Consider the following 57,671-nt stretch of genomic DNA (forward strand, 5'->3'; position numbering starts at 1 on the left):
AGGCGTGTGGGTCAATATCGTTTATCACGCTGTACAACAAACCAGCCTCACGCTTACGTGTCACCACAAGCACCACCTTGGTGGTATTGCCTGTATAATAGCCATGTGCATCAATGATGGTGCAACCACGATGAGGCGGAAGCTCTGTTATTTTCTGGCAAATCTCCTCATAACGTTCCGAAATAATAAGGAATTGCACCGAACGAATACCAGAGTTTACGATTTGGTCGAGCACCACAGCACTGATTACCAATGTGAGATAACCATAGATAACTTGATTCCAGTCGTGCAAAACCACATAACTCAACGAAACAATAAACATATCTACCAACACGATAACACGCCCCAACGATATGTCACGATACTTGTTTACCACGGCTGCAACAATGTCCGAACCTCCCGAACTACCATTGTGCGAAAGGCAGAACCCCAAACCTAAACCGCAGAAGATAGCTCCCATCATCGCACCCATCACAGGATCATCATTAAGAATAGTAGGGTGAGGGTACAACCCACGTAGCACACCCGTAGCAAGGGTCATCATCATTACGCCATAGATGGTCTTGATGCAGAAACGAAGTCCCAATGTCTTCAAAGCCAATGCCAAAAGAATGGCATTCATAACAAAATAAGTAACAGAGATAGGCACACCCATTCCCCAATAAATGATAGACGACAGACCAGCCACACCACCATTGCCGATATTGTTAGGCAAGAGGAAAATAGTCCACCCGATGGCATACAATACGCACCCGACAGCAATCATAAAGTAGTCGAACGCCTCTCTGTAAAGCGCACGCTTAGAAATCTTAATACTCATATTGAAGTTTAATATAAAAAATTCGTTGGTGCAAAGTTAGCCATTAAATTATACATAGCCCAACAAATAACATCTTTTTTCTGTTCCAACTCCCAATTCTGCCTTTTCTCTGCACAACGTTTTACCAATGTAACCATAGCCAATAACAAAAAAATAGCTATCTTTGCAAAGATAAAGTAAAGAAGAAAAGCAAATGAACGATGATTTCGATATAAGAGAAGAACGCGTGGGCTCGGCTGAAAAAGAGTTTGAAAACGCACTCCGCCCCCCGAAGTTTGACGACTTTAGCGGACAAGACAAGGTGGTGGAAAACCTCCGTGTGTTTGTTGAGGCTGCCAAATATCGTGGCGAACCCCTCGACCACACCCTCCTACACGGTCCTCCTGGCTTGGGGAAAACCACACTGAGCAACATCATAGCCAATGAGTTGGGCGTAGGTTTTAAGATTACTTCAGGTCCTGTATTGGATAAGCCTGGCGACTTGGCAGGTATTCTCACCTCGCTTGAGCCTAACGATGTACTCTTTATAGACGAAATTCACCGCCTTTCGCCCGTAGTAGAAGAGTATCTATACTCGGCTATGGAAGACTACCGCATCGATATAATGATAGACAAAGGTCCGTCGGCTCGTTCCATACAGATAGACCTCAACCCCTTTACCCTTGTAGGTGCAACCACCCGAAGCGGTTTGCTCACCGCCCCATTGCGTGCTCGCTTTGGCATCAATCTGCACTTGGAGTATTACGACCCCGAAACCTTGAAGCGCATCATAAAACGTTCAGCACAGTTGCTTCGTGTTCCTATAGAGGACGATGCAGCTGTCGAGATTGCACGCCGCTCGCGTGGCACGCCTCGTATCTGCAATGCGCTCCTTCGTCGTGTACGCGACTTTGCTCAAGTAAAGGGCAATGGCACTATCGACCCCGAAATAGCACGTACCTCGCTCCAATCGCTTAACATCGACCAATACGGCTTAGACGAGATAGACAATAAGATATTGCTCACCATCATCGATAAGTTTCGTGGCGGCCCCGTGGGTGTATCTACTATCGCAACCGCCATTGGCGAAGATGGCGGCACGGTGGAAGAGGTGTACGAACCCTATCTTATTATGGAAGGTTTTATAAAGCGCACCCCTCGTGGGCGTATGGCTACGCCTTTGGCTTACGAACATCTTGGACGCAATATGTCAGGGTCGGAAGTGGCACAACCCAACTTGTTCGACTAATTTATACACGTTTTTTCGCTTGCAATCCCATTATGAACCGTCATAATGGGATTGTTCTGTTTTTCCTCTATCCATCTTTCTAAAACAAAACATCAATCTTTCAGAAGCAAAACATATATGTTTGGCAGTGCCAAAGTTCAACTTTGACAGGGTAAAACATATATGTTTTGGGTGGTGAAACATATATGTTTTGGAATGGGTTTGTAAACGTTTGGTTATCAATATGTTATAAATGGGTGTTTGAAAGCTTGTCGCAGTTTTCTCATTGTTCTGTTTTTCCTTTCCCACACGTTGCTGTTTTAAGCCAAATCGGTCGTTAGACTTCTTCGAGATTTGCGAGCTTATTTTGAGCTATTTTTGGTTGTCTTTGAAGACGTTTAGCGAGCTAAACAACTGGAAAACCAAACGAAAAGCGCCAGAATAAGGTGCAAAGACGAAGAAAAGCATAACATCTAAACGCTTTAAAAAGACATCTCATAAGTTTCCAAAATAATAAAGTAAGCACCTAAACTGGTCTAACGACCGATTTGGGTTGAATAGAGATGCGTGTAATAAGTAGTTTATCAGCAAGCCTTTAATGTGCAGTTTCTTTGTCTTAGGGTTAAAAAACCAAAAAATATTGCATTATATAAGGTGTATGACAAAAGATTGCTTACTTTTGCGCCCTTGAAAACTGTATATAAACGCTGATATGCAAGAAAATTTAGTAATTGTAGAGAGCCCCGCAAAGGCCAAAACGATAGAAAAGTTTTTAGGCGACGACTTTAAAGTGATGTCGTCTTATGGTCATATTCGTGACTTGAAGAAGAAAGAAATTAGTATTAATCTCGACTCATTAGAGCCCGATTATGAAATTCCAGAGGAAAAGAAAAAGATTGTAAGCGAACTCAAGAAGTGCGCTAAGGCTGCTAAACAGGTTTGGTTGGCATCCGATGAGGACCGCGAGGGAGAAGCTATCAGCTGGCACTTGTGCGAGGTTTTGGGCTTGGACGAAAGCAAAACCAATCGCATTGTGTTTCACGAAATCACGAAGCCTGCTATTCTCGCAGCCATCGAAAATCCACGCCGATTGGATATGAACCTTGTTAACGCACAGCAAGCACGCCGTGTGTTAGACCGTTTGGTGGGTTTTAGCCTCTCGCCTGTATTGTGGCGCAAGGTGAAACCTGCATTGAGCGCAGGTCGTGTACAAAGTGTGGCAGTGCGCCTCATTGTGGAACGCGAACGCGAGATACAGAACTTCAAGTCAGAACCTTACTATCGTCTCAATGGTATCTTTGCTGTGAAAGGCGAAGATGGAGCTATGAACGAAGTAAAGGCTGAACTCAATAAGCGATTTAAGACCCACGAGGAAGCGTTGGCGTTCTTGGAACACTGCAAGACATCAACCTTTAGGGTGTCTACCATTGCTAAAAAGCCATTAAAGCGCACACCAGCACCTCCGTTCACTACATCTACATTGCAACAAGAGGCAGCCCGCAAATTGGGATTTACCGTAAGCCAAACGATGATGGTGGCACAACGATTGTACGAAGCTGGACGCATCACCTATATGCGTACCGATAGCGTAAACCTCTCTACTTTGGCTGTTAACAATGCAAAAGAAGAAATAGAAAAGCTTTACGGCACAGCATACAGCAAGACACGTAAGTATCACACCAATGCAAAGGGAGCGCAGGAGGCTCACGAAGCTATCCGCCCAACCTATATGGACGCTACTTCGATAGACGGAACAAGTCAGGAGAAACGTTTGTACGACTTAATTTGGAAGCGTACGGTGGCCTCACAGATGGCTGATGCACAGATTGACAAAACCACAATTGGCATTGGACTTGTAGATAGCAATGGCAAAGAAGATACCAACTTCTCGTTTGTAGCTACAGGAGAGGTCATTACTTTCGATGGTTTCTTGAAAGTTTATCGTGAGTCGACCGATGATGAAAACGATTCGGAAGACTTTTCACACGCATTGCCTGTAATGAATGAGGGCGACGATTTGGAACGCCGCGACATTGTTTCTACCGAGCGTTACTCTATGAGTCCAAGTCGTTACACCGAAGCAAGTCTTGTTCACAAGTTGGAAGAATTGGGTATAGGTCGCCCATCTACATACGCACCAACCATTTCGACCATTCAACAGCGTGAATATGTACAGAAAGGCGACAAGAAAGGTGAAGAGAGAAGCTACAAAGTGGACACCTTGCAGAGTTTGAAAATAACATCAAAGACCAAGAAAGAGATGGTGGGCGCAGACAAAGGCAAGCTCATTCCAACCGATATTGGTATTGTGGTGAACGATTTCTTGATGGAAAACTTTGACGAAATTATGGATTACAACTTCACAGCTAAGGTAGAGCAGGAGTTTGATAAAATTTCGGAAGGTAAAGCTGCGTGGAACGCAGAGATGAAAGGTTTTTATAAGGAGTTTGAACCTAAGGTTGAGGCGGTTATGAACGCTCGTTCGGAACACAAAGCTGGTGAAAGAGAACTCGGTATCGACCCTAAGAGCAACAAGCCTGTGTTTGTAAAGATTGGACGCTTTGGCCCTGTGGTGCAGATAGGTAGTGCTGACGATGAGGAAAAACCACGTTTCGCACAGCTCCCATCAGATAAGAGTATGGAAACCTTGACCCTTGATGAGGCTTTGGAGCTCTTTAAGTTGCCAAGAACCGTGGGACAGTTTGAAGAAACCGATGTTGTTATCGGTGCAGGACGCTTTGGTCCATACATTATGCACGATAAGAAGTATGTGTCATTACCAAAGGAAGAAAACCCATTGACGGTATCGCTCGACACAGCTATCCAACTTATACAAAAGAAACGTTTGCAGGATGCACAACGCCACTTGAAGAGTTTCGAAGAAGATGCTAATCTTGAGGTGATGAATGGACCTTATGGACCTTATATAACTTTTGAAGGAAAGAACTATCGCATACCTAAAGCAATGCACGATAAGGCTGCTGAGCTAAGCTATGAAGAGTGTCAAGAGATTATAAAGAACGCTCCTGAACCTAAAACAAAGCGAGTTCGCAAATAAAAAAGATAGAGCTTAACAAACAATAGGCTAAGCCCTCTTCTTCTTAAATGAGGAGGATAGACACAACAGACGATGGCAGAAAGCAAGGCTAACTACCTACACCGCATTATCATTATCGGCTATATGGGAGCTGGTAAAACCACCTTGGGCAAGGCATTGTCGAAGGATTTGGGCTTGCCATTCTACGACTTGGATTGGTACATTGAAAGTAGAATGAGGAAAACCATCGAACAAATATTTGTCGAACGTGGCGAAGAAGGCTTCAGAACCATTGAGCGCAATATGCTGCACGAGGTGGCTGAGTTTGAAAATGTCGTAATATCGTGCGGAGGAGGTACACCTTGTTTTTTCGATAATATGGACTATCTCAACCAACAGGCCGAAACCATCTATCTCAAAGCTACACCCGATGTGCTTTATAGTCACATTAAAATGAGCAAAAAGGTGCGCCCACTCTTGCAAAACAAGACTGCTGACGAGGTAAAGACCTATATGAGCGAACAGTTGGCTAAACGTGAAGCATATTACAGCAAAGCCAAACACACGATAGACATTGCACTCTTGGATAGCAACGACAAAATACAGAGTGCTGTAAAACAATTGAAAGCAAGCATAAAATTATAAATTACACTCCGCAAAGACGGAATAACAAAAAACACCTGATTGAACTTGGGCTTATGAAAAAGTGGACAATAGAAGATGCAAAAGAACTCTATAACATTAAGGGGTGGGGTAATCCTTACTTCAGCGTTAATGACAAAGGCAACGTTTATGTAGCTCCTTGCAAGGGAGAGACCCAGATTGACTTGCGAGAGATAATGGACGAGCTGAGTTTGCGCGATGTTACACCGCCTGTATTGCTGCGTTTTCCTGATATATTGGACGACCGAATAGAGAAGACATCTTCGTGTTTCGACCATGCAACCAAAGCGTACGATTACAAGGGCGAGAACTTTATCATCTATCCCATTAAGGTAAATCAGATGCAACCTGTGGTGGAGGAGATAATCTCTCACGGTAAGAAATTTAATCTTGGACTTGAAGCGGGTTCAAAGCCCGAACTTCACGCCGTAATCGCTGTACAGTGTCAGAGCGATTCGCCTATCATTTGCAACGGATACAAGGACCAAAGCTACATAGAATTGGCACTCTTGGCACAGAAAATGGGCAAGCGTATCTTCATTGTAGTTGAGAAACTGAACGAAATAGATATTATTGCAAAGGCTGCAAAGAAGCTTAATGTAGTGCCAAACATTGGTATTCGTATCAAGTTGGCTTCAACGGGCTCGGGTAAATGGTCGGAAAGTGGAGGCGATGCATCGAAGTTTGGACTCACCGCATCAGAACTTTTGCAGGCTTTAGAGAAGTTGGACGAGAAGGGATTGCACGATAGTTTGCGTCTTATCCATTTCCATATAGGCTCTCAAATCACTAAAATCCGCCGCATACAAACTGCGCTTACGGAAGCTGCACAATACTATGTGAACCTCAGAAAGATGGGTTACAACGTCGATTTTGTAGACTGTGGAGGCGGCTTAGGTGTAGACTATGACGGCACACGTTCGTCAAGCAGCGAAAGCTCAATCAATTATAGCATTCAAGAATATGTAAACGACTGCGTTTATACTTTTGTTGATGCAGCTGACAAGAGCAACATTCCCCACCCGAATATCATTACCGAAAGTGGACGAAACGTAGCTGCTCACCACTCAATATTGGTAATTGATGTACTTGAAACTGCAAAATTACCCGAAATGCCTGAAGAGTTTGAGGCGAAAGAAACCGACCACCAATTGGTGCGCGAGCTATATAAGATATGGGACAACCTCAACTCACGTAATATGTTAGAGGATTGGCACGATGCCGAACAGATACGTGAAGAATCGTTGGAACTCTTCTCACACGGTATGGTAGACCTAAAGACACGTGCCGAAATAGAAGCGATGTACTGGAGCGTATGCCACGAAATAAATACGTTGGCTAAGAATATGAAGCACGCACCCGAAGAGTTGCGCCGCTTGGACAAGCTCTTGGCAGACAAATACTTCTGCAACTTCTCGCTCTTCCAGTCGTTGCCTGACAGTTGGGCGATAGACCAATTGTTCCCCGTAATGCCAATTCAGCGACTTGACGAACGTCCCTCACGCAAATGTACCTTGCAAGACATCACCTGCGATAGTGATGGTAAGATAGCCAATTTTGTAGCAGAAGGACGCACAAGCCACGTACTTCCTGTACACGCCTTAAAGCGCAATGAACCCTATTACCTTGGTGTTTTCCTTGTTGGAGCTTATCAAGAGATACTTGGCGATATGCACAATCTCTTCGGCGATACCAACGCTGTACATATCTCTGCTCAAAACGGAACGTATCATATCGACCAAATATTCGATGGAGAGACCGTGGAAGAAGTATTGGAATACGTACAATACAACCCTAAGAAGTTGGTTAGACAGTTGGAAATATGGGTAACAAAGAGCGTTAAGCAAGGCAAGATTTCGTTAGAAGAAGGCAAGGAATTTCTAAGCAACTATCGAAGCGGATTGTACGGCTACACATATTTAGAATAAGCAAAAGATAAGTAATAAGTCGGACGGGTCGGACAAGTCAGCCCCCTCCGACTTATTTTATAATCCCCTCTTATAACTTTAATAAACGTTAAAGCACGTCTTTTTTCTCTAATGCTTGTAACTTTCTCCCACAGTTGTTCGTCAACCATATAGAGACGATGAAGAAAATCAGTTTCAGAAACGATGTACTGCCTTTAAAGAACCCACTCTTTAGGCTTGCCCTCCGCATCACCCTAAGCAGGGAAGAGGCAGAGGACATAGTGCAAGACACACTGATAAAAGTTTGGAACAAGAGGTTTGAGTGGGACAACATCGACTCCATTGAGGCTTACAGCCTACGTATATGCAGAAACATATCGTTGGACAAGCTTAAAATGAAAGAGAACAACAATCGTTCGCTCGATGCCGAACCTACCGAAATGTTGCTTACAACGCCCAATCCACAAGAAAAGACAATAGAAAACGACAAAGTTCGTGTGGTAAGGCAAATCATCAACTCGCTCCCAGAGAAACAAAAAAGCTGCTTGCAGCTAAGAGATTTTGAGGGAAAGCAATACAAAGAGATTGCTGAAATATTGGATATAACCGAAGAGCAAGTAAAGGTGAACATCTTTAGAGCACGCCAAACGGTTAAAATCAAGTATCAGAAGATAGACGAATATGGATTATAAATACATTGAACAGTTGTTGGAGCGTTATTGGGAATGCCAAACCACGCTAAAAGAGGAGAACATTCTCCGCACATTCTTTTCACAAGAGGATGTGCCAGCTGAACTTTTGCCCTATAAAGAAGTGTTTGCTTACCAACAGGAAGCAATCAACGATGAAGTATTGGGCGAGGATTTCGACCATAAAGTATTAGCATTGATAGATGAGGACAAGCCTGTAAAGGCACGTACCATCACGATGCGCCAACGAATGATGCCTTTCTTCAAGGCAGCAGCTATCGTGGCAATCATTCTAACCTTGCAGAATGCCGTACAAAGCGCATTGACTGACAAGGCAGCAGAGCCACAGCCTACCACCAATATGGCAGGAATAAACAAGCCAACTGAAGGCCCTTCGATGGCAAAAGCCGACTCGGCAAAGGTCGATTCCATTGGTAAAACAGCCAAGGTGATAGATACCGAATAGTATTAAACAAGAAATTTCTATGCTTTTTCAATAAATATAAATCATTTTTTAGTAAAACAAAAACAGTCCGAAAGGACGACATACACTCATTTTTTTTAAAACATACAACAATCAGAAAAGGTCAATTCTCACACCGAGAGTTGACCTTTTCCTTTTTCATACAATATCTTTTGAATTGGAAATATAGACCAATCGCGGGAAATGCTAAAACTATGATTTTTGCTTTTATAAACCATTGGTAATCAATGTTTTATATTTGTGTTCTAAAACATATATGTTTTACCCTGTCAAAGTTGAACTTTGGCATTGCTAAACATATATGTTTGACATTGCCAAACATATATGTTTGGGAAGTTCAAAGATATAGGTCTTGTTATAGAAAGGTTATGAGGTTATAAACAGAACAATATGCGGAGGGCTTTTGTCGTTTGTTTTGCGCTCTTGCTCCGTTCTGTTCTTTTCGTTCTTGTGCTGATTTGTTGCTCTCCGATTACTATTTTTTACTTTTTTATTTGTCTCTTTGCGCAATACGATTATTTAAACCCAAATTGGTCATTAGGATTTCTCTTTGCCGTACGACACAGAGAAATCTTAATGACCAATTTTGGGTTAATGCACAAGAGGGCGTTTCTCAGCTCGATGTATTTGCACTTAGCGGTGTGAAAGTAGGTAGAGTAGAGGTTGTAAATGGTACACCTGATTTGAAAAAGTTGCCACGTGGTGTTTATATTATTGGTGGGAAAAGGGTTGTGAAATAAGTTGCAAATCCTTGAAATGATACGAATGGTATCTAAAAAATTTGTTTGTAGCGCGATAAAGCTGTAACTTTGGGACGCATTTCGCTCAACAAACAAATTTGAAAAGATATATGAAGAAAACAGTTATTGCACTGATGGTATGGCTCGGAATATGTAGTTTCGTTGCCATACCATCGGTGCAAAATGGTAAGATAAAGGGTGTTAAATCTGCCACAGCTCAACGAATGGAGCGGCAAGGACTGGTAGATATTAAAACCATAGACCCATCTATAAAGATTGCCTTGATGTATGCTCGCACGGACAACTTCTGCCATAAAGTGTTGTACACTGACCTTCGAGAGGCGTATGTATTGCCTCGTTGTGGGGCAGCACTCAAACGTGCGCAAGCCGAACTTAAACGTCTTCGCCCTGACCTTAGTCTTTGCATATTCGATGCCACCCGTCCGATGAGTGTTCAACAAACAATGTGGGACGCTGTGAAGAACACTAATCATAGTTTTTATGTATCTAATCCAGCTCGTGGAGGTGGAATGCACAACTATGGAATGGCTGTGGACATAAGTCTTTGCAAGGCTTCGTGGAACGAAAACCAATGGAAAGAAGGGTCGCAACGTTGCCAAATAGATACCATTCCGATGGGTGTAAAGGTGGACCACTTGGGGGTTGAAAGCCATATAGATAAAGAGCAGCAACTCTTAAGTAAAGGTGTGCTGAACAAAGAGAGCCTTGCCAATCGCCAATTGTTGCGTCGTGTGATGGTGGCAGCTGGTTTTACACCCTTGAGAACAGAATGGTGGCACTTCAATCTTTGTACCCGTGCGTGGGCAAAAGCTAACTTAAAGGTGGTGAAATAGCAAATCTGAAATGAATATTAAGGAACTTTTTACCCCCGAACTTGTAGCTTTTGTAGCACAGCATCGCAATGATGATGTGCGTAAATTGGCTTTCTTGGCTGATAAATATCCAACGATTGACTTTCCTTTTGCACTCAATCAGGTGGCAGGAATGCAAACTGCAAGCACTAAACTTCCAACTTGGGCAGATAAAGAGGGCATCGTTTATCCGCCGCACATCAGTATGGAACAATGCTCTTCTGAACCAACAGCACGCTATAAGGCAGAGTTGGTGCAGCGATTGTCGAACGACTACTTGCAAAACAAGAAGCGAACGAGTGTAAAAGACAATCAATCGTGTGCGAAAGATGAACTATTACTTGCAAAAGATAATGGAACGTGTGTAGAAAATAATGGAAAGACAACCGAAACATCGTTCTCCACGCTTATAGACATTACAGGCGGATTTGGTGTAGACTTCTCTTTTATGGCGCAAGGATTTAATGCTACATACGTAGAACAGCAACCTCATCTTTGTGAAATAGCACTCTACAACTTTCCACGATTGGGATTGAACAATGCAAAGGTGGTGAATGGCGATGGAGTAGACTATCTCCATACGCTCCAATTCTCAACTATCATCTATCTTGACCCTGCCCGCCGCAATGCAGAGGGTGGTAAAACGGTGGCAATAGCTGATTGTACGCCCAATCTTTTAGCAATAAAAGAAGAGCTAATACAGAAGAGTGGGTACACGATAGTGAAACTTTCGCCGATGTTAGATTGGCATAAGGCGGTGCGAGAACTGAACGCTGAAGCCAACATTGTGCGTGAAGTGCACGCCATAGCTGTAAAGAACGAATGTAAGGAATTGCTCTTTGTCTTGTCAAAAGGCGATGCTCCGCTCCGCTTTTATTGTGCGAACGATGGTAAGATATTCAGCTTTAACGAACAAGATGAGGCTCAATTGCAGCTCAGCGACCCGCTTTTAAAAGGCAGCAATAAACTTTCACCGCTTAGCAACAAACTTTCAGAGGATAGTAACGAGCTTTCACCGCTTAGCGACCTACTTTTGCAAACGAAAGCTGAACCCTTGCAAATAAGCGATGCATCTTTGATACCGCAATATCTCTACGAGCCCAATTCGGCGATAATGAAATTAGGTGGCTTCGCTCCACTTTCGGCTCGTTATGGTGTAAAAGCTGTGAGCCAAAATTCTCATCTATTTGTCTCCGTAGACCCAATTGATGATTTTGCAGGACGTAGCTTCCGTATCCGAACCATCACATCAATGAATAAGAAGGAGCTACGGAAAGCATTGTCAGGGATAACTGCTGCCAACATAACCGTCCGCAATTTCCCCCTAAGCGTTGCAGATTTGCGCAAGAAACTAAAGCTTAAAGACGGTGGAAACATCTATCTTTTTGCCACAACAGATGTAGCCAACAACCATCTACTCATCGTCTGTGAAAAATGTTAGCAATAACAAAAACTACTAATCGATAAACTAAAAAGTAGTCAACCTACAAACTAAAATTAGTTAATCGACAAACATAACATCGTCAATCCATAAATAAAAGCAATCAATCCATACATCTCTTGGATTGGCTGCTTTGTTGTTTTATCTCCTTTCGATAGACAAATTAAGTTTTGTACATTAATTTCTTACAAATTCAAGACATATTATTTATTTTTCTTGTTTTTATAGAAAGAATACCTTACATTTGCATTACATAGTTATGAATTGATAGTTATAAGAAACTAAACAGACTTATTGTTATCAACAATTCAAACAATCGCATAACGTTTTACATTATAATAATTTATCAACAATGAAGAAACTAATTGCTACGATGATGACTGCAATTGCCTTAATGGGCGGTTTGACAGTTACGGCACAAACTCAAGACACGGAATACCAGCTCTTTGGACATAGAGTAGGTACAAGCTATGCCAATGGAATTTATAAGTTTACGAGTACAAAGACTACTGCAACCAAGGTAGCCGACATCTCTGCCACGCCCGACTTAGGTTCTGTGAAAGTAGACGACCGATATTACGTATTTAGCCAAGACAAGACAAGCGGTTACGGCACCGATTACTATATGACCATTTACGATGTGTCTGACTTCAAATACGTAACACGTGCAAAGGTAACGCCTCTACTTATTGAGGGAGCTCCAATGGCATATAACCCTGTAAACAAGAAGGTTTACACCATTTATTCAGAGAACAATTACCTTTATACCTTGGTCACAATCGACCTTTCTAATCGTAAAAAGACAGAAATAGGCAGCCTTTCTACAAAGCGTTTCTGGACCTTAACCTTCAATGAGACAGGCAAACTCTACGGCATAGCTGACGATGGCAAGCTCTACGCCATAGACCCTACAAACGCAAACACCACCGCAATAGGTTCGGTAGGCCATATTCCTAACTATCAACAAGCAGCAACTTTCCTCCCAGGGGATAACAACACAATGTATTGGGCTGGAACTTTCGCGAAGGAAGATGCTGCCTTGTATAAGGTGGACGTCACCAATGGAACGACCACACCTATCGAAAAGTTTGCCGAAGATGCAGAGTTTAACACCCTTTGGGTAGGCGATAAGGTGGTAAAGGCAGGTGCACCAGCTGCAGCCACAATGCTTAGTACCACCTTTACCAATGGTTCGCTCAAGGGTACAATGAACTTTACAGCACCAACAACAGCACACGATGGAAGCAGCATTTCGGGCGAATTGACTTACAAAGTATTTGTTGACGGCACAGAAAAGGCAACGGGTAAGACCGAAGCAGGCAAGGAAGTGAAAGCAGAGATAGAAACCACACAAGGCGTACACGACTTTACGGTGGTAATGGCAAATACGATTGGCGAAGGTGACAAGGCAGAACTGAAGAGTCAATATGTAGGTCTTGACACGCCAAAGCCTGTAAAAAACATTGCTTTTAAACGGGGTACACAGCCCAACGAGTATGTGCTTACGTGGGAAAATGTTACCGAAGGCGAGCACAATGGCTATATTGACCCAGCAAGCGTGAAATACAAGGTACGCAAAATGCCAGAAGATAAGGTGATAAACGAGCGTGCTACTTCGCCCTACACCTTTACCATAGAGCAAGCTAATGCCGAACGTTGCTTCTTTGATGTTATCCCTTATGTAGACAATGCTACAACGGGATTGCCGATGAGTTCGAACAAACTTTTGGTAGGCAAGGCGTTTGAAGTGCCTTACAGCGAAGATTTCTCTTCCAACGACAACTTCCTGCTGTATACCATTATCAATGTAGACGACGACAACGCCACTTGGGACTACGATTACGACTACAAATTTCTGAAGATTTATAACACTTCTGTGGCTAAAAACGATTGGGCTATCACTCCGTTTATTGCTGTAGAGAAGGGAATGGAGTACAAACTATCGTTCGATGTTAGGAGCTTTGGTACAGAAACCTTCGAGGTAAAATATGGTAAAGATGCTACTGTTGAGGCTATGACCGAACAGGTATTGCCTACAACCGAAGTGGCTTCAGATGGAGAATTTGTAAGTAAGGAATGTACTTTCACAGCCAAAGAGACAGGAAACTTCTTTATAGGATTTCACGTAAATACAACTGATGTAGAAAAGGGTATGACCCTTTATTTGGACAACATCAAGCTCGATAAAACAGGGGCTACAGCTATAAATGCTGTTGAGGCAACACAAGCACCACAATTCATCGTTGTTAATAGCGGTTTGCGTATGTTGGGCGCAGCTGCCGACGTAGTTGTAACTCGCTTAGATGGAGCAATTATTTTCCACGGCACAATGCAGCCTAACGCAACGATAGTTTTGCAAAAGGGTGTGTATATAGTTAGATGTAACGGAAAAGCACAAAAGATAGTTGTAAGATAACTATCACGCAATAAGCAATAATAACAAAAGCAGTCAATCCACACAATGCTTGGATTGACTGCTTTTATTTTTTTTATCCCTTCCTGTACTTTATTTAGCGAGCAAAGCGAGCGCCTTGTCTTCGTTCTCCTCCATTATTTCACGTTCGCCAGGACCTTTGTCGTTGATGCCACAAAGGTGTAGTATGCCGTGAATGATGACACGATGAAGCTCCTCCTCATAGCTTTTGCCAAACTTCTCCGCATTGGTACGCACCGTGTCTAACGATATAACCAAATCGCCGTTCAGTGTGTTGCCCTCACAATAGTCGAATGTGATGATGTCGGTGTAATAGTCGTGGTTGAGATACTCATTGTTTACTTCAAGTATTTTCTCATCGTCCACAAACAAATAACCTATTTCACCCACCTTTTTGTTGTGCGAAGCCGCTACCGCCTTTATCCATTGGGTAGTGTCACGTTTCTTTATCTTGGGCAGTTTTACACCCTCTGCGTTGTATGTTATCATATCTTTTCTTCCTTTTTCTTAATGTTTTGGGGCTTTCGTTTCTGTTGTTTCCCCTTTATGCTTTAGACTGGTTCTATCAATTAGCTTTGTTAGATTTTGAGCTTATTTTTGAGGTCAAAATGCAAGAGAGTGAAGGAGTGTAGCGAGCTACACGACTGAACGAACTTACATTTTGAACCAAAAATGGAGCCAAAAGATAACAAAACGTATTTCATAAAAAATTAATGACTATATGCGGTGGTAATTTATAGAACCAGCCTTTAGTATCCCTTGGGCAGAAACTCATCTACGTTATGCCCGAAATGCGACAATTCGCGCACCATACTTGAGCTGATGCACGCCACATCTGGGTCGGCAACGAGCAAGACGGTTTCTACACCCCCTATCCGCTTGTTTATTTCCGCCTGTTCGCGCTCGTATTCGAAGTCCTTTATCGAACGCACACCCTTTATTATATAGGTAGCTTGCACTCTGTGGGCAAAGGCTACGGCAAGGTCCGAGTAGGCTTTCACCTCTATGCGCTCATCGTTGGCATACAGGCGTGCAATGCGTGCTACCCTTTCCTCAGTAGGAAGCATATACTTTTTATGCTCGTTGATGCCCACACCTATAATGATGCGGTCGAAAAGGGGCAATGCTCGCTTAACGATAGCATCGTGTCCGATGGTGAAAGGGTCGAAACTGCCAAGAAATAAACCTATTTTCATTGCTTGCTATTGATTAATTGGCGAGTTCATACGTTCGAACTCTCTGCAAATTTACTTTATTTCTGTAATACTACCAAACTAATACATCGCTTTATTGTTTTCACATTATAATAGATGATCGTTGAGGCTGTGGGGGAGAGGAAATATAGAACAATGTGAGAAGAGTATGGTTTTTTGAAAGTGCGCAAGTGTAACTTATTGATTACCAAATGTTTGGGAAGGACTTGTAAAACATATATGTTTCACCACCCAAAACATATATGTTTTACCCTGTCAAAGTTGAACTTTGGCACTGCCAAACATATATGTTTTGCTTTCAAAAGATATATGTTTTGTTTTTAATCGATGCAATGAGGAAAAATAGAACAATAAGTATAGGATAGCAATATTTGATTTCACAGCACATATTTTTTGAATGTTTTATTTATTAAGAATAGCAGTTGGGTGTTAAAATTATTGAAAATTGCTTGTTTCTTTGTATTTTATAGCCGAAATACTTTGTTGATTAAATTTTTAAAATTGTTCTAAATGTAACTAATTGCCCGTTTTTTTATTTCTTTTGAATTAATATTCAATTTATTTTAAGTCCTATTTACCCTGTTTTACCTGCCTTGTGAAACCTAACTTTTCGTGTCTACTTCGTTATATTTTTCACTTTTAATAACTGTATCGTAACAAATAGTTTGTTTTATGATGGATATCAACGTTTTTTATCGTGTTTGCTTAAAAAGTGTTTCATTGTGTGGTAGTTTTTAAATATTTGTGTGAAATGTTCTTAATTATCATTCTTTTTTTTCTTTAAATATTTTGTAGTTACATTTTTTATACTGAATTTTACATCGGAAAACTATTCTCTGTACTTATTGCAAAAAGAATAGCGACAGAATATAGACTCATCACAACCGACTGAATACTTAAAACAAGTATATAGAAAGTAATAGACTAATTATATTTATTAAAAACCTTCAATTATGAAAAAAAGTATTATTTACCTGTTGTCAGCAACAGCGTTATTGGGGCTGAGCAGTTGTTCTAATGTTGATGAACCATTAGATGCACAACAAGAGTTGGCTCAACAAGCTATTATCACAAATCAGCAGGCTATGCAGGATTATTTGAATAGCTTAAAAACTCCAGGTGTACCAGAAGGCACACGTGCACTCCCACCAAGCATTACAGACGAACACACAGAGCAAATCCCTGGTGAAGACAATGGCGTACCAGGCTATTGGGTAGTGACAAAGAAACACTATAAGGCTTCACAATTGTTCGATGAAACAATCGTTCTCGATCCACACGCTGATATTCTTTATCCTGGCTGTGTGTTGAGCGGTAAATCTATTGATGAAGGCTCTTATACTCCTGTAACAGAAGCAGAAGTAGGCGACATCACATTCTCTATCAATAAGCCTGTAGCAGACGGCGTTGACCCATCTGCAATAAGAAGAACTATCTTCAATCCACGCTTGAGCGAGTACCGTACAGTATTCAATGAATGGGCAGGTCTTCACTACAAGCAAGGCGCAGTAACATCTATACACAGCCTTGAATCTGTAACATCTAAGAACGAAGTTATGGCTAAGATTGGTGCTGCATTCGGCAACCAAGATATTGATATTGCAGCTAACTTAGGCTTCGACTTCGATAAGCAGAAGACACACATCTTGGCGAAGTTTATCCAAAAGCAGTTTACTGTAACTACCGACTTCCCTAAGACTCCGACAATCTTCACTTCTATCAATCCAATGATTATCCGTGAGTATGCGCCTGTTTACGTTAGCAACCTCACATACGGACGTATGATTTTTATGAGTGTTGATACAAACCACTCACTCTCTGAAGTCCGTACAGCTCTTAACTTCGCTGTTAAGGCTATCGATCTCAAGATTGACTTGGAATCACAATATCAAAGAGTATTGGACGAAAGTGATATTAAGGTAACTATCATCGGTGGTGGTCAAGGCACACAGAAGATGGCACTCAATGACGGTTGGGCTGGATTCAAAGAATATATGAACCGCGATGTTGAAATGCAAGAACTTACACCAATCAGCTTCTCATTGCGTTACGCTAAAGACAACTCTGTTTGCCGCGTTATCAACAATGGCGAATATGACGTAGTTAACCGTTCTTTCGTTCCTGAGTTCAAGACAATGAATATCGAAATTGCACTCTCAGGTATCAAGGGTAAGGAAGGAAGCCGCAAGGTAGAGTCTGGTAATGAGTTCGAAATCTATGGTAAGGGTTGGGCTACATTCGACGGAAAGCCTATTGGAGACCTCTTTAACATCGGTCGTAAGAACTATTACGTAGTAAAGAAGGGCGACGCGTTTACAAAAATCGATGGTACACGTGGTGTTCTCTCTTTGACAAAGGGTGACAACGAAAGCTTTGCTGACTTCTGTCAAAAGCGTATCCGCTTCTATACACATATGCGCGATTACGATGCACGTATTATCGAAAAAAACGATAAGGATTATAGCGAAACTTATCAAGAGTTCTCTATTGGTGACCTCTTGGCTAAGGTAAGAGCTGGCGATAGCAACTTCTCTGTTATCGGTACTGGTCATGGCGTTTGTGTAGAAACACAACTCCACGTATCAAACGTTACTTATAGATAATAAATAAACCTAAAGCACCATGCAGAATATTGTGTTCTTGTGTGGTGCTTCTTGTTTTATATATTCTAATTTCATTACATTTTATAATCTTAACTACCATTATTGCTATGAACAAGAAGTTTCAAAAACTATTCAGTGCAGCATTTGCAGCATTGGGGTTGACGATGCTTAGTGCTTGCTCGGATAAAGTAGATGGGTTAGACACTACAGTCAATAACGACGTGTATGTAAGTCAAGACGAAGCTATTGAGATTGCAAAGCGATTTATCAATAGTACAGGACCTGAAGGAGCTATAACTCGTGCAGCTTCAGGAGGCGAACTTAAAGTCGTAATGACCGATATCAAGCCCGGTACACGTGCAGAGGGTGAAGCACATCCTTCATACTATGTTATCAATTTAGACTCAACTGCATTCGTTGTAGTATCGGGTTCTAAGGTTACATATCCAGTACTTGGATACTCTTATACAACTCCTTTTATCACAACAGACATTCCTGATGGTGCACAAACGATGCTTAACGACCTCGCATCTGAGGTGAAGTATGCTAACAAGCATGTACAGCCATCAGCTGCAACAGAGAATATGCGCGAAGTATCATTGGCTCCTGTACCAACTCGCGCTGAAGCTCTTGTAGGTCCATTGTTGGGCAATATTAAGTGGAATCAGCAACCTTATTACAATAAGTATTGCCCTTATGGCTGTCCTGTAGGCTGCGTTGCAACAGCAACAGCTCAGATTATGCGTCTTTACAAGTACCCAAAACGCGGTCAAGGTTATCATAGCTACCGCTCTTCATATGGTACTTTGTCTTTCAATTACGACTATGACATCAATTGGAACAATATGCCTGCTGCTCGTTTGAGAGGTCCAAACGATGACGTAGCTAAGTTCTGCTATGGTGTGGCTGTAGCTTTGGATATGGGATTCAGCACAAGTGGTAGTGGTACTTGGCAACAGTACGTACCTCGTGCATTGAAGACTTATTACAAATATCCTAATAATGTAACAAACGCAGAACGTAGTAATTACTCAGCAGACCAATGGGCTGCCCTTGTAAGACGTGAACTTGATGCAGGTCGTCCTGTACAGTATTGCGGTGGTGGTACAGGTGGTGCACACTCATTCGTATGTGATGGTTACACTTATAATGATTACTTCCACTTTAACTGGGGGTGGGGTGGTATGTCAGACAACTACTTCCGTCTTTATGCGCTCAATCCTGGTTCATTAGGAACTGGTGGTGGAACTGGTGGTGGTTTCAACTGGAACCAATCTATCGTTGTAAACTTTGCTCCTCCGGGTGGAAGTGGTGTAGATCCAGACCCTAATCCAAATCCTCAACCAAACCCAAATACAGGCGATTATGAGAAAGCTTGGGGGCAATATTGTGGTAGCACTTACATTCGCAATGTACAAGTTGGCAATGTAAGCCAGCAGTCTGCAAGCAGCCGTAGTGGCTATGCTTACAACCCTTCAATTCCATTTAGATTGACTGCAGGTGCATCTTATCCTCTCCGATTAGTACCAGGTTTCTCTGGCAGTGCTTATCAGGAATATTGGACTGTATGGATTGATTACAACAACGATAAGTCGTTTGCTAATAATGAATTGGTAGCTTACGGTATATCTGAAAGTGCAGCTGGATTGACTACAAGATTTACTGTACCTGCTACAGCTTCTACTGAGAAGTTGCGTATGCGTGTATGTATGAGTTGGGGAGGCTATGCTAAGGCAGTAGGTCAGTTCACATACGGTGAGTGTGAGGACTATGATGTTTACGTGTCAGGTAAGATTAATCCAAATCCACAACCTAAGCCAGACCCTAAACCCAAACCAGATCCTAAGCCAAATCCAAAACCTAACCCAACACCAAACCCTACTCCTACGCCAACTCCAAAGACAAGTTATTGTAAGAGTGGTTCAACAAGTCCAAGCACAGCTTGGATACGTTACACACAAGTAGGTGGTATTAGCAATTACTCATCTACAACTTCAGCGGGTTACTCAGACTATTATAACAGCAAGGCTACTTATGCTTACAATGGTTATAGCTTGCGTTATACATTGAGTCCTGATGGTCGGTCGGCTAAGAACTATTGGCGTATTTGGATTGACTTCAATAACGACAAGGAGTTTGACAGCTCTGAAATGGTACTTGAAAAGGCTGATTACGGCAGTATCTATGGTTACTTTACTATGCCTAAGGGCTTAGCAAGGGGTTACTATCGTCTGCGTGTTTCAATGAAGCAGGGCGGTTTTGCTGACTCTTGCGATCGTTTTGAAGTAGGTGAAGTTGAGGATTACTCAATTTATGTTCGCTACTAATATAATACTTTTATCATAAATACTTCATACCCCAGTGCAGAGTGCGAAACCTTTGTGCTGGGGTTTTTCTCTTCTTCCAACCCAATATTATCTATTGTGTTGCTATGCTCTTTCTTGCAAAATGATTATCTTTGTACTTTAATACTTGACTAAAAGCAATAAAACAGTTGCTAAATAGTTAATTAAAACAAGGATCAATCCTTATTTATGAATAGAGAAATAGCTGTCCAAAGTAGGCTATATCGTTGATGTTGCGTTTGCCCTTTACAGCCATAACCCCCTAAAAACAAAGTTATGAGATATACTTTAACTCTTCCCAACTTCCTCAAAAAGCGAAGCTCTTCCTTATCGCTTGCCCTTCTTTGTGTATTGATTGTAGTCTTTGCATTTAGTCTTACATCGTGTCACAAAGACCACGACGATCCTCCTGCTCCAACTTATAAAAAGGAGAAAACCATCTTTGTATATATGCCTTGGACAGGTTCGCAGAGCAATCTGTACTCTTATTTTAAGAAAAATATAGAAGATATGAAGAAAGGAGTGGTGAAACAAGGTGGTTTGAAACAAGTAAATCTTGTGATTTATATTGCTTCCTTGCGCAACAAAGCCCATCTTATAAAGGTGAGCTATGAGAAAGGAAAATGCACCAACGACACCATTGCCACCTATAACGATGGTGCAATGGAAACAGCCGATAAGCTTTCAAGGCTGTTGAATAAGGTGAAAAGTGTTGCGCCTGCACCTATTTACGATATGATAATAGGTAGTCACGGTGTAGGGTGGATTTATGCTGACGAAGCACCTCGATATATGCGCAATAAGATTGTTGCTGCAAGGCGCAATAATTTGTTGAAAGGACTTCCTATTACACGTCAAACTCGATACTTTGGCGGAAGTGATATAGAAATGGACATCACCGAATTAGCAGAAGGCATTGCACGTTCGGATATGCAACATCTACAATTTCTCCTTTTCGATGATTGTAATATGGCAAATATTGAGACGGTTTACGATTTGAAAGATGTTACCGATTACCTCATAGCGTGCCCGACCGAGATTATGGGGCACGGAATGCCTTACTATGAGATGTGGCAAGACCTCTCTACTACATCGCCTAACTACAAAGGAATGGTAGACAATTTCTATCAATTCTATTCTAATTATAAGATTGGAACTGAAGAATATCACTACGGAACTATATCGGTAGCCGACTGCCGACAAGCCAATGCAATGGTAGAATTGCTGTGTACCATTCATACCGATTATCCTTTAACTACCGAGATGGAAACCGAACAAGTGCAAGTGCTCGATGGTTATGCACCTCCGATGTTCTACGATTTCAGCGACTACATTCATCAATTGTGTAAAAATCCTACACTCATAGCACGCTATGATGAGATGATGAAACTGCTTGTGCCTTATGAAGCGCATACAGAAAAATATTATTCGGCGTTAGTTAACAATGGAGTTCATTATATGCGAACCTGCTGTGGACTTACCATTTCAGCACCTTCGCACAACGAGATGGTAAAACGTAGTAAGGCAACGAGCTGTTTTTATCGCAATTTTCAATAACGAGGTGCGGCTTTTTCCCAACCTTCGAATATGCCAAATGTGAGGTGGTGCGTAGCATCGCCTCACATTTGTTTATGGAAAAATAGGACAATGTTGTTATGTGCTATTATCTCTTTTATTGACACCTTTAATATATTGATATTCAGCGGTTTACAATTGTTTTGCGAAACATATATGTTTTGCCCTCCCAAACATATATGTTTTACCCTCCCAAAGTTGAACTTTGACCACCTCAAACATATATGTTTGAGGTGGCTAAAGCTTATGGTACATATTCTTATCCCTCCGTTGGTAACATATCGAACAATATGTTATTCACCTATTAGTGCCCCACTTTTTATTTGCCTTCTTTGCCCTTTTGAGTGCTTTCACATTTTCCTTTATCATTTCATAATAGTACTTATTTTCCTTTCTGTATTCCTCTTTTTCTTGTGCTATGCAGAATGTTCTTACCTCACTTTTTATGTATCTTTCCTTGATGAGATACAAGTATAACTATCAGTAAAACAAGTGGCTTGTTGAAAAAATATCAAAAAAACATACTACTTCGTTGCACAATCTAAAAAAATAAAGTATCTTTGAACGGAATTAAAGAAGATATACGGCATAATAATATGAAAACCAAAAGTATAATTTTATTATCATTATTACTTTTTTGTATTGAGACATTAGCTCAAATCCCTATTGTGCGCAACTTTACTATGGTAGACTATTTTGGGGGCACACGAAATTGGAAGATAGGGCAGAGTGGAGATGGAAAGATGTTTTTTGCTAATAGTCTTGGGCTTTTGGAATACGATGGAGACATTTGGAAGAATTATCCCATTCAGAACAAGTCCATTGTGTACTCGCTCTATTTTGATGAAGCTAAAGATGCCATATATATAGGCGGAACAAACGAGTTTGGATTTTATAGGCCTCACCCACAAACTCACAAACTTACTTACTCCTCTGTTTCAAGTTTGTTGCCTACTACTCAACGCAGTTTTGGCGATGTTCGCAATGTTCACGAATACGAAGGCGAGAAGATATTTGTTACTCCTACCTATATATTTCATCAACGCAAAGATGGCTATGTGGGAACTATTCGCTTGCCTTATCAGGTAGATATGAGTTCGGTGGTGTACAATCAGCTTGTTATCTGTTGTAAAGAAAATATCTTTCGTTACAAAAACGGGCGTTTAATTCCTCTTCCCGGGTTGGAAGAATTGAAAGGAAAGGTGGTTCAAGCCGTATTGCCACTGTTCAATAAGATGCTCTTCGTTACCGAATATGACGGTCTTTACCTTTACGATGGTAAAACGCTCTCGCCCTATATCCTTGATATTACTCCTCAATTGATGGCTTCCGACATCAATTGTGCTACTGTTTCAGACAACTATCTTGCCTTTGGTACTTATCGTGATGGACTTATTGTAAAGGATTACCTTACGGGAAAGACCTACTTCTCTAACACAATGACGGGCTTGCAAAACAACATTGTGCTCGCTGTAGAGTTTGACAAAGACCGCAATCTGTGGTTGGGCTTAGACAATGGCATATCCTACGTAATGTTAGAAACGCCCTTCTTCGACCTATTGGGCAAGAATAACACCGTAGGAACAGGCTACACATCGCTCATTAGCGGCGATAATCTTTATCTTGGTACCAATCAGGGACTTTATCGCACCAATTCATTGCGCGCAAATATCAATGGACACGATGCGCCAGTGGCTATCAATAACATTTCGGGACAAATATGGAGCCTCACCAATATTGATGGACACACGTTATGCGGTGCTGCTAAGGGTGGTTATATCATAAAAGGCGATAACGCACAGCGCATAGATACGGTAGAAACGTACAAGTTTAAACCGCTCAAAAACCATCCTGGATATATCCTTTCTACAGATGCAGAGGGATTTAAGGTGTTGAAATCTACTCCGCAAGGTGTAACCATTGTTAACCGAATCAAAGGCTTTACAGAGGTAGGGGGTAGGTTTGAAGAAGACACCGATGGTACTATATGGGTGACCAATTGGCAGAAAGGCATCTATCACCTTTGGATGTCGCACGATATGACACAATTCTCTAAGATAGAATACTTCCATCGCAAAAACGGATTGCCTCAAGATGATAACAATCTTATCACAAAGATAAAAGGGCACATTTACATAACCTCGGTTGATGGTTTCAGACATTACAACAAGGTAACAGGAAAGTTGGAGAAGGACGAAACAATGAATCGCATCTTTAACATTAAGGGGCAAGCCCTCAATATTACCGAAATGCCGAGCGGAAAGCTATGGATTTATAAGGAAAACTACCTTGCCATAGCCACCCCTATTAAGAATAGTTACGCTATACAACAATTCCTTTATGGCAATCTTGTCAAGCGTTTGCAGATGACATCAGGCACAATTGGTGTGCTCAATGACGACTATACGATGCTCAACTATGATGGTGGATTCTTTGTAGTTTACAACGGATACAAGAGCAAGCCCATCGATTGTCCTTTCTACATTCGTTCGGTGTTCAGTACAGCTGGAGATAAGGACTCTTTAATCTATGCCCATTCTATTGGAAATAAGGATAAAGAGATTAGTATTCCACACTCATTGGGGTCGTTACGCATCGAGTTTGTAATGCCTGAATATAGAGACAGCAAGGCTGTAACATATAGCTGTTTCCTTGAAGGGTACGACGACAAATGGACAGTGCCTCAAGCCATAACAAACAAAGAGTACACCCAATTAAACAAAGGCCACTACACCTTCCGTGTAAGAGCTCACAATCTTATCTCTGGAAAGGAAAAGGAAATAAGCATAGAACTCCACATTGAGCCTGCTTGGTACGAAACTTGGTTTGCCATATTCATCTATGTTGTGCTTGCCATAGGTGCATCGTTCTGGATTTTGCGTTATGCTCACGAGTGGTCAAATCGCCGTCTTATTCGCCTTAACGAGGAAAAGGAAAGACAGTTAAAACAACAACAAGCCGAGTTCTTGATAGAGGAACAAAAGCGCGAAAAGGAACTTGTAAAGCTTCGCAATGAACAGCTTACCTTGGAATTGAAGCATAAATCGGGCGAGTTGGCTGACTCTACAATGAATCTTGTACGCAAGAATGATATGCTGCAAGCCATAGACAAGCAGATGGAAATGCTGTCCGAAGGCGTTAGAAGAGAAGAGCCTAAGACGGTATTGACCAAGAAGATAAACGACATACGTTGTGAAATTAAAAGCAATATGACAGAGGACGACAACTGGGAAAAGTTCCAAGAGAACTTCAACTTGGTTTATGACAACTTTATGCAGAAACTCAGAACCCAGTTCCCTGACTTGAAGAAGAACGACCTCAAGCTCTGTGCTTATCTAAGGATGGGGCTTTCGTCTAAGGAAATGGCATCTCTGCTCAATTCATCGGTGCGTAGTATCGAGACAGCACGCTATCGCTTGAGAAAGAAACTTGAGTTGGATAGCGGTGAAAACCTCACCAACTTTATTCAAAACTTGGACGATAAACAGCCTGAAGAATAAGCTTTAGAAATGATAAGCTATACAAAAGGGACGATAAACTGCTGAGGTTTGTCGCCCCTTTTTTCTGTTGACAGAAGTGAAAAGACATTTCTTTTTGATGCGTAAAGCTCTACGTATTGGGGTAAACAAAGTTGTTGATAAACTGTGTTACTACCATCTCTTGCTGGTGATAGAAACTCTTTTGGTCTATATCGGTTACGGGCGACACATCTTGCAGACGCTCCACAAGGTTCTGCATATCCCACGTTATGGTGAAGCCTGCTTGTTTTCGGGCAGCTATACAATGGTCCAACTCGTACCTTGCACGAGCTTTGTCTACGCTGTAAAGCATTTCGGCTAAGGAGAAGCGTGTGCGTTGGCGAAACTTCTCTTCCCTTTGTGTGGTGATAGCTCTTGTCAGTAAGGCTATCTTTACATTATCCTCGTTGACCAATCGTGACAACTCTAAGTAGAGATACGATTGACGATGCTTCTTTAGGAGTTGACAATAGATGGCTGTGGCACGCTGCTTTTTGCCCATAATGGTGTAAATAATGGCTTTATAGCGTTGCACATTCATATTGTATGGGCAGTGTTTTATGGCTTCAGCCAATATAGGTGCAACCTGTAAAGCCATATCTACGGTAGGCTTATCGTTGAGCTCCTTGAATACCTTTCCTACAATGCGCAGCCCCAAAGAAGGGGTGGGGTGACCATTGCTTTGTCCCGATTTCCAATCCTCTTCATCGAGCTTTTCTATGCCCCATTTGGTGATAAAGGTAAGCATAGAGAAGGTTGTATTGTGGTCGAATACAAAGAGAGCGGCTCTCAGCATCGTGGCTTGCCCTCTGTGGTCTTTATCGTCCATAGTGGGATATAGACGCAACAGACTTTGAAATATCTTGTAAGCCTCTGCTAAACGGCGTTGTTGGTAGCGCAATCGCATCATATCTACGCCCACCCAAAACATTGCAATGGTGGTGTAATGTCCTTTATGGTTGGCATAAATTGGCACTATGGCTTGGTAGGCCTCCTCTATTTTGCCTTGCTTTCTTAGTTCGAATACGTCTCTTACTTCCATATTGTCTTGGTTTTTAGTAATATACACTTACGCAAATATAGGAATATTATTTCGTAAAAGAAAATAATGGAAAGCAAAAATGTAGATTTATCACAGAAAGATAGTAACTTTGCCGAAAAAGAAACATCGAAATGAAATATTTATTGGTATCGGATATACACGGCTGTTTGCCAACGCTCCAGACCGTGTTGCGCTTTTATGATGAGCATCAGTGCGATATGTTGTGCATCTTGGGCGATATTTTGAATTATGGACCACGCAACTCCATTCCCGAAGGAATTGACCCTAAAGGCATTGTAACATTGCTCAATGAGCGTGCTGAAGACATTGTTGCGGTGCGTGGAAACTGTGATGGAGAGGTAGACCAAATGCTCTTAAACTTTCCTTTGCTTGGCGATTATCTTGTGTTAGTGGACGAGGGGAAGAAGCTATTTTTAACTCACGGACATATATACAATAAGGAACAGCTGCCTAAAGGCAAGTTTGATGCTATTGTTTATGGACACTCTCACCTCTGGGAGCTTACTCCACAGGAGGGCACAATGGTATGTAATACGGGTTCAATCACCTTTCCCAAAGGGGGCAACGAACCTACGTTTATGACTTACGAGAAGGGTGTTTTCACTTGCTACAATCTAAAAGGCGAGGCTCTCAAATCGGTATCGTTGGGCTAAAGTGCCTTGTTCTGCCTATCCGAAGAGTAGAACAACGCACTATTGGTTCGAATGTTAGAAAATCATACTTGTAACTATTTGACAATAAACCGATTGCAATAGCGTTCTAAAACATATATGTTTCACCACCCAAAACATATATGTTTTACCCTCCCAAAGTTCAACTTTGACCTTGTCAAACATATATGTTTGGCTTTTCAAAGATTGATGTTTTGTTTTTGGAATGTCAATAGAGGGAAAATAGAACAACCCATTGAAGGAATTAAATACGTGTGAAATTAATTCTTTCAATGGGTTGATGGGTTAGAGAATTGTCTACTCTAACAGATTTATAAATAAAGTATTGCCTCGTTTCCCATATTAAACAGCAAGTCTAAGATGCTGAGATTGGGTTCGAAAGCATATTTTTGCTGAAACACTTGATAGTATTTCTTGGGTTCAAACTCGTTGTCTACGGCAGGATGTTTGGGATTAATGGCATCTCTAAAGTCGATGAAATCGGCATTTTTCTCCATTTTCGCCGTGTTAACGTATTCGTTTGTGAGTTGAATATTAGGTCGCACATCAAGCAAAGCACACATTTGGTGCGTTATTTCAAGGTTGAAATCGAACAGATACTTCCATCGCTTTTCAAAGAAAGGTCGGAGGTCGTCTTCGTAATACTCGAAGAACGGACTCTCGTTGTACGATGACAGCAATGCGTTCCAATGCTGATGACGCCAATTGTCGTGGTCGCTGATGCGCACATCCTTCATCTCACACTTGCTTCCGTCAAACTTCTCTATCGGAATAGACAAGGTCTGTCGTCCGTTTGCTGTGGCTATAACACAGCGGTTGCGATAGGTTTGCTTCACAAAATGGTCGTGTTGCTCTATCCAACATTCGCTGTGTCGGTTCAGTTTCTGATACCACTGAATGGGCGCAAAATAGGCTGATGAAAGGAGTGCAGTCATTCGTTACGCCTTACTTGATATTATCTACCCAAGTGAAAATTCTGCTCCAACGTATTCCGCCTAAGCCCTTTCGGTCGGGGTCGCTCGACCACCAGACAAACAAAGGTTTGCCCACGATGTGGTCTTCAGGTACAAATCCCCAATAACGACTATCGGCTGAGTTGTGACGATTATCGCCCTGCATCCAATAATAGTCCAACTTGAAGGTATAGCTCTTTGCCTCCTTGCCGTTGATAAATATCTTTCCGCCCTTTACTTGTAGGTCGTTGCCTTCATAAACCTTGATACAACGCTCGTAAACAGGTAGGTTTTCCATTGTCAAGGCTATGCTCTTTCCCTTTGCAGGTATCCATACTGGGCCATAGTTGTCACGTGTCCAATGCTTCCAACCTAAGTCTGAATTGCGTGGATAGTTAGACCCTGTATAGATGTCCTTATCGGTTACAGGGCGAATACTCTTCACTATTCCACGGCTCTTGATGGCTGCAAGGGCTTTCTTGGTTAATGGCATATAACCGTCGTATTGTAGGCACGCTTGGTTGAGTATCATTCCGCGGTCTACATCGTAGCCGTGTAAGCGTGTCAAACTTTGAACATCTTCGGTGCTAATTTTGTTCTCCTTGCGGAAATCGTCAAACTGTTCACCTAACAAATCGGCAGCCGAAACGCCGTTAAACTTGATGAAATAAGTGTATTGCACTTCTTCTGGTTCTTTGTTGGCTTTACCATCAAGATACACAACCTTATTCTTTATTTGCAACGTTTGCCCAGGTAGACCTACACAACGTTTCACGTAGTTTTCTCTTCGGTCGGTAGGGCGCGAGTCTATCGTACCAAATGTACCGATATTACTTGCTATGTAGTTGCGTCCAAGTTGATATGCACGATTGTAGAAGTCGCGCTGTTGCAAGGCATTACGCTGTTGTTTAGCCAATTTAGGGTTCTTTTGCATCAACAAACTTGTACCCATTTCGTACACCATCTGATAATAATCGTTCGCCTGATATTCAGGTTCGCTCATTATAGTGTCGCCCGCAGGATAGTTGAACACCACAATATCGTTTAGCTCCACTTTGCCTAAGCCTTTCACACGACGATAGTCCCAATGTGGAAACTCGATGTAGCTCTTCACGTTGATCAATGGCATAGTGTGCTGAGTGAGTGGCATTGTGAGTGGAGTTTGGGGAATACGGGGGCCATAGCTCACCTTTGACACGAAAAGATAGTCGCCTGTAAGCAACGATTTCTCCAACGATGATGAGGGAATGACGTAGTTTTGGAAGAAGAAAAGATTGATAAAGTAGACTGCTACCAAGGCAAATACGATGGCATCAACCCAACTCATTACAAACTTAACAGGACCTTCAGCGTCTTTCCACCACTGCCAACGTATCTTTTTAGTGATGTAAACATCGTAAATAAATGGAACTACAATAAGTCCTAACCAGCTCTTCACCCATACAAGGAACAAGAGATAGAGAACTGTGACTGCAATAAATTTTGCCCATTGTTTCTTTGGATTAAGTTTTTCTTTTTCTTTATCAATCATTGTTGTTTATTGTTTTGCAGGTTTTCGACCTACCTTTTTATATTCGTATCTTAATGTTTAACATGTTCGGCTTCTATGTGTTCTTTCTGTTATTTCAGCCTTTAGCGCAGAAAAGCCGATGTTGCGTTGTGTTTAAAACTTGAACAAGTCGCTTGTTGTCAGTAGTCCTGTGTGGTCTTTGGTGTATTCTGCAGCCAAAACAGCTCCAAGTGCAAAGCCTTTACGATTATGTGCATCGTGCGTAATGGTGATGCTGTCGGCTTCAGAGTCGTAGCAAATGCTGTGAATACCTGGCACTTCGCCACGTCTAACCGAAGCTATGGCAAGCTGTCGCTTGTCCTCGCAGTTGGCTTCTATGTTGCTTCCGTCTGCCAAGGTTTGCTTTCCTTTCACCCAACCTTCTTTTCTGTCCATCTCTTCGATGATGTTTTCGGCCAAAGTGATGGCTGTTCCCGATGGCGCATCAAGCTTATGAACGTGGTGAGTTTCCTCCATTGCCACATCATATTGTGGATATTGGTTCATTATCTTTGCCAAATAGCGGTTTACGGCTGAAAATATGGCAACCCCAATAGAGAAGTTGCTCGCCCAAAACAAGGTCTTTCCTTCTTCGTCGCATAGACGTTCTATCTCTGCTTTGTGGTCGTTCATCCACCCTGTCGACCCACTTACAACCTTCACATTATGAGCAAAGGCCTTGAGATAGTTGCCGTAAGCAGCCGTTGGAGTTGTAAATTCTATGGCGACATCAGCCGATGCAAAAGCTGGCGAATTGAAGTCTTCTTGATTGTCAGCATCAATCTTACACACGATTTCGTGTCCACGATTGAGCGCAATCTGTTCAATCATTCGCCCCATTTTGCCATATCCTATTAGTGCAATTTTCATATTTTAGTGCATTTAAATAATGTAGAATGCAAAGTTAAAGCAAATCATAGATAACACAAAATATATTTATGAATTTTAAAAGGTTTAGGAAAAACTTTCTATAATTTTGCAATTAAGAACTTTTGCAGTAATTTTGCACTCTAAAAAACAATAATTTATGAAGAAACTTTTTACATTTTTACTCGTATGCGCTGTTTCATTGACAGCGTTTGCAACAGATTTCAAAGACCAGCTCACTGTAACTGTTTTTGGAAGTACCAAAACTCAAGAAGCTGTAATTCAGCTTGACAAGCAGGATAATGGTAAATACACCCTCCGTCTGAACAACTTTAAATATAGTACAATGGCAATTGGTAATATCGTTATTGCTGATATTGACGGCACGACAGCAGCTGACGGCATCTTAAACCTTACCGCTGACAAGAAAATAAAGATAACAGAAGGCGACGATAGTTCGGTTACGTGGTTAGGTCCAAAGCTTGGCGAAGTGGGAATTAAGCTCTCTGGAAAGCAGTCGGGCGATAAATTGTATGCCAATCTCCAAATAGCAGGACCTATGGGAATGAAAATTGGTGTTGTCTTTGGTGATGAGAAGAACATCACAAATGGTATTAACGAGGTGAAAGCTACCCATTCCCTTGAGCCAAAAGCTATCTTTACCCTTGACGGAAAGCGTGTTGAGGAAATGAAAGAAGGCGAAGTTTATATCGTAAAATATAATGATAACACAACCAAAAAAGTGATAAAATAATTTGCGCAAATCAATATGCACACGCTTCTATGTGTACGTATAAGTGTATATAAAAATAACTTGCAAAAGCTAAAATTCCTGATAACCGACTGCGTTATCAGGGATTTTTAGTATATTTGCGTTCGCAAAAAGAAAGAACAAGGTTATGGAACAACTCCTCCATTACGTATGGAAGCACAAGCTATTTCCACTCCAACAGCTCACCACCACCGATGGCAGAGCCGTTGAGGTGATAGATACAGGCTTGCACAACCGCAATTCTGGTCCCGACTTCTTCAATGCAAAAGTGAAGATAGACGGAACGTTGTGGGTGGGGAATGTGGAGATACATAGCCGAGCGTCCGACTGGTACCTGCATAAGCACGAAACCGATGCCCACTACGACAACGTTATACTGCACGTAGTGGAAACTTCCGACACAATGGCAACCACCCTTAAAGGCGAAACCTTGCCTCAAATGGTTCTGCCCGTGCCTGCCTTTGTGCGTGAAAACTACCAACTCTTGCTTTCCACAGCCGATTATCCGCCTTGTTACAAGGTAGTTCCCACGCTCTCCCGACTGATGATACACTCGTGGATGAGTGCCTTGCAGACCGAACGCTTAGAACAACGCACCCTTAAAATACAAGCTCGTGCAGACCAAAGCACAGGCAATTGGGAGGCAGCCTACTTTGTTTCTTTAGCACGCAATTATGGTTTTGGTGTCAACGGCGATGCTTTTGAAGAGTGGGCAAACCACATTCCGCTCACCGCCATAGCCCATCACCGCAACAACCTTTTCCAAATAGAAGCCCTCTTCTTAGGTCAGGCAGGTTTATTATCGGACGATGCCATTCCGCAACGCCACCTTGAAGTCGCCAAAGAAGAAGGATATTGGGACAAACTACGACAAGAATACCGCTTCTTAGCCCACAAATTCTCGCTCAAACCTATGGATGCAAACCTATGGAAGTTTCTTCGCTTGCGTCCACAGAACTTTCCGCACATACGTATCGCCCAGTTGGCAACGCTCTACTATGAACGTAGGTCAGAGTTGGCTTCACTTATCGATTGCACAACCACAGCCCAAGTGGTAGAATTGCTCCAAACGCACGTTACGCCCTATTGGGAAACGCACTACACTTTTGGAGCTCAGAGCAAGCAAAGCAAGAAGCAACTCTCCACAGCGTCCTTGCAATTGCTTATCATCAATACCGTTGTACCGATGCTTTTTGCCTATGGACGCCACAAAGGTAACGAACAATTGATAGACCGAGCCTTCAGTTTCTTAGACCAACTGAAACCCGAAACCAACCACATTGTGCGAATGTGGGAAGCCGTAGGTCTGTCTGTCGACAATGCAGGCGACTCTCAAGCCCTTATACAATTGAAGAAAGAATACTGCGACCGCAAAGAATGTTTGCGCTGCAGAATAGGATATGAATTTTTAAAACTAAAGTAAAACCAAAGTAAAACAAAATTAAACAGATGAAAACAAACACGGATTATATTTTTGAAACACGTATGGAGGTACGTGATTATGAATGTGACATTCAGGGTATTGTGAACAACGCAAACTATTTGCACTATACAGAGCATACTCGACATAGATTTATAAAATGGTTGGGCGTAAGCTTTGCCGAATTGCACGAAAAGGGTATCGACCCCGTAGTGGCACGAATGAAGTTGGATTATAAAACTCCACTCCGTTGTGACGATGAGTTTATTTCTCGTCTCAATATGCGCAAGGAAGGTGTACGCTATGTTTTTACGCAAGACCTTTATCGTGCTGCCGACGAAAAACTTTGTTTTCACGCTGAAGTAACATTGGTTATTCTTACCAATGGTCGTATAGGTGAGAGCAAAGAGTATGATGAGGCTTTTGCCAAGGTTATACCTATGCCCTAAATAAAGTAAACCAAACAAGCCTTATATGAACCAAGAAGCACTCCGCACCATAGCCCTAACACGGTGTAGCCCCTTCGCTTTGTCAGGTCTGTTACAGCTTTATCAGCGTGCAGGCTCTGCCACAGCGGTGGTAGAAAACTATGCCGACATACGTAGCATATTGCCCGATGCTTCGCAACACCTCATTGACGGACTGCAAGCGATGCCCTCTGCCTTAGCAAGAGCCGAGGAAGAGGCTGCCTACTGCGAAGAAAAAGGCATTGAGGTACTCACCTTTAACGCTGACAACTATCCACAACGTATGCGCGAATGTGTGGATGCTCCTTTATTGCTTTACTATAAGGGAACTGCCAACCTTAACGCTCGCCGCACTATCAATATCATTGGAACGCGCCATTGCACCACCTACGGCCAAGAACTGATACGTGTTTTCACCCGCGAACTTAAAGCTTTGTGCCCCGATGTATTGATTTTTAGCGGTTTGGCGTATGGGGTTGACATCTATGCTCATCGTGAAGCATTGACCAACCAATTAGATACCGTAGGCGTATTGGCACACGGCTTGGATACGCTTTACCCACGTAGCCATTACGATACAGCACGTCAGATGACCCGCCAAGGCGGATTGCTCACCGAATACACCACACGCACACAGCCCAAAGCACAAAACTTCGTGCAGCGCAATCGCATTGTGGCAGGCTGTTCTGATGCTACGGTGCTTGTTGAATCGGCTTCTAAGGGCGGAGGACTCATCACTTGCAGCATAGCCCGTAGTTATGCACGTGATGTGTTTGCATTCCCTGGAACTATTGGCGCACCTTATAGTGAAGGGTGCAACAATCTTATTCGTGACAACAATGCAGGTCTTATAACATCGGCTAACGACTTTGTGAAGGCAATGGGGTGGGACGAGGACGTAAAATTGGCGAAAGCTCAACGGAAAGGTATAGAGCGGAGTTTGTTCCCCGAACTTTCTGCTGACGAGCAAACCATTGTGGGCGTGCTGAAGCGTAACAACGACTTGCAACTCAATCTACTCTCGGCACAAACAGGCTTGCCTATTTCGCAGCTCACAGCCCTCCTTTTCGAATTGGAAATGAAGGGTATTGTGCGCACAATGGCAGGGGGAAGCTACCACTTATTAGGATAAAGGAAGAGTTAATATGTGTAAACAATTGTTTAAACATAAATCTCACGAATAATCAACAAAATAGGATTGTGAAACATAAGATAGACCGATAGAATGGGAAAAATGGAACGAAAAAGTCTCAAAGTTCAACTTTCACAATCCCAAACATATATGTTTTACCCTCCCATAGTTGAACTTTGACCTCCTCAAAGTTCAACTATGGGAGGGTAAAACTTACTCTTTGTTTCGGGTTAATTGGTTTGTTTTTCTTGATTTTATCGACTTTCTATTGCACATCTTCTGTATCTTTTATGCAATTATCTGTGTGTCAATAGCTTACAATTGCACATAAATTAACCCCCGTTTTCTGCATTTCTTTTCCCTTGTTTCAAAAGTGGTTGCTCTCATCGAGTTTCACGTTCAGTATTTTAACTTTTACCCGTCGGTTTTAAGAGTTGTTTGCAGTTGATCTTTCCCTCTAATTTACCTACTCTTGATACACAACTCTGTTTAACCCAAATCGGTCGTTAGACCAGTCGGACTTGTCTGACTCGTCCGACTGGTCCGACTGGTCTAACGACCGATTTGGGATTTAAAAAAAAAGAGAGCGTATGCAAGCTGTGCTTAGATATAACGCTCTCCGTGCATTTTTTCAGGTTATTTAATGGTAAATCCGTCAATACCTACCATATTTTCAATGCCTTTAGCGTCTTTTACCTTGAATTGGAAATGATATTCGCCAGACTTCATATCAGCAGGAATAGTAATTGTTTCAAGGAAATGCCCCTTTGTCTTGCCCTTATACTTTGTCATAACAGCTTTATCGAGTGCAATTTCTACTTTGCCATTAGTACCTTGGAACTTCATTTCAATTTCGCTAATTTCGTTTACAACTTCGAGCATTGCCGATACAATAACCTTATCTTTAGGAGCTGCATATTTCAAATCCTTGCCTGTAGAGTCTTTAATGGTGAGCTTTCCAATCTTTGGAGCATCTTTACTAATCTTATAAAGGTTGAGCATCTTAGCTACTTTCTCGATGTTTCCAGCCTCGTCTATAACGTTGAAAAATACCTTGTATCTACCTTCAGGAATGAATGCAGGAATGTCTATATGTTCGTGGAAATCAACGCTTGCTACACCTACATACTTGCCAGAAGTAAAAGGCATACCATAAACTCTATTGCCTTCAATATTGAGAAACTCAATATCAATAGCTTTAATCTTTGCAGGTGCATCGATGTGACACTCTATGCGGAGGTCTTTACCAAGAATTGCTTGGCCTTCGTGACCAATTTCTAACTTTGTAATGTTGATTGCTTTTGGTTTTTCATCTTCGTTACAAGATGTGAGCGACAAAGCTAAGACGCTGAAGAGTGCCATTGCACAAACTAAAAATTTATTTTTCATTGTTTTAAATGTTATGAGGCTGTGCCTCGGTTTGATAATTTTGATATTTAACTCGTTGTTGTTTTAAAAGTCGAGACCTACCATTAAGGCTATGTTGCGACCAGGTTCGGGCACATCTATTAGCCTGTAAAAGCTGGTGTGGCCGTAGTATTTGCGGTTCAAGAGGTTCTCTGCATTGAGACTACTGTCGGTTGGCACTCATTGCCACAGCCATACGATTGAAGCCCAAACCACGAATGGCAGGCTTCGACTGACCCGACCCAATGCTCATAGCCTTGACCCCTGGGACGCCTTTGAGCGACTGCATAAGGCTGCCAGCAAAGTTTGTGCGCAAGAAGTTGCGGTCTATGTTGACGCTATTTACCGATGTACGCATCTGCAAGTCTTGCTTTCTGTTGCCTGTTACTGTGACGTCTCTCATTACAACAGTAGTATCTTTGGCTTGGCTAATATTCTGTTTATGCGTATTATAGGTGAAAGTTTTCGCTGTAATAAGCGAAGGTTGTATGTACCCAATACCCATTGACAAAATAAGAACCTTTGAAGCTTTATTTATTGTCATTCTAAAAATCTTTTGTAAGCATCATAGTCATTGCAACGCTCGGATAGAGGGCTTTCTTGCAATAGATTAGACTAAAAACCTGAAAAGGCTCAACAAAAACCTAAAAAGGTTTAACCTTGATTAGTATTATAGGTTAAGCAAGGGCAAATAGGGGTGGAGCTCGCAAGCTGCGATGATGTATCTCTATGTTAAAAACCGTTATAAATATAAAGGGTAAGGCTATAGCGATGAGGGGTAAAGCTGGCATCTCTACGTGGAGAATGTTTGCTTTCGAGAATTGTAATAGTGCATAACTACATAGCGCACACGTAGCCGAATGGTGGTCGGAAACAGAATGTTTGCACGATACTCTTAGACCTTTGTCATAGTGGTGTGCGATGTGAGACTGGCAAACGTGAAGCGTGCGCAAGCCCATAGGTAGTGTGAAAACCACCAAAAGTAGCCAAGCCGCGAAGGTTCGGTGTGTGCTATTTGCCTTATAACCTCTCATAACTGTTTTTGTTTGCACAGACTTTAACACCTGAAAAATAGGCGATTGCGACTATTTCTTGCAAATTTAGAAAGTTTTTCGCAATACAACAAATAACTTTGAGATTATTACTCACAGATTAACATTAGTTATAAAAGCAAATAAAAGAGTTTTTTTTCGTCCTCAATTACGACGTTTTTTGCTTTATAGTTCTACAGATTACACACATTAAGGTAATGTGTGCAGAGTGACGAAAGGAAAGAAAAACCCTATTTATTCTATTTTTTTTATATTATTTGTATAAAAAAGCAACTTTTTTTTTGCACAATAAATAGCTTTTTGTATCTTTGCTGACAAACAAAACAGAACAAGATAAAAACAAGTAATCTATTTTTTAATCTTACACCATCTATGATGCAACCAACAGATACCATAGTAGATTTCCGTCAATTGGTAGACCATTTGGCTGAAACAAAGACTCAAAAACAAGTAGCAGTAGCGTGGCCAGAAGACGAACACACACGTGATGCAGTAGAAATGGCGGCTAAAGCAGGCTTTCTTGTTCCAATTCTTGTAGGTTCGGAACAAACTAAGGCTAAGTATGAAGGAAAGTTTGAAACCATCGTAGTTGATAGTCCAGAAGCTGCATCTGCAAAAGCGGTTGCGCTTGTACGAGAGGGAAGAGCGCAAGTATTGATGAAGGGATTTGTGAACACTGATGTATTGCTCCGTGCCGTATTAAACAAAGAGACTGGAATATTACCCAAAGGTAGCGTATTGACCCACGTTTCAGCAGCTAAGATACAAGGTTATCCTAAGTTGTTGTTCTTTACCGACCCTGCTGTAATTCCATATCCTACCCAAGAACAGCGCATAGCACAGGTGCGTTATGTGGCCGATTTCTGCCACGCATTCCACATCGAATGTCCTAAGATTTCGCTCATTCACTGTTCTGAAAAGGTAGACGAACGCCATTTCCCATACACCCAAGGCTATCTTGAGCTCAAGAAAATGGCGGAAGAAGGTGCATTGGGTAAGTGTATTGTAGATGGTCCGTTAGACTTAAAGACCTCGTGTTCGGCTGAAGCATTGGCAACAAAGAAACTCGAGTCTCCTATTGGTGGCGAGGCTGATGCTGTAATTTTTCCTGACATAGAGGCAGGAAACGTGTTCTACAAAACCATTACCCTCTTTGCAGGATCCGAAACTGCAGCCGTGCTTCAAGGTACTGACGTGCCCGTAGTGTTGCCAAGTCGTGGCGATACCATCGAATCGAAGTTTTACAGCTTGGCACTTGCAACGATGATAACCAAATCTAAGTAAAATATATGTATAAGATACTTGCAATCAACCCTGGATCTACCTCTACCAAGATTTCGGTGGCTAACGATACCGAACTTGTATTTGTAGAGGATATAAAGCACAAAAGAGAGGATATACAAAAGTTTGAAACCATCTTCGACCAATACGAATATCGCAAGCAACACATACTTGCTGAACTTGAAAAGCGTGGTATCGCATTAGATTTTGATACGTGTGTGGGACGTGGCGGACTCTATAAAGCCGTACCCAGCGGTGTGTTCCGTGTTACCCAAGAGATGATAGACGACCAGAAGAAAACCGAGCACCAACACGCTTGCGACCTTGGTTGTATGTTGGCTTACGAGATAGCTAACCTCATTCCAAACTGTCAGAGCTTCATAGCCGACCCTGGTGTGGTGGACGAAATGGCACCCGAAGCCCACATCTCAGGTCATCCTTCAGCTCCTCGCATCTGCATTTGGCACGCACTCAACCAAAAGGCTATTGCTCGCAGATATGCACGCGACATCAACGATAAGTATGAAAACCTCAATCTTATTATTTGCCATTTGGGTGGTGGTATCTCTATCGCAGCTCACGAAAAGGGCAGGGCTATTGATGCCAACAACGCATTGAACGGTGAAGGACCTTTCTCACCAGAGCGCACAGGTTCGTTGCCAATGAACGAAATCATACGCCTTTGCTTCCATAGCGGAAAGACCGAGGAAGAATTGGTGCGTGTGGTAAGTTCGCAAGGAGGTTTGTTGGCACACTTAGGCACAAACGATATGCGCGAAATACAGCAACGTATAAAGGACGGCGACAAGCAGGCAGAACTTGTAGTGTTGGCTATGGTATGGAATGTGGCTAAGGCTATTGCTGCCGAAGGTGCTGTATTGTGTGGTAAAGTAGATGCTGTACTGCTCACAGGTGGATTGGCTTACAGCGAAATGCTTGTAGGTATGTTGAAGAAGCGCATAGAATACCTTGCACCAGTGGTGGTTTACCCTGGTCAAGACGAAATGCTTGCCCTTACAGAGAATGCAGTTGCGGCATTGAACGGTGAGCGTGAAATACAAGAATACTAATCTACTGACGATTAGAAATACTTATACGGGCTCACCATTTCAAGTCTTAAACCACTTGAAATGGTGAGCTTTTTTGTTTTATAGTTTATGAGGGGTAACAGAAAAATAGATCAATCAGTTTTGAAATAATAATATAGAAATAGCTTGTCTTAATCTATTGTAAATCAGAGTTTTATAAAAGTAGTTGTCAAAGTTCAATTTTCACCACCCAAAACGTATATGTTTTGCGTCTTAAAGATTGATGTCTTGTTTTTGAAAGCTGCAGAGAGGAAAAATAGAACATAAAAAATGCGCAACCCTTATATGAAAGTTACGCATTCGTGTCATTGTTGTTTTGTTCACACTCGCACCTTATTTATAGATAAGTGTGGTAAGTCGGTGGTCGGTAAACAATTCTTTTGCCACTGCCTGAATATCGTTTGCTGTTACCTTATCTATATTGGCGTAAAGATTAGTAATGTCTTTTTCCCACCCATAATGCAGATAGCTCTTGGCAAAATCGAGGGCAAAACTCTCGCGATTGTCGCACGCTATACCTATCTGACCCTTGATTTGCTGCTTGGCTATCTGAAGCTCTTCGGCAGTCAAGGGTGTTTCTATCACTTGGCGCAACTCCTTTTTGACTAATGCTATACACTGATTGATGTCCTTAATATCGCAGCCGAAATACACACTCCACATACCCGTGGTACTGAACGATGCAAAGGTACTCTCTACGGTGTAAACCAATCCGTGCTCTTCGCGCAACGAAAGGTTGAGCCGAGCACTCATTCCAGGACCTCCAAGAATGTTGTTGAGCAGATAAAGGGCTATGCGCTTCTCGTTGTGTACATCGTATCCACGTGTGCCAATCATAACGTGCGCTTGATGTGTGTGCTTGTCAACGACAATTTGCTTTGCTTCGTAGCTGTCGGTAAGCGGTGAGGCAAGGACTGTGGCATCTTCGTACGGAGTATGGGGGTGAAGCGGTGACGACTGTACAGCGGCAGTAAATTGTTTTAAAGTATCTACCACAAATGCAAAATCGATGTCTCCATAAACAAAGAAAACACTATTTTCGGGGCGATAAAATTTGTCCGTGAAACATTTTGCGTCTGCTGTTTTAAAGCCTCGAATGGTTTCGGATTTTCCAAGAATACTATGCCCTAAAGGGTGGTTTTGGAAGAGAAAATTCTCGAATTCATCGTAAATAAGTTCGGCAGGGCTATCATTGTACGACTCTATCTCATCGCATATCACCTCCACCTCCTTGTCTATCTCGCTTTGAGGATAAGTGCTGTGAAACACTATGTCGCTCAGTAGGTCGGCAGCCAAGGCGAAATGCTCTTTTAAGATGGCAGCGTAATACACCGTTGTGGTCTTTGTGGTGTACGCATTGAGGTCGCCACCCACCGATTCTAAGCACTTTATGATGTCTATGCTGCTTCTTCGTGCTGTGCCCTTGAAGGTTGCGTGTTCGCAAAAATGGGCGATACCCTCCTCGTGTGCAGCCTCTGAAGCCGCACCTGCATTGATTTCGTACCCACAATATACCACTGGCGATGCCGATGGTAAGTGTATGATACGCAATCCATTTGCTAATGTTATGGTGTTATATTTCATTCTACTTGCAAAATTACGTAATTTCTTTTTGAAATGTGGGCGATTTGTGGTATATTTGCACAATAAATCAATCTTTCTTACAAGTCATATAACGGCAAAAAGAGAAAGAATATAAGGAAAAAGACAAAACGTTAATGCGCAAGATTATTGGAATTGGCGAGACCATTCTCGACATTATATTTAGAGACGACCAACCTATTGGGGCTTACCCTGGTGGGTCTACATTCAATGCTATGGTATCTTTAGGCCGTGCAGGGGTAGACGCAACCTTTATAAGCGAGGTGGGAAGCGACCGTGTAGGCGACCATATTAAGAGTTTCTTGATAGAAAATGGCATTAATGTAGATGGTGTTAGCGCATTCCCTGGTTCGAAATCGCCCATTTCATTGGCGTTTCTCAATGAGCAGAACGATGCAGAATACATCTTCTACAAAGACCACCCACACGACCAGTTAGACTTCTCTTATCCCGACATTCAGCCCGATGACATCGTGCTTTTTGGTTCATATTACGCTGTAAATCCTGTTATTAGGCAGCAGGTAGTGGGGTTGTTAGAGTTGGCTCGTTCGCGTGGAGCTATTATCTATTATGATGTAAACTTCCGCTCATCACACAAAGACGAGGTGATAAAGATTACTCCTAATCTGATAGAAAACCTTGATTATGCCGACATAGTGAGGGGGAGCCGTGAAGACTTCCTAAACTTGTACAAGAAAGAAGAGGCTGAAAAGGTGTACAAGGCTGAAATATCGTTCTATTGTAAGCGATTTATCTATACCGATGGGGCAAACCCTGTGGTGGTACATAGTCAAGACGGATTCAGAAAAGAGTATGCTGTGCCTAACACTACTACCGTAAGCACTGTGGGAGCAGGCGACAACTTTAATGCAGGCTTTATCTTCGGGCTGTTAAAGTATGGTGTGCTGCGTAGCGACTTGGAACGTGGACTCTCTGAAGCACAATGGGATAGACTTGTAGACTGCGCACAAGCCTTCTCGGAAGACTGCTGCAAAGACATATACAACTATGTGAGCTGCGACTTCGGTGCACAGATGAAACAATCATAAGGGAACCAATATTCAAAACAAACAATATGATAGAAATAACAAATAAACTCTACTACGTTGGTGTAAACGACCGAAACAAGGAAAAGTTTGAAGGCTTATGGCCATTGCCTAATGGTGTGAGCTACAACTCGTACCTCATTGATGATGAAAAGGTAGTGCTTATTGATACAGTGCAGGTGGACTTCTTTGTGCAGTTCATCGAAAACATTCGCGACGTAATTGGCGATAGAAAGATTGATTATCTTGTTATTCACCATATGGAGCCCGACCACTCTGGGGGCTTGGCACTGCTAAAGCAGTACTATCCTGATATAAAGGTTATTGGAAACAAAAAGACTTTCGACCTTTTGTCAGGATTTTATGGCATAAAAGAAAATACCATAGAAGTAAAAAATGGCGAAGTAATGGAGATGGGCAATCATTCGCTTCAATTCTTTATGACACCTATGGTGCATTGGCCTGAAACAATGATGACGCTCTATAAGGGCAAAGAGTCGGCTCTGTTCTCTGGCGATGGATTCGGCTGTTTTGGAGCTTTGAACGGTGGAATTATAGATAAGGACATCAATACAGAGCGCAGTTGGAACGAAATGATACGCTACTACTCTAACATCGTGGGTAAGTATGGCACACCTGTGCAGAATGCTTTGAAGAAGCTCGCTGGTGTTCACTTCGACTATATCTGCTCTACACACGGCCCTGTATGGAACAAGTATGTAGACAAGGTGGTGGATATGTACGACAAAATGTCGAAATACGAAACCGAACCTGGACTTGTTATTTGCTACGGCACAATGTATGGCAACACAGAGCGTGCTGCTGAACATATAGCACGTGCAGCATCGTTGGCTGGAGTGAAAAATATACTGATGTACAACGTATCGAAGACGCACCATAGTTACCTTCTTCGCGACATATTCCGCTTTAAAGGACTTATCGTGGGTGCACCTACTTACAACAATGGCTTGTATCACGAAATGGAAGTATTGCTCTCCGAAATTGCTAACCGTGACATCAAAAACCATTACATTGGGTGGTTTGGCTCGTATGGTTGGGCAAGCAGAGCTGTAACGGCCATAGGCGAATGGAACGAGAACCATGGACACTTTGAGAAAGTGGGCGAACCTGTAGAGATGCGTCAGGCATTGAGCCAAGAAACCAAGGAGGAGTGTTGGCGATTGGGTCGTGAAATGGCGGCTAAACTTTTGGCAGAAGACTAATAATAGGGTAGCGCAGCAATAGCAAGCATAGATAGATGTAGTGCTACTGCCACATTATTATATATAGAGATGATAGGGAGACGGACTTGTTGGCTTAGGCTATCGAGTCTGTTTCTCTTTTTGTTTTGTGTGTAGGGAGCTTAGTTCTGCTTCTCTTTTTTCTAAGTTTCATCTTTTGTATGGCTTACTATTTGTTTGTTTTTGTAAGCTCTATTTTTTGTCTTAGGTTTATGTTCTTGTTGCAAAGGCGGTGTTGGAATAGCTTTGTTTTTTGATGCTTGCTTTCTTATTTTCTCTTTATCCCAANGCGTGATGACCTGCGTTGTCCGGCCTGCTGTTTTATCTCCTTGATGATGGGAAGGGCTTCCACCTGAGCCAGGGAACCCTCTTTGGCCCACTGCTCGTCAAAAAGCGTACCCGCCCAGCCGCTTGCACTCTCAGGCAGGCGTTTCTCGCTGCGCCTGCCAAATACCATGCGCTCAAGTTCAAGAATACGACGGGACTTTCGTTCCAGCTCAGCATCCTTAATCTTAAGCTCAGCCTCCTTATCCTTGAGCTCAGCATCCTTATCCTTGAGCTCAGCATCCTTATCCTTGAGCTCAGCATCCTTATCCTTGAGCTCAGCATCCTTATCCTTGAGTTGAGTATCCTTGTTCTTAAGCTCAGCATCCTTGTTCTTAAGCTCAGCATCCCTTTGCTCAAGAAGTTTAACAACAGCTTCCCGAGTGAGAGAATGGTAGTCAGATGTCATTGTGCAATAAGGCATATCCATCACATTATCAGTTCTTTATACGATGTAAAATTACAAAAAATATCTGACACTGGCAAGAAAATACTAAGATTTATTGTATCTTTTTCTTCGGTAGCAATTAGGATTTATACCTTCAATATAGAGTACCAATTCGTCCCAGAGAAGTTCATAAAATCCAGCTCTCGCCCGTATGATTTTAGGACTTAGGCAACCCTGTGCCATCTGTTTATGATACACGACAAAACCACAGCGTTCCCAGTGCAGCAATTTAATTCGGTTACGGGCTCGATTGTAGAAAACGTAGACAACACCATCAGAAGGATTGAAGTCATTGCGGCGTACCAATTGGGACAGGCGAAGAATACCCTGACGCATATCCACAGGAGTGCAACAAACCCGAAAAACATTTGTTTCGTTGAGTACAAACATAAGTTTTTCGGGCAAAGGTAGTAAAGTAAGAATGTTACACAAAGGCGGCTAATATTGGATGCTTACATCCCAAATCGGTCGTTAGACTTCTTCGAGATTTGCGCGCTTATTTTGAGCTATTTTGGGTTGTTTTTGAAGACGTTTAGCGAGCTAAACAACTGAAAAAACAAACGAAAAGAGCCACAATAAGGTGCAAAGATGAAGAAAAGCATAACATCTAAACGCTTTAAAAAGCCTTTGCGGGCTAATGAGCGATTTGGGTTTATTTGGCGCCTAAGATTTGCTGCTTTTTCCTTTTCCTATGGAGGAAAAATAGTTTTTGGGTCTATTTCTATCTTGCATTTCTTGACAATTTAGTGTCAAGTTATGCTACTTTCTCAATTTTATTTCTTATTTTTGTTGAGCAACATCGTTCTTTGTCATTTTATAGGCTTGTGCTTCTGTTTCTTAAAAATGGGTCTGAAATGATGTTAACTCTTCAATTTTCCCCCATTTCATCGAGAAAAAAGAGCCATTTCATCGTGTTTTGTGGGGTATTTTGTTCAAAAAATATTTGTAAATGAATAAAATGCAGATTTCTATAGCAAAATGCTAAAGAAATCTATAATAAATGTATATTATTGTTGTTTTGTGTGTGATAATATGTGGAAATAAGTTTTTCTTGAGGTATTAAGGTGCACAAATTTATAAAAGTGAGTTTTTTGTGAGTACAAAAACTTGACTTAGAACTTAATTACTCGTATCTTTGCACTACAATAAGTTTCTCTTATGAATGAAACAAGAGAATAATTGAAGGTTTTTAATAGTTATGTTATTTGAGTTATATTATTAGTCGTATAAGGTCGGTCACATGTGAATGTCACCGACTTATTTTTTTTTCTTAATTGTAATACCTTATTTTAAGCACACGGCTCATTGTCGTTTTTCCATTCGTAGTGTATCCTATCTGCCTTGATAGATATTCTTTTACGTTTTGCAGCCTTATCTTGTTGCTGCTTATTGATTGTGCTAAGAATATGTTATCGCGAGCTACTCTTTATGCACATCTTAATTAACTTAGAGTTCGTTTCGTTTGTTAAGAAGTTGTGGCAAATTGGTCGGACAAGTCGGATGGGTAGGACAAGTCGGACGGGTCGGACGAGTCCGACTTGTCAGACCTCACCAAAATATTTAGGAGTTAGAGCCGAACTGCTTGTGGGGGTAACGTAGGGGCTCGATTTATTCGCAAGCTCGAGCTTGCGAATAAATCGAGCCCCTACACGCCCAACGCACATTTAAAGCTGTTTCGAAAAGTAATATTTTTGTTGAACAGAGATGTGCATAAAGAGTGGCAAGTAAGAGGGATAAAGAAAGGATGTGCCAAGCGACACATCCTTCGAAGATAGATTTAGAAGTTATAATAGTGCGATTTTATTTCTTTATAAACTTCATTGTAGTGTTGTTCATCTTAACGAGATATACACCAGCTGAAAGGTTGTTTACAGCAATGTTGTTGTTGCCTTCTTGCAAGTCTATGGTGTTAACCAATGTGCCGTTAGCGTTGTAGATGTTAGCACTTGTAGCTGCATCGGCAACGATAGTGATTTGAGCAGTTGCAACAGTTGGGAAGAGACGAGCACTCTGCTGAATAGCTGTACCCATCTCTTCGATGGCTGTAATGTCGTTGTAAACTTCGTCGAAGCCTACGTTGATGAAGTGAGCACCCAATTGTGGTTCGCCTTCTACTTCTACTACATCGCAACCATTAACGGTTTGTTTAGCACTGTAAGAGTAGTAACGGCTTGTTCTGTTGACATAGAATGGCACGCTGCGCGATGGAGAATAAATGTCCTTAGTGCCATCATTGTAGCTTACATTTACATAGTAACGCACGTTGGTGAGTGCAGCGGTTGGGAACGCTACCTCAACAGCACCAGTTCCGTATGCTGAAACGCTGATAGGCTTCAACACTTCGTATTGGCTTGAAATACCATTTGTGCCACGGTAAGAGTCGGTGATGTAGATTTTAATATTGCCCTTGAAACCCTTGTTAGAGTAAAGATTGACACGTACACCAAAGTTGGTTGCGCTCTTGCTAATGGTAGCGTAGCTTGTGCCCAACGAACGACCATTCTGAGAGAAGTTAGCATTCAAGATGCTTACATCGCCTATGGCTACTGATGGGGTAGGTGTTGGCTGAGGCTGTGGTTCGGGCTTTGGCTCTGGTTTGGGTTCTGGTTTTGGCTCAACACGCTTAGCATTGATGGTGAGCTTGCCCAAGATTTGCGAACCATTCATCTTGACAAATGTTTCTTTCCCTTCGTTGGTGTACGATAAAGTAAGGTTGTAGTTGCCTACAGCGAGGGTTGTTATGGCTCTTACGGTATTGAAGTTTAAGATTTTGCTTGCATCTTTTGCGATGAGAGCATTACCTTCAGCAATGAGTGTGCCATTAGCATACAGCTTCAAAGTGCCATTGAAATCGGCTGCACCTGAGTTTGTAATAGGCACTTGGATTGTTCCTGTTTCGCCTTGGGTGAAAGCAACGTTGGCAGATGTAGTAGCGATGAGTTCAGAAGATTCTACTTCAGGAGTCTCGCCTACAATCTTGATAGTTCCTGCGCTATGCTTGATGGTGGTGTATTCTACTTCGTCTTCTGCCATATAAGCGATGCGGAGGTCGTATGTGCCATAGTCGAAGTGGTTGAAGTTTACACGGAAGGTGAGGTTCTTTGTGCCACGCTCGTTTACAAACATACGATAGTCGCGCTTAGCAATTTCCTTGTATTCGGTTTCACCCTCTTTCTTTGCCAAGAGCTTGAAGAGCCCATAGAAGTTTTCAGGGAGCTTGTTGCCCACGGTAACAAGAATTTCTTCGTATCCACGTTGAATTTTCTTGAATGGCATTTCGGTGTGAATGTAGATAGGACCTAAGTCTTCGGTTACTTCGGTTGTACGAGTGCGGTCTGGTTCGAAGTAGCGAAGCATATGTTGGTTTGACGAATATCCACCACCTGCACCACCAATGCCTTCCATACCAGGTTTGAGTACGTTGAGAAGATACCATCCGTCTTCGCTGTTGCTCCAGCCCCAATTTACGTGTACATAGTTGTCCTTAGCAAGACCATCGAGCACAAAGCAGTGACCGCCACCACCATGAACGAAACCTACATAAACTACAGGGCCGTACTTTTGCATTTCGTCCTTGATTTCTGCAATCCAAGCGTTTTGGTCTTTGATGTCGTTGTGGAAAATGGTGGTCAATGTCTTCTTATAACCAAAGTTGCGAATGAGCTTCTCAGGGGCATAATATACCATAGAACCACTACCGCCTGCAGCTGCTGCACCAAACTCCATCTTTACAGCATAGCCTATATCGCGGAGCAAACGGCCAATGTTGTCGGCTTGAACATTGTTGAGACGAACGCCTGTGGTAGCATCTTCGCCTTTGCTTGTTACAGCTTCGGGCATTTGAGACCAGTCGTAAGCAGCGTTTTCTTTGCGACCATAGCCATCAAAGTCGAGACTCATTGTCTTGTTGTTGAACTTGTATGATACCTTACCTGTAGCCTTTTTAGGCCATTCGTGCCAACGCATTACGGTTGCAATACCTGTGGCAACGCAGCCTGAAACGGTTTTCAATGATCGACGACCTTGGCGTGTGTTGTAGGTTACGTATGGACTATAAAGATTGAAAGGCCAATCTTGGTTCCAACCAATGGTGTGTTGACGTTTTGTGCGACGGTCGTTCTTGTAGTCTAACAAGGGTTCTACAATGATGTCGGCACGTGCTGGTTGGTAACCTTCGTTGGCCAATGCTTTGTAAGCATCTGAAGCTACATCGGGCACATTTGCCTTTGCCCACTCTAATTGATTAGCGTATTCATCAAGCATATACTGCAATGATGGGTTTTCGGCAATAGCTTCAGGAGTTATAATACCTTGGTCAGCGTATGCCAAGATAGGTAATGTGCGGGTGTCGCCTGAAACAATGACGTAGCCATTGCCGTTGCCACGATTGATAACATAATACAAGTCGTCTGCACTAAGTTGCTTGGGTGCGTCCAATTTTGCCTTACCACGATAGGCAATGCTTAAGGCTTTGTTTCTTTGTGATGAACCAAAGAATTTTTCTGCCAAACTCTTAGCCTTATCAGCGTGGATAGGGCTACCAAAGGCCACGCTACTTGTTGCTAAGCAGAGTGCCATAAGTGAATAAATTCTTTTCATAGATGATTTTTAATAATGTTAGTTATGTTATGTTTTCACTTCAGTTATATCACAACTAAAGTTCTTGTATTTTCATTTAACCCAAATCGGTCGTTAGCCCGCACAGGCTTTTTAAAGCGTTTAGCTGTTATGCTTTTCTTCGTCTTTGCACCTTATTTTGGCTCTTTTCGTTTGTTTTTTCAGTTGTTTAGCTCGCTAAACGTCTTCAAAAACAACCAAAAATAGCTCAAAATAAGCTCGCAAATCTCGAAGAAGTCTAACAACCGATTTGGGTTTAAAGGTGATACGTTCAGTTCTTAAAAATCGATGTATAATTGATATACAAAGTGTGTCTTGTGTTTAAAATATCATAAATAGAAATCTTTCCACAATATTTATTGCACCTTATCACAAGGTTAATACAACCCCAATATAGAATTAATACAACCTCAATATAGAGTTACTGCAACCCTAATATAAGACTATACTACTCTAATATAAGGTGCGAATATGTGTATTTTATTGATTTTTAAAATTACTTCAGCCTATATATAATTCATAAGAGTGCCTTGCATTCAAAAGCAAAGCACTCTTATGAATTATATAGAGATTACTTCTTTACAAACTTGACAGTAGCCTGCTTAGTCTTAACGAGATACATACCAGATGTGAAGTCGTTAACTGCAACCTTGTTTTCACCCTTAACGAGGTTCAGAGTCTTAACAATAGCACCGCTTACGCTGTAAACGTTAGCTATTATAGCTTCATTAGAAACGATTGTTACTTCAGCAGTAGCAACAGTTGGGAAGAGGTTGAGACCTGTTTCAGCCACCTTGATTTCGTTGATACCATCTGTTTGATTATCAAGATTGTACTCATCTTGATGTGTACCAACGGTCTTTACAGCACTTGGAAGTTCGGTTACATCAAGGATAACACCACGTGTTGTACCTTCCTTCAATACAGTGCCAAATGGCATATCATTGTAAGTGTTGAGGAAGAATACGTAGCTTCTCCAAGGGCTATGTACATCCTTAGTTCCATTGTTGTAGAGCACATTTACATAGTAACGTGAGCCTGTTAACTTTGAAATTTCGAAAGGTATCATAATATAACCGCTTTGTCCTGGGTTGATATGAATATTCTTTGTCACTTCAAGACCCTGCACGCTGCTTGTGCTGCTCATATTGTCAGTGATGAAGAACTTAATGTTACCATCGAAACCATTACGTGAATACAAGTACATCTTAGCTTCAGTGTTTGCGCTGCGGTCAAGTGTCGCATAGTCTTTACCTGCATAGCTTCCATTCTGATAGAAGTGTACATTCTGTAAAGTCATATCGCCAGTTGCTGCACTTGGTGAAGGTGTTGGGTTAGGCTGTGGAGTTGACTTCGCTGTGATGGTCAGTCTACCAATGTTATGTGTACCAGTACCATTGTAGAATGCCCAAGTAGGTTTGCCATCTCCATCGTAATAAGCTATGCGCAAGTTATATACACCTGCTGCGAGCTTAGCGAACTTGTCATTCGTATTGAAGTTTAATGTTCCACTTGCATACGTACCAAACTTTATTGTTCCTGTACATATTTCTGTATTGTCAGCATAGAGTGATATTTCGTTGTTGTATTCATTTCCTGTATTTGACACTTGCACTGGAATCTTTACAGTCTCGCCTTGAGCAACCGTAATATTTGCAGGAGCTGTAACTGTTAAGACTGCTGCCTTAACTGCAGGGTCTGGCTGTGGAGTTGGGTCAGGCTGTGGTGTTGGTTCTGGTTGTGGTGTAGGTTCAGCATCTGTTCCACGGTCTGGAGTCAAGTAACGATACATATGTTGGCGGTATCTGTAACCACCGCTACCACCGCTACCTGTACCTTCTGAACCTGGTTCAAGCACGTTGAGGAGATACCAGTCGTCTTCTTGGTTGTTCCAACCCCAGTTTACGTGTACATAACCATTCTTTGCAAGACCATCAAGTACGAAGCAGTGACCACCACGTGAGAAGCCTGCATAAACTACAGGACCATATTTCTGCATTTCGTCTTTGATTTCTTCTGTCCAACGAGCCTCAGCATCGTTTCCCCAATAGTTATCTCTCTTGATAACTTTCACACCTTGCTTATATCCAAAGTTGCGTACAAAAGGTCCTACTCCGTTTTCAAGAATAGTTCCACTGCCACCTGCCGAAGCTACATTATAATTCATTCGTGTAGCATAGCCTATATCACGAAGCAATCGAGCTATATTGTCAGCTTGTGTAGCATTAAGGCGTTTGTGTGTAGCTCTATCGCGTCCATAGGCGTCAACTGCTTCTGGCATTTGATTCCAATCGTACGATTTATTCTCTTTATCAAAGTCTACACTCATATATCGTCCGTTCCAAGTATAGCTTACGCTACCTTTTGGCTTCTGAGGCCATTCGTGCCAACGGAACACCATCGAAATAGCTGTTGCCACACATCCAGACACTGTTGGATAATTTCTGATATTTCCATAATGGTCTCTCATACGGATTGTCGGACACAAGTCGTTGAAAGGCCATTCCTGTCCCCAACCGATAGGTGTTGTACGTTTTGTCTTGCGATCTTTCTTCAGTGCCAATAAAGGTTGTACAATGATGTCCGAACTACGTGGTGTAAATCTTCCTCCTGCCAAAGCTTTATAGCTCTTTGATGGTGCATCGGCGAGATTTTCTTGCGCCCAGGTGATTTGGTTTTCAAATTCTCCGAAGATGTAGCGCATTGCAGGGTTGCTCATAATTTGTTCCTCTGTCAATGAGCCTGTTTCAGAGTAAGCAAGAATAGGTCTGGTACGGTCATCACCCGAGATAACAACAAAACCTTCGTTGTTTCCCTTGTTGATAACGTAGTACAATTCTTGCGTTGCATTAGCCTTTGGAGCTTTTGCTTTTGCACGATAAGAGATGTTCATCGACTTACTTCCTTGAGAAGTGCCAAAGAACTTGTCTGCTAAGTTTTTCGCTTTCTCTGCTTGAATCGGGCCACCAAATGCCACGCTACCTGTTGCCAAGCATAGCGCTACAAGTGAATAAAATCTTTTCATAGTTGATCTTTTTAATAAGTTATGTACTAAAAATGCCATCTGCTCAGCTGTTAAGAGCTAAGACAGAATATTCATCATCCTTTTATTATTTCGTTATTTGAGTATCTTTATCTACTTTCTGCTGCAAATGTAATGAATTATAAAATACTTCTCAAAGAAATAAAGAAGATTTTAATAAAATACCGAAAAATAGTATAAAATTAGCGCAAAAATAATAGAATTACATCTTTTTGTTTAGTTTTTAATCTGTTTGTCTTTTAATATTTAAGTTTTAACCCAACTCGCTCGTTAGACTTCTTCGAGATTTGCGAGCTTATTTTGAGCTATTTTTGGTTGTTTTTGAAGACGTTTAGCGAGCTAAACAACTGAAAAAACAAACGAAAAGAGCCAAAATAAGGTGCAAAGACGAAGAAAAGCATAACATCTAAACGCTTTAAAAAGCCTTTGCGGGCTAATGCCCGATTGGGGGTTAATACTTGTTTATTACAGTCTATAATTTATTGCTTTAAGTGATAAAGAGGTACTTTACATTGTGCAAAGCACCTCTTTGATTTATTTGAAAGTTCACTTATGATTACTTTTTCACGAATTTAGCAGTAGTCTGCTTTGTCTTTACAAGGTACATACCCTGTGTAAGCCCTTCTATCGACACCTTGTTTTCGCCCTTAACGAGGTTCAAAGTCTTCACAATAGCACCGCTTACATTATAGATATTAGCTTGTGCGTCTTCGCTTACAACGATTGTTATCTCGGTTGTAGCAATAGATGGGAAGAGGTTGAAACCATTTTCTACTACGTTGATTTCGTTAATACCTGTAGTGTTTTCAAGGTTGTTGTCTGAGTCTTCAAAACCGATATACTTCACACCGTTAGGCATTGTCTTCACACGGATAACAGGACCATTTGTCTTGCCTTCATTCATTTCGTAGTTAGGAGCGTTGTCACCGTAAGCATAGCTGTAGCTTTTAATATAGAACGTTGCACTTCTCCATGCGCTGTAAATGTCCTTTGTACCATTGTTATAAAGTGCGTTTACGTAGTAGCGAGTACCTGTCAAGTCAGCCATCTTGAATGTTACTTCTACATATCCACTTTCGCCAGCAGCGAGTGTTACGTGTTTTGTTATTTCCAAGTTTCTTGTTACGCCAGCACCACCATTATAAGTATCGGTTACATAGAACTTCACATCGCCATCGAAACCATAGCTTGAGTACATATTAACACGAGCAGTGAGGTCAGCATCCTTAGCTACTGAAGAGTATGAGCGCCCGATATACTTACCATTCTGATAGAATTGTACGCTTTGCATGTCCATATCACCCTTTGCAACGCCAATGTTAGGAGTAGGTTGTGGTTTTGGATCTGGTTCGTCTTTCTTCACAATTGTCAATGTACCGATTACGTCACTTCCGTTCAATTTAGCATAGATGGTGCGGTAATTCTGCGTGTAAGCCACCTTCAAGTTGTACTTGCCAGCTGCAAGACGCTTGAATGCTTCGTTGGTTGCGAAGGTCAATGTGGCATTATCGTTGAGGATAAACGCTACATCGCCGCTACAAATTTCGGTATATCCAGCATAAAGTGTAACCTTTCCATTGAAGTCAGCATCACCGTTATTGGTCATCGCCACCGAGATGTTTGCGCTTTCGCCAGCATTTACATTAATGCTTGCATCGCTAACAACAGCCAATTGTGCGCCCTTAGCAGCAGGAGTTTCGCCCTTCACGGTAACAGCACCTGCCGATTCTGCTATAGCTACCCAATTGTAGTCTACCATATAACTTACTTGCAAGTCGTATGTACCTGGTGCAAGTTTGCTAAAGTCGGTGTAGAATGATATTTCCTTTGAGCTACCCGCATAGATAGTTGAAGCGTAACTCGTAGTTACAAGGTCGGTGTATGTAGATGTGCCTTGCTTCTTAGCAGAAAGTTTGAATTGACCTTGGTAGTTGCTTGTGAATTGGTTTCCCACTGAAACATACACATACTTGCTTTCCTTGCCCACCTCTGTGAGATTAGCCTTAGCCTTGATATACAACGGATTCTTTGTAGGAGCTGGCTGTGGGTTAGGGTTTGGTTGTGGTTCAGGGTTTGGCTGTGGATTTGGATTGATAGCACGGTCAGGTGACAAGTAGCGAAGCATCTGCTGGTTAGCTCTGTAACCTGTACCATCAGCACCACCAATACCCTCTCTTCCTGGTTTCAATACGTTAAGTAGACACCAACTGTCTTCTTGGTTGTTCCAACCCCAGTTTACGTGTACATAACCGTTCTGTGCAAGTCCGTCAATCACAAAGCAGTGACCTTGAGGGCGAGCCGAAGCTGTTGTACCAGCATAAACTATAGGGCCATAGTTTTGCAATTCGTCTTGGATTTGTGCTATCCACTGTGCGTCAGTTCTATAGCTGCTACGCATAACGTGCCGCAAGTTGCTGCGATAGCTAAAGTTGTTTATCAATGGGCGTACACAATCGTATAAGTAAGCATAACTACCTCCAGCTTCAGCAGCACCATATTGCATTTTTACAGAGTAGCCTACATCACGAAGCAATCGTCCTATGTTGTCTTCTTGTGTTGCATTTATGCGTCTAAATGTTGTGGCGTCCATACCTCTTGTCGTAACGGCTTCAGGCATTTGTTGCCAATCGTATGCTTTGTTTTCTTCTGCACCCGCTTTGTCAAAATCAAGTGTCATCCACGTACCTTGGAAACTATAACCCACTCTTCCTTTAGCCTTAGTTGGCCATTCGTGCCAACGCAACACTTGCGAGATAGCAGTAGCAACACAGCCCGAAACTGATGGGTAGTCTCGGCTATAACCATAGTTGTCAGTATAAGTAAGGGTAGGGCAAAACGAGTTGAAAGGCCAATCTTGTCCCCAACCTATGGTATGTGCACGACGTGTTTGACGGTCGTTGTGCAAGTCAAGCAATGGACTTACAATAATCTGATTAGCTGCTGGAGTGAAACGGCGTGCTGCCAAAGCCTTATATTCTTCAGATGGTATGTCGGCAATGTTTTCTTGAGCCCAAACTATTTGGTTTTCGTATTCACCAAATAAGTAGCGCATTGAAGGGTGGTTGAGAATATCTTGTTCGTTGAGATGGCCTGTTTTAGCGTAAGCTAATACAGGCATTGTGCGGTCGTCTCCAGATATTACAACGAAACCTTGGTTGTCGCCTTTGTTAATTACATAGTACAAGTTTTGACTTGTTGTTTTACAACCTTTAGCTTTTGCGCGATAGGTAACCTTTGTAGCCGAGCTGTTTGCTGTGCCAAGGAAGTTGTCAGCCAAAGCCTTAGCCTTGTCTGCTTGTATTGGCCCAGCGAATGCTACGCTGCTTGAAGCTAAGCATAGCGCTACGAGAGAAAATACCTTTTTCATCTTGATTTAAAAATTAGTTATGTTATTTGAGTAATACCACCGAATCCACACGACATAATTAGCCGAAGGACTTAGTCGTAAGCGTTTTTTATAATCTACATATTTTCACTACATCACAATAGCTCCAATATTGCATAAAGATTTGTTTATGTGTCGTTCTGACCTGTTTAGATTTTGTGTTGGTTCTTTTGATATATTATTGTTATATTTTTTCATCCACCTATATATACGATGCAAATTTAGAAAATAAATTTTAAAATCAAAACTTTTTTACCATTTATTTTTAAATAAAATAACTTTATCGGATAATATAATAATATTTATTCAATCGATTGCATACCTTGTTCTTTCGGTTTTTGTAGCTAAATGTCTTATTCTTAATGAATTACTATGCGTTTGTAGCCAAAAATGTATAACATCTGCTGTGAGTAACAAATTTTATGTGTAACTTTGCAGTTATGAAAATAGGAAATATAGATTTAGGCCACCGCCCTTTGTTTTTAGCTCCGATGGAAGATGTAACCGACATTGGCTTCCGTAAGATGTGTAAGCGTTTCGGAGCAGCAATGGTCTATACCGAGTTTGTATCGGCTGAGGCGGTGATACGAAATATAAAGTCGACCCTCAATAAGATTGTCATTGACGAGGAGGAGCGCCCCGTTGGTATTCAGATATATGGGCGCGATGTAGAGTCGATGGTTGAGGCTGCAAAGATTGTAGAGGAGGTACACCCCGATGTTATCGACGTCAATTTTGGTTGCCCTGTTAAGAAGGTGGCAGGCAAAGGGGCTGGTTCAGGTATGTTGAAGAACATTCCGCTCTTGTTAGACATCACACGCGAGGTGGTAAAGGCTGTCAACACCCCTGTAACGGTGAAAACACGCTTGGGTTGGGACGATAATAGCCTTGTGATAACCTCGCTTGCCGAACAATTGCAGGATTGTGGCATTGCTGCCCTTACCATTCACGGTCGCACCCGTGCGCAGATGTACACAGGCGAAGCCGATTGGACGCTCATTGGTGAGGTAAAGCAAAACCCTCGTATCCATATCCCTATCATTGGCAATGGCGATGTAATGTCGGTAGCCGATGCACACCAGCGGTTCGATAAGTATGGCGTTGATGCTGTAATGATAGGTAGAGCCACCTTTGGTTGTCCGTGGATATTTGCCGAAAACTCCCACCTTATTAATAATATAGGCGATACTTCGGCAGCTGATACCGAGCGTGTGCTTACCTTAGACGAGAAAATTGATGTGTTGGAAGAAATGCTTCGCATCAATGTAGAGCGCATAGACGAGTATCGTGGCATATTGCACACTCGTCGTCACCTTGCAGCTTCGCCTATTTTTAAGGGTATCCCCGATTTCAAGCAGACTCGTATTGCGATGCTTCGTGCGGCAAAGATGGACGAACTGTTGGGTATTCTTGAAATGTGTAGAGAGCGATTGCGCAATATCGAATAAGCCCCTTTCAGATAGCTATACATATTGTTCTGTTTTTCGGCTTGCCATCTTTGTTGCGCAATACTTCCATCTTTTAGCTGCAAAACATATATGTTTGACACGCCCAAAGTTCAACTTTGAGCCCCTCAAACATATATGTTTTGGGTGGTGAAACATATATGTTTTGGAATGTCGGGTCTATAACGTTTCATGTGGGTAATCGAGTTTTAATCCACCTGTTACGAAGTAGACCATATACTTAAAGTTTTCTGTATTGACAAATCCTCTTGCCCTCTTTTTAGCGAGTTGTATTTGTGAGTTAAGTCCCTCAAGGATTCCATTATTGACCTCCCTCATTGCAAAGAGATTCTTTATGCCGAACATGTGCGATCTGACCATCGCCACAAAGTCTGTCATGGGCTTGATGGCAGATTCCTCTACCATCTTGCACCACCGTTCAAGCCTTTCCACGGAATCCTTTGTACATTCGTTGAATATATCTGCGAAAGATTCCTTGAAACCATAAGCTTTGCCAATGGTTGGATATGTCAGCAGTATGGTCTCTAATTCCATCGCCTTTTTCTCCGAGAGATTCTTTTTGTTGTACAGCAGCGTGAACCGATGTCCCTTGAGCAGTCTGGTATCCGTATGTTCCAGCTTGCGTACCGTGTCGACAGCCTCGTTGAGAGCCTTGAAGATATGGAACTTGTCAAATATAATCCCTGCCTTGGGAAAGTGTGTCAAAGCTCCTGATATGAACGACTTGGACATGTCCATACTGATTGCCTCGATATTCTCTATCTTACCCTTCTTCTCGACAAGAGCCTTGCGGAAAGCCTCGAATGTACCCGCATCCTTGCCGTCCGTAACAAAGATGGTCTTGCGAGTGTCCAAGTCTACGAACTGTGTGATATAATTATGTCCCTTTCTTTTAGAGGTCTCATCCACTCCGATGCGATGTACCTCGAACATATCTATCTTGTCAACAGCTTTGCGCACCCAATGGTTGAATATGCGCCAAATGCGGGGAGCCGTCTCGCGGACAGTGCGGGAAACGCTGTTCACCGGCATCTCACGCTCAATGAGAAGCATAGAGTAAGCCTCGAAAAGCAATGTGAAGCCACTATTCTTGCGAGCCCATGGCACGTCCACCATCGAAATCTCATGGTCGCCAACCTTGATGCGGGGAACACTGGCATGAAGGTAGCAAAGATGCTCGAAGAAATTTAAGTGGCGCCAAGTCTTGTCTATGGTGTCATAGGCTGTA

Annotated in this window: 39 protein-coding genes and 2 pseudogenes (2 of these 41 running past the window's edge); 23 read left to right on the forward strand and 18 right to left on the reverse strand. The window is 42.1% G+C overall.

Translation table 11 applies throughout. The annotated features are described in order from the left end of the window. Positions 1-820, reverse strand: the 5' portion of a protein-coding gene (locus CZ367_RS11505) for a YitT family protein (RefSeq protein WP_077196982.1). The gene continues 98 nt to the left of window position 1, outside the view; the window shows 820 of its 918 coding nt (coding positions 1-820); the start codon lies at positions 818-820; the stop codon falls past the left edge of the window. A 193-nt stretch (positions 821-1,013) separates the two neighbouring features. On the opposite strand from CZ367_RS11505, the gene ruvB reads away from it, so the two are divergent. The 9 genes from ruvB to CZ367_RS11555 all read left to right on the forward strand — a co-directional run bounded on the left by ruvB (position 1,014) and on the right by CZ367_RS11555 (position 14,276). Then, positions 1,014-2,048, forward strand: a complete 1,035-nt coding sequence (gene ruvB / locus CZ367_RS11510; protein ID WP_077196983.1) for a Holliday junction branch migration DNA helicase RuvB — start codon at positions 1,014-1,016, stop codon at positions 2,046-2,048. Between the two features lie 691 nt (positions 2,049-2,739). Continuing rightward, a complete protein-coding gene (gene topA / locus CZ367_RS11515) occupies positions 2,740-5,085 on the forward strand; it encodes a type I DNA topoisomerase (RefSeq protein ID WP_077196984.1) in 2,346 nt (781 codons plus the stop codon). Positions 5,086-5,157: 72 nt separating this feature from the next. Continuing rightward, positions 5,158-5,709 carry a shikimate kinase gene (locus CZ367_RS11520; protein WP_077196985.1) on the forward strand — a complete coding sequence of 184 codons (552 nt, stop codon included), beginning with the start codon at positions 5,158-5,160 and terminating at the stop codon, positions 5,707-5,709. Positions 5,710-5,762: 53 nt separating this feature from the next. Further along, entirely contained in the window at positions 5,763-7,655 is a 1,893-nt protein-coding gene (gene speA / locus CZ367_RS11525) for a biosynthetic arginine decarboxylase (RefSeq protein ID WP_077196986.1), read from the forward strand. A gap of 158 nt (positions 7,656-7,813) precedes the next feature. Further along, the gene (locus tag CZ367_RS11530; RefSeq protein WP_077196987.1) at positions 7,814-8,326 is read left to right on the forward strand and encodes an RNA polymerase sigma factor; all 513 of its coding nucleotides are present in this window, start codon (positions 7,814-7,816) and stop codon (positions 8,324-8,326) included. Further along, entirely contained in the window at positions 8,316-8,789 is a 474-nt protein-coding gene (locus CZ367_RS11535; RefSeq protein ID WP_077196988.1) for a pyruvate ferredoxin oxidoreductase, read from the forward strand. Before CZ367_RS11530 ends, CZ367_RS11535 begins: the two co-directional genes overlap by 11 nt. Positions 8,790-9,657: 868 nt before the next feature. Further along, the gene (locus CZ367_RS11545; protein WP_077196990.1) at positions 9,658-10,401 is read left to right on the forward strand and encodes a M15 family metallopeptidase; all 744 of its coding nucleotides are present in this window, start codon (positions 9,658-9,660) and stop codon (positions 10,399-10,401) included. A gap of 10 nt (positions 10,402-10,411) precedes the next feature. Then, complete coding sequence (locus tag CZ367_RS11550) at positions 10,412-11,860, forward strand: THUMP-like domain-containing protein (protein ID WP_077196991.1); 1,449 nt, start codon at positions 10,412-10,414, stop codon at positions 11,858-11,860. A 352-nt stretch (positions 11,861-12,212) separates the two neighbouring features. Continuing rightward, positions 12,213-14,276 (forward strand): hypothetical protein, encoded by a 2,064-nt coding sequence (locus CZ367_RS11555; protein ID WP_077196992.1) that lies wholly within the window; start codon positions 12,213-12,215, stop codon positions 14,274-14,276. A gap of 90 nt (positions 14,277-14,366) precedes the next feature. On the opposite strand, the gene ybeY is transcribed toward CZ367_RS11555, so the two are convergent. After that, entirely contained in the window at positions 14,367-14,783 is a 417-nt protein-coding gene (gene ybeY / locus CZ367_RS11560; RefSeq protein WP_077196993.1) for an rRNA maturation RNase YbeY, read from the reverse strand. 260 nt (positions 14,784-15,043) lie between these two features. Beyond that, positions 15,044-15,490 (reverse strand): pantetheine-phosphate adenylyltransferase, encoded by a 447-nt coding sequence (coaD, locus tag CZ367_RS11565; RefSeq protein ID WP_077196994.1) that lies wholly within the window; start codon positions 15,488-15,490, stop codon positions 15,044-15,046. 971 nt (positions 15,491-16,461) lie between these two features. On the opposite strand from coaD, the gene CZ367_RS11570 reads away from it, so the two are divergent. From CZ367_RS11570 to CZ367_RS11585, 4 genes are all read left to right on the forward strand, one after another. After that, the gene (locus CZ367_RS11570) at positions 16,462-18,111 is read left to right on the forward strand and encodes a thiol-activated cytolysin family protein (protein WP_077196995.1); all 1,650 of its coding nucleotides are present in this window, start codon (positions 16,462-16,464) and stop codon (positions 18,109-18,111) included. 107 nt (positions 18,112-18,218) lie between these two features. Beyond that, positions 18,219-20,438 carry a C10 family peptidase gene (locus CZ367_RS11575; RefSeq protein ID WP_077196996.1) on the forward strand — a complete coding sequence of 740 codons (2,220 nt, stop codon included), beginning with the start codon at positions 18,219-18,221 and terminating at the stop codon, positions 20,436-20,438. A gap of 294 nt (positions 20,439-20,732) precedes the next feature. Beyond that, positions 20,733-22,013, forward strand: a complete 1,281-nt coding sequence (locus CZ367_RS11580; protein WP_077196997.1) for a clostripain-related cysteine peptidase — start codon at positions 20,733-20,735, stop codon at positions 22,011-22,013. A 701-nt stretch (positions 22,014-22,714) separates the two neighbouring features. After that, positions 22,715-25,531, forward strand: a complete 2,817-nt coding sequence (locus CZ367_RS11585; protein WP_237581704.1) for a triple tyrosine motif-containing protein — start codon at positions 22,715-22,717, stop codon at positions 25,529-25,531. A 109-nt stretch (positions 25,532-25,640) separates the two neighbouring features. Here the strand turns inward: CZ367_RS11585 and CZ367_RS11590 are convergent, their stop codons facing one another. After that, positions 25,641-26,591 (reverse strand): DUF7017 domain-containing protein, encoded by a 951-nt coding sequence (locus CZ367_RS11590; RefSeq protein WP_077196999.1) that lies wholly within the window; start codon positions 26,589-26,591, stop codon positions 25,641-25,643. Between the two features lie 131 nt (positions 26,592-26,722). Here CZ367_RS11590 and yfcE point away from each other — a divergent pair, with 131 nt between their 5' ends. Beyond that, positions 26,723-27,265, forward strand: a complete 543-nt coding sequence (yfcE, locus tag CZ367_RS11595) for a phosphodiesterase (protein ID WP_077197000.1) — start codon at positions 26,723-26,725, stop codon at positions 27,263-27,265. A gap of 329 nt (positions 27,266-27,594) precedes the next feature. On the opposite strand, the gene CZ367_RS11600 is transcribed toward yfcE, so the two are convergent. The 3 genes from CZ367_RS11600 to dapB form a co-directional block, all read right to left on the reverse strand. Further along, positions 27,595-28,218, reverse strand: a complete 624-nt coding sequence (locus CZ367_RS11600; RefSeq protein ID WP_077197001.1) for a WbqC family protein — start codon at positions 28,216-28,218, stop codon at positions 27,595-27,597. A gap of 10 nt (positions 28,219-28,228) precedes the next feature. Next, complete coding sequence (locus CZ367_RS11605; RefSeq protein WP_077197002.1) at positions 28,229-29,767, reverse strand: S26 family signal peptidase; 1,539 nt, start codon at positions 29,765-29,767, stop codon at positions 28,229-28,231. A gap of 132 nt (positions 29,768-29,899) precedes the next feature. Next, positions 29,900-30,655 carry a 4-hydroxy-tetrahydrodipicolinate reductase gene (gene dapB, locus CZ367_RS11610; RefSeq protein ID WP_077197003.1) on the reverse strand — a complete coding sequence of 252 codons (756 nt, stop codon included), beginning with the start codon at positions 30,653-30,655 and terminating at the stop codon, positions 29,900-29,902. A 157-nt stretch (positions 30,656-30,812) separates the two neighbouring features. Between dapB and CZ367_RS11615 the strand changes: the two genes are divergently transcribed. The 4 genes from CZ367_RS11615 to dprA all read left to right on the forward strand — a co-directional run bounded on the left by CZ367_RS11615 (position 30,813) and on the right by dprA (position 34,443). Next, entirely contained in the window at positions 30,813-31,406 is a 594-nt protein-coding gene (locus CZ367_RS11615) for a calycin-like domain-containing protein (RefSeq protein WP_077197004.1), read from the forward strand. 145 nt (positions 31,407-31,551) lie between these two features. Next, positions 31,552-32,847 (forward strand): DUF2851 family protein, encoded by a 1,296-nt coding sequence (locus CZ367_RS11620; protein ID WP_077197005.1) that lies wholly within the window; start codon positions 31,552-31,554, stop codon positions 32,845-32,847. A gap of 26 nt (positions 32,848-32,873) precedes the next feature. Next, positions 32,874-33,293 (forward strand): acyl-CoA thioesterase, encoded by a 420-nt coding sequence (locus CZ367_RS11625; protein ID WP_077197006.1) that lies wholly within the window; start codon positions 32,874-32,876, stop codon positions 33,291-33,293. Between the two features lie 25 nt (positions 33,294-33,318). Continuing rightward, positions 33,319-34,443 carry a DNA-processing protein DprA gene (gene dprA / locus CZ367_RS11630; RefSeq protein ID WP_077197007.1) on the forward strand — a complete coding sequence of 375 codons (1,125 nt, stop codon included), beginning with the start codon at positions 33,319-33,321 and terminating at the stop codon, positions 34,441-34,443. 636 nt (positions 34,444-35,079) lie between these two features. On the opposite strand, the gene CZ367_RS11635 is transcribed toward dprA, so the two are convergent. The 4 genes and pseudogenes from CZ367_RS11635 to CZ367_RS15175 all read right to left on the reverse strand — a co-directional run bounded on the left by CZ367_RS11635 (position 35,080) and on the right by CZ367_RS15175 (position 36,884). Continuing rightward, positions 35,080-35,832: a DUF4625 domain-containing protein gene (locus tag CZ367_RS11635; protein ID WP_084793515.1), complete on the reverse strand. Its 753-nt coding sequence runs from the start codon at positions 35,830-35,832 to the stop codon at positions 35,080-35,082. 63 nt (positions 35,833-35,895) lie between these two features. Continuing rightward, on the reverse strand, positions 35,896-36,030 hold the full coding sequence (locus tag CZ367_RS16505; RefSeq protein WP_144005986.1) for a TonB-dependent receptor: 135 nt from the start codon (positions 36,028-36,030) through the stop codon (positions 35,896-35,898). A 7-nt stretch (positions 36,031-36,037) separates the two neighbouring features. Beyond that, positions 36,038-36,208: pseudogene (locus CZ367_RS15730) on the reverse strand (TonB-dependent receptor plug domain-containing protein); the annotation flags it as partial. 319 nt (positions 36,209-36,527) lie between these two features. Then, complete coding sequence (locus tag CZ367_RS15175) at positions 36,528-36,884, reverse strand: hypothetical protein (RefSeq protein ID WP_144005987.1); 357 nt, start codon at positions 36,882-36,884, stop codon at positions 36,528-36,530. Positions 36,885-37,274: 390 nt separating this feature from the next. Between CZ367_RS15175 and CZ367_RS11645 the strand changes: the two genes are divergently transcribed. Together CZ367_RS11645 and buk are read left to right on the forward strand one after the other, a co-directional pair. Then, on the forward strand, positions 37,275-38,186 hold the full coding sequence (locus CZ367_RS11645) for a phosphate acyltransferase (protein ID WP_077197009.1): 912 nt from the start codon (positions 37,275-37,277) through the stop codon (positions 38,184-38,186). Positions 38,187-38,191: 5 nt separating this feature from the next. Next, complete coding sequence (buk, locus tag CZ367_RS11650) at positions 38,192-39,253, forward strand: butyrate kinase (protein WP_077197010.1); 1,062 nt, start codon at positions 38,192-38,194, stop codon at positions 39,251-39,253. A gap of 351 nt (positions 39,254-39,604) precedes the next feature. Here the strand turns inward: buk and CZ367_RS11655 are convergent, their stop codons facing one another. Continuing rightward, positions 39,605-40,855 carry a M16 family metallopeptidase gene (locus CZ367_RS11655; protein ID WP_077197011.1) on the reverse strand — a complete coding sequence of 417 codons (1,251 nt, stop codon included), beginning with the start codon at positions 40,853-40,855 and terminating at the stop codon, positions 39,605-39,607. Between the two features lie 134 nt (positions 40,856-40,989). On the opposite strand from CZ367_RS11655, the gene CZ367_RS11660 reads away from it, so the two are divergent. Then, positions 40,990-41,922, forward strand: a complete 933-nt coding sequence (locus tag CZ367_RS11660; protein WP_077197012.1) for a carbohydrate kinase family protein — start codon at positions 40,990-40,992, stop codon at positions 41,920-41,922. 26 nt (positions 41,923-41,948) lie between these two features. After that, positions 41,949-43,142: an FprA family A-type flavoprotein gene (locus CZ367_RS11665; protein WP_077197013.1), complete on the forward strand. Its 1,194-nt coding sequence runs from the start codon at positions 41,949-41,951 to the stop codon at positions 43,140-43,142. A gap of 307 nt (positions 43,143-43,449) precedes the next feature. Here the strand turns inward: CZ367_RS11665 and CZ367_RS16580 are convergent. The 5 genes and pseudogenes from CZ367_RS16580 to CZ367_RS11690 all read right to left on the reverse strand — a co-directional run. Beyond that, positions 43,450-43,914 (reverse strand): annotated as a pseudogene (locus CZ367_RS16580) (hypothetical protein); the annotation flags it as partial. 63 nt (positions 43,915-43,977) lie between these two features. After that, positions 43,978-44,322 (reverse strand): IS66 family insertion sequence element accessory protein TnpB, encoded by a 345-nt coding sequence (gene tnpB / locus CZ367_RS11675; RefSeq protein WP_077197015.1) that lies wholly within the window; start codon positions 44,320-44,322, stop codon positions 43,978-43,980. A gap of 1,410 nt (positions 44,323-45,732) precedes the next feature. Further along, on the reverse strand, positions 45,733-48,531 hold the full coding sequence (locus tag CZ367_RS11680; protein ID WP_077197016.1) for a C10 family peptidase: 2,799 nt from the start codon (positions 48,529-48,531) through the stop codon (positions 45,733-45,735). 589 nt (positions 48,532-49,120) lie between these two features. After that, positions 49,121-51,574, reverse strand: a complete 2,454-nt coding sequence (locus CZ367_RS11685) for a C10 family peptidase (protein ID WP_077197017.1) — start codon at positions 51,572-51,574, stop codon at positions 49,121-49,123. 574 nt (positions 51,575-52,148) lie between these two features. Further along, positions 52,149-54,959: a C10 family peptidase gene (locus CZ367_RS11690; RefSeq protein ID WP_077197018.1), complete on the reverse strand. Its 2,811-nt coding sequence runs from the start codon at positions 54,957-54,959 to the stop codon at positions 52,149-52,151. Between the two features lie 458 nt (positions 54,960-55,417). On the opposite strand from CZ367_RS11690, the gene dusB reads away from it, so the two are divergent. Next, entirely contained in the window at positions 55,418-56,425 is a 1,008-nt protein-coding gene (gene dusB / locus CZ367_RS11695) for a tRNA dihydrouridine synthase DusB (protein WP_077197019.1), read from the forward strand. Between the two features lie 177 nt (positions 56,426-56,602). Here dusB and CZ367_RS11700 read toward each other — a convergent pair whose 3' ends face one another. Further along, positions 56,603-57,671, reverse strand: the 3' portion of a protein-coding gene (locus CZ367_RS11700) for an ISL3 family transposase (RefSeq protein WP_077197020.1). It continues 158 nt past the right edge of the window; 1,069 of the gene's 1,227 nt are visible here — the last part of the coding sequence; the start codon falls outside the window, past its right edge; its stop codon occupies positions 56,603-56,605.

Source organism: Prevotella ihumii (assembly GCF_900155655.1).
Lineage (GTDB): Bacteria > Bacteroidota > Bacteroidia > Bacteroidales > Bacteroidaceae > Prevotella > Prevotella ihumii.

Excerpts from the sequence above, each read along its gene's own strand:
- ruvB (WP_077196983.1), top strand. The coding sequence starts at position 1,014 with ATGAACGATGATTTCGATATAAGAGAAGAACGCGTGGGCTCGGCTGAA.
- topA (WP_077196984.1), top strand. The coding sequence starts at position 2,740 with ATGCAAGAAAATTTAGTAATTGTAGAGAGCCCCGCAAAGGCCAAAACG.
- CZ367_RS11520 (WP_077196985.1), top strand. The coding sequence starts at position 5,158 with ATGGCAGAAAGCAAGGCTAACTACCTACACCGCATTATCATTATCGGC.
- speA (WP_077196986.1), top strand. The coding sequence starts at position 5,763 with ATGAAAAAGTGGACAATAGAAGATGCAAAAGAACTCTATAACATTAAG.
- CZ367_RS11530 (WP_077196987.1), top strand. The coding sequence starts at position 7,814 with ATGAAGAAAATCAGTTTCAGAAACGATGTACTGCCTTTAAAGAACCCA.
- CZ367_RS11535 (WP_077196988.1), top strand. The coding sequence starts at position 8,316 with ATGGATTATAAATACATTGAACAGTTGTTGGAGCGTTATTGGGAATGC.
- CZ367_RS11545 (WP_077196990.1), top strand. The coding sequence starts at position 9,658 with ATGAAGAAAACAGTTATTGCACTGATGGTATGGCTCGGAATATGTAGT.
- CZ367_RS11550 (WP_077196991.1), top strand. The coding sequence starts at position 10,412 with ATGAATATTAAGGAACTTTTTACCCCCGAACTTGTAGCTTTTGTAGCA.
- CZ367_RS11555 (WP_077196992.1), top strand. The coding sequence starts at position 12,213 with ATGAAGAAACTAATTGCTACGATGATGACTGCAATTGCCTTAATGGGC.
- ybeY (WP_077196993.1), bottom strand. The coding sequence starts at position 14,783 with ATGATAACATACAACGCAGAGGGTGTAAAACTGCCCAAGATAAAGAAA.
- coaD (WP_077196994.1), bottom strand. The coding sequence starts at position 15,490 with ATGAAAATAGGTTTATTTCTTGGCAGTTTCGACCCTTTCACCATCGGA.
- CZ367_RS11570 (WP_077196995.1), top strand. The coding sequence starts at position 16,462 with ATGAAAAAAAGTATTATTTACCTGTTGTCAGCAACAGCGTTATTGGGG.
- CZ367_RS11575 (WP_077196996.1), top strand. The coding sequence starts at position 18,219 with ATGAACAAGAAGTTTCAAAAACTATTCAGTGCAGCATTTGCAGCATTG.
- CZ367_RS11580 (WP_077196997.1), top strand. The coding sequence starts at position 20,733 with ATGAGATATACTTTAACTCTTCCCAACTTCCTCAAAAAGCGAAGCTCT.
- CZ367_RS11585 (WP_237581704.1), top strand. The coding sequence starts at position 22,715 with ATGGTAGACTATTTTGGGGGCACACGAAATTGGAAGATAGGGCAGAGT.
- CZ367_RS11590 (WP_077196999.1), bottom strand. The coding sequence starts at position 26,591 with ATGGAAGTAAGAGACGTATTCGAACTAAGAAAGCAAGGCAAAATAGAG.
- yfcE (WP_077197000.1), top strand. The coding sequence starts at position 26,723 with ATGAAATATTTATTGGTATCGGATATACACGGCTGTTTGCCAACGCTC.
- CZ367_RS11600 (WP_077197001.1), bottom strand. The coding sequence starts at position 28,218 with ATGACTGCACTCCTTTCATCAGCCTATTTTGCGCCCATTCAGTGGTAT.
- CZ367_RS11605 (WP_077197002.1), bottom strand. The coding sequence starts at position 29,767 with ATGATTGATAAAGAAAAAGAAAAACTTAATCCAAAGAAACAATGGGCA.
- dapB (WP_077197003.1), bottom strand. The coding sequence starts at position 30,655 with ATGAAAATTGCACTAATAGGATATGGCAAAATGGGGCGAATGATTGAA.
- CZ367_RS11615 (WP_077197004.1), top strand. The coding sequence starts at position 30,813 with ATGAAGAAACTTTTTACATTTTTACTCGTATGCGCTGTTTCATTGACA.
- CZ367_RS11620 (WP_077197005.1), top strand. The coding sequence starts at position 31,552 with ATGGAACAACTCCTCCATTACGTATGGAAGCACAAGCTATTTCCACTC.
- CZ367_RS11625 (WP_077197006.1), top strand. The coding sequence starts at position 32,874 with ATGAAAACAAACACGGATTATATTTTTGAAACACGTATGGAGGTACGT.
- dprA (WP_077197007.1), top strand. The coding sequence starts at position 33,319 with ATGAACCAAGAAGCACTCCGCACCATAGCCCTAACACGGTGTAGCCCC.
- CZ367_RS11635 (WP_084793515.1), bottom strand. The coding sequence starts at position 35,832 with ATGAAAAATAAATTTTTAGTTTGTGCAATGGCACTCTTCAGCGTCTTA.
- CZ367_RS15175 (WP_144005987.1), bottom strand. The coding sequence starts at position 36,884 with ATGAGAGGTTATAAGGCAAATAGCACACACCGAACCTTCGCGGCTTGG.
- CZ367_RS11645 (WP_077197009.1), top strand. The coding sequence starts at position 37,275 with ATGATGCAACCAACAGATACCATAGTAGATTTCCGTCAATTGGTAGAC.
- buk (WP_077197010.1), top strand. The coding sequence starts at position 38,192 with ATGTATAAGATACTTGCAATCAACCCTGGATCTACCTCTACCAAGATT.
- CZ367_RS11655 (WP_077197011.1), bottom strand. The coding sequence starts at position 40,855 with ATGAAATATAACACCATAACATTAGCAAATGGATTGCGTATCATACAC.
- CZ367_RS11660 (WP_077197012.1), top strand. The coding sequence starts at position 40,990 with ATGCGCAAGATTATTGGAATTGGCGAGACCATTCTCGACATTATATTT.
- CZ367_RS11665 (WP_077197013.1), top strand. The coding sequence starts at position 41,949 with ATGATAGAAATAACAAATAAACTCTACTACGTTGGTGTAAACGACCGA.
- tnpB (WP_077197015.1), bottom strand. The coding sequence starts at position 44,322 with ATGTTTGTACTCAACGAAACAAATGTTTTTCGGGTTTGTTGCACTCCT.
- CZ367_RS11680 (WP_077197016.1), bottom strand. The coding sequence starts at position 48,531 with ATGAAAAGAATTTATTCACTTATGGCACTCTGCTTAGCAACAAGTAGC.
- CZ367_RS11685 (WP_077197017.1), bottom strand. The coding sequence starts at position 51,574 with ATGAAAAGATTTTATTCACTTGTAGCGCTATGCTTGGCAACAGGTAGC.
- CZ367_RS11690 (WP_077197018.1), bottom strand. The coding sequence starts at position 54,959 with ATGAAAAAGGTATTTTCTCTCGTAGCGCTATGCTTAGCTTCAAGCAGC.
- dusB (WP_077197019.1), top strand. The coding sequence starts at position 55,418 with ATGAAAATAGGAAATATAGATTTAGGCCACCGCCCTTTGTTTTTAGCT.